Genomic DNA, 52,058 nt, shown 5'->3' with positions numbered 1-52,058 from the left:
GCCGGCGCGCGGGCGCGGGGGGGGGGCGCGGGGGGCCGGGGGGGGGGGGGGGGCCCGGGGGGGGGGGGGGGGCCCGGGGCCCCCCCCCCCCCCCCCCGGGGCCGCCTCCAGGGTCAGGCCTCTTCGGAATTCTCGGGGGCCAGCAGGACCGCCGCGCCGGTCCGGTGTGCGACTGCGTCGCTGACGCGGGGCTGGAACAGTGCCTCGACCGCGCCCCGGTGATGGGGGCTGAGGACGACGAGGTCGGCGCCGAACTCCTCCGCCGTGTCGGATATGGCGGTCGCCACCTGGGTGGTGAGTCCCCTCGCGAGGGTCCCCTCGGCCTTGACGCCCTTGTCGCGCAGGGCCGCCAGTGCGTCCTCCAGGACGGCCTTGGCCTCGCTGTCGTCCTCCAGCGGGACGATCGCGGCGACGGAGGCGGCCGAGGCGATGACGTGTACGACACGGACCTCGGCGTTCGTCAGCTGCGCCATCTCACCGGCCAGTCGTACGGCGGAGTGGCGGGCGGGGCTGGGATCGACGGCGACCAGAATGCGCTGAAACACGGACACGCTTCTTCCCTTCCGAGGGAGCGGGAGATCAACTCGCTGATCAGGGACGCCGGTTCGCGGCGTGTCGGGTCGACGCGTCCGGCGCCGAACGAGCACTTCCACCCCCACCTCGTGATCATCTCACCGGCCCGGGGCCCCGCGAACGGCGGGTTCATGTAACGGCCATTGAATTGGCGGCGGCCGTTCGGTGTCCTTCGTCCGTCGTCGTTCCGGAGCCCTCTCGGGTTCAGCGGGGCCCGGAGCGGGCGAGCTTCTCGGTGAGGCGGTCGGCGGCCAGGAACGCGATCAGTTCCGACCGGCCGGGCGCGGTGGTGGGGCCTCGGTGGGTCACTGCGTAGGCCGCGGCCGCGTTCGCGCCGCGCGCGGCCGTCTGCGCGTCGTGGCCCTGGCCGAGGAGGGCGAGGAACGCGCCGACATGGGCGTCGCCGGCGCCGTTGCTGTCGACCGCCGTGACCGGGAACCCCGGTACGTGGACCGGCGGTTGGCCGGGTGCGGAGAGCCAGCAGCCGTCCTTGTCCGCCCGTACGAGCACTCCCGCCCCGGGCGCCGGCCGCTCCCCGAGAGCGGCCGCCGCGGTGCGAGGGTCCGTGTCCGGTCATGATGCGGGCCTCGCGGGCGTTGGCGCTGAGCCAGTCGGCACGGGCGAGGACGCTTTCGGGAATGACCGCGACCAGGGGGCCCGGATCGAGCAGAGGGTGGTGCCGGCGGGCAGCTCGGCCGCGAGCCCCGACAGCAGCGGACCGTTGCCCGGCAGGACCAGCCCGTACCCGGAGAGCTGCACAAAGGTCGTCGGACCGCAGATGCGCCGTGATGGCGGCCGCGTCGGCCGGGGCCATGGTGGCCTCGGCGCCGAAGCTGGTCACGAAGGTCCGCTCGGCGCCGGAGTCGACCAGCGCCACGGTGAAACCGGTGTCGTGGTCCGTGCGGGCGGGCAGAAGCGTGGCGATGTGTTCGGCGGCCAGCGCCGCGCGGACGAGATCGCCGTACGGACCCGTGCCGTGCAGACCGGCGTAGACCGCCTCGGTGCCCAGACGGCGGGCCGCCGTCAGCATGTTGAAGCCGCCGCCGGATGTCGCCTCGGTGCGCGTGCCGATGACATCGCCGCCGCGATCGGGCAGATCGGCGATCACGTTCCCCGCGAGGACGACACGGCCGGTCACCGTTCGGCTCCCTGGAGGCGGGCGGAGGAGGGCTCGCCGCCGGCGTTCGGGGCGGGGTCCGCGCGGCGCCCGAACAGTGCGCACACCGCGGCGGCGACGGTCATCGCGACGGCCCCGCCGAGGCCGTTGACGCCCAGCCAGGTCTCGGAGAGCGGGCCCGCGAACCAGACGTCGCTCGCACTGGTCGAGGCCCTGGTGAAAAGCAGGCCGGCCACGATGGCCAGGGCCCAGCCGAGCACGGCGGGCAGATGCAGGCCGCCCGAGTACCAGTAGGCGCTGGAGCGGGTGGTGTCCATCAGTGCCCGAGGATCGTAGGTGCGGCCGCGCAGCGAGTCCACGGCGATCACCCCGATCCAGGCCGAGATGTGAAGCGGCCGAGGTCAGGCGCGGCGCGTGCGGAGCGTCTTGGGTGAGCCGAGGACGAGCAGGAGCGAGACGAGCGCGCACACGGCGAGGAAGGAGCCGATGGCGGCCATGCCTTCCTGCAGGCCGATGGCGAATCCTGAGCCGCTGCCGCGGACGATGATCCCGAGTACGGCCACGCCGAGCGTGCTGCCGATCTGCCGGAAGGTGTTCTGCACGGCGGAGGCGGAGTTGCTCAGCCGGTCGGGCACGCTGGAGACCGCCAGGTTGCTGATCGAGGAGCTGAGCAGCCCGCATCCGACACCGACGAGGCCGAGACGCCACTCGATGTCCGCGAGCGAGCCATCGGAGGCGGCCGCCAGCAGCAGTGATCCGGCGGCGGTGACCAGCAGACCGGCGATCATCACGGGAGCTGCGCCGTATCGCGCCATCAGCCTGCCCGTGACGGGGGCGACCAGGGCCATGACGAGGGTCATGGGCAGGAAGGCGAGCCCGGCGGCGAGGACCGAGTAGCCGCGCTCGTCCTGAAGATCGAGGCTGTAGAAGTACAGCACCCCGAAGAAGACCGCGAAGTAGGCGAAGCCGCCGACATTGGCGGCGATGAACGGACGGCTTCGCCAGACGCCCATCGGCATCAGGGGGTGGCGGCCGTTGCGGCCCTTGTTCAGCTGCGTGGTTATGAAGCCGGCCAGGGCCAGGACGGACAGTGCGAGGGTCCCGAGCACGCGGACGGACGACCAGCCGGCGTTCTCGCCCTCGCTGAGCGCGAAGACCAGTGCGGCGAGGGTGATCGCGGCGCTGACCGAGCCCGCCACGTCCAGCGTCCGGTGTCCGTCGGGGCGCCCGTGCCGCTCCACCGGGACCGACCTGCGGCCGAGCAGCCAGGTGACCGCGCCGAGCAGCACCGTGAGGGCGAAGGCGGCGCGCCAGGTCGTGATGCTGAGCAGTGCCCCGCCGACCACCGGGCCGGCCGCGAGGCCCAGGCTGGCCACACCGGCCCAGGCGCCCACCGCGCGGGCACGCTCGCGTGGCTCGGTGAACTCGTGGACCAGGATGGACAGCGTCTGCGGAAGCATGATCGCCGCTCCGAGCGCCTGCACCGCTCTGGCCCCCAGCAGCAGGCCCATGACCGGCGCGACGGTGCACAACAGGGATCCGGCGCTGAAGACGAGGACGCCGAGCAGGAAGGCGGTACGGCGTCCCCATCGGTCTCCGAGTGCTCCGCCGAGTAGCAGGGCGGCGGCGTACGTCAGCGTGTAGAGGGTGGCGACCCACTGCAGGGACGTGTCCGAGGCGTGGAGTGAGCTGCCCAGGTCCGGCAGGGCCACGTTCACCATCGTCGAGTTGAACATGCTCAGCATGAGCCCCAGGCACATCGCCAGGAGCACGACCTTGCGGCTGCTGTGTTCGCGTATCGCCATGCCATCCCCAGGTTTTATAGGTAGCCTAACTATAAAACACCGATCGATGGGGACGGCCGAGGGATGGACGAGCTGACGGACGAGACGCGCAAGCGGCTGCTGCGGATCGGTCAGGCGGTCCGCCGTGATGCGGCCGACCTGCCCGTCACGACCGCGCAAGGGTCCGCGCTGAGTCTGCTCAGCGGCGGCGCGATGAGTGTCGGGCAGCTCGCCCAGGCCGAGGGTGTGCAGCCGCCGACCATGACGCAGCTCGTCAACCGCATGGAGGCGGCGGGGTGGGTCAGCCGGTCCGGTCCCGCCCGCAAGGGGAGCACCGTGCAGATCACGGCCGCGGGCCGGCGGATCGTCGAGGAGGTGCGGGCGAGGCGGAACGGCCTGCTGGCGGAGCGGATGGCGGCGCTGACCCCCGACGAGCGTGCGGCGCTGCGGGCGGTCCTGCCCGTCTTCGACAAGATCTTCGGTCCGCCGCTCTCCCCGCCGGGGTTCTGACGCTCCGTCACGCACCGCCGGTTCGGACCGGTCGCGTCCCGCAGACGCACGTGACGGATCGGGCTGCGATGCCGGGCGGCGCATCCTAGAGTCGGCATGAGCGCAGACGATGATCGGGAAGGGCAGGACGCATGGCCGAAGACGCGTCGGCACCGACGCCGCAGTTGGTTCTGTCCCCTCTCACCAGCGCGTCGATCTTCCTCGTCGCGACCATCGACCCCGGCGGGGAAGCGGTCACCCGGGATGTGCTGTCCGACGTGAGCTCCCTGCAGCGGGCCGTGGGATTCCGCGCCGAGCCCGAAGGCAGGCTCAGCTGTGTCACCGGTATCGGCTCACAGGCGTGGGACCGGCTGTTCGCCGGGCCCCGCCCCGCGGAACTGCACCCCTTCCGCGAGCTGAACGGACCGGTGCACCGCGCCGTGTCGACACCCGGCGACCTGCTCTTCCACATCCGCGCCGCACGTCTGGACCTGTGCTTCGCGCTCGCCACGGAGATCATGGCCCGGCTCGGCGAGGCGGTGACCGTCCGGGACGAGGTGCACGGCTTCCAGTATCTCGACAAGCGCGACCTGCTCGGTTTCGTCGACGGCACGGAGAACCCCACCGGCTCCCCCGCACGCGCTGCCGTCCTGATCGGGGACGAGGATCCGGACTTCGCCGGTGGCAGCTACGTCATCGTCCAGAAGTACGTGCACGACCTCGAAGCGTGGAACGCGCTCCCCGTCGAGACGCAGGAGCGCGTCATCGGCCGGCGGAAGCTGAACGACATCGAGCTCGACGACAAGGTCAAGCCGGCCGACTCGCACGTCGCCCTCACCAGCATCACCGAGCCCGACGGCACGGAACGCGAGATCCTCCGGGACAACATGCCGTTCGGCACCGTCGGCAGAGGTGAGTTCGGCACCTACTTCATCGGCTACGCCCGCACCCCCGCGGTCACGGAGACGATGCTGGAGCGGATGTTCCTGGGCACGCAGGACGCCGCGCACGATCGCATCCTGGACTTCTCCACACCGCTCACGGGCTCACTCTTCCACGTCCCCACGGCGGACTTCCTCGACGATCTCCCCGAACCGCCTGCCGCGCAGATCGGCGCCTGAGCTGCCGGGCGCGTTGCCGGGAATGAGCAGAAACCGGAACTTATCCTCACAGAGCTCATGATTCCGGTGCTCTCAGGAGACTGACAATGGACCTCAAGCCTCTGGCTCGGGCGGCCACCGCTGCCGTCGTGGCGGGTATCGCCGTCATCACCGCGGTCGGCCCGGCCGCAGCCACGTCCCGCCCGTCCGTCGTACGACAGATCACCCCGACACCGGGCGGCACCGCCCCTGTCGGCGGCACGATGGGCAGTGGCCTCCTCCAATTCGGCGGCGCCACCGTCGACTTCGTCGGCCGGCTCATCGGCACGGGCGGTGGCAGCAGCGCCTGAACAGCCGTCAGCCGCAAGCCCTGCAGTCGACCTGTCGACTGCAGGGCTCGTTTTTCAGCCAAGGCCATGGCCATCGGGTCGATGCCAATGTCGGTTGCTTCTCCGATGCGGGCGCGTGGACGACCCTGACCGCCCCGTTTCGCACGTTCGTGGACGGAATACCCGCATCGCGTCACACCGAGCGGTTGCCCGGTTGGTGCGAGCGAGTGCGCGACGAGTCGCAACAAGCGGACCTGGTCACGTTTCCGGCCGAGTCCGGCGGCGTCGTCCGGCTCGGCCGCAGCAGGACCGGCGATCTCGCCGCGGTCGTCGTCACCGCGGGCCTGGCGGGCGCCAAGGCGTGACCCACGACCTTGCGGCGGTGCGCGTCCGACGGGGTCCGGCGTGCCCTGTGGGCCGATCGGCCCAGGCACGGCGCGCCTCGGTCGTGTGCGCGGCCGCCTGGGGAGGATCGGTGGGCGGCGGCCTCGGAACGGGCCGCACGGCACCGCCCCGCCCGTGTGGAGAGGTCCGGCCATGGCACTGATGGAACTGATCGACAGGGATCTCGCGTGACCGCGGACCCGCGCGGGAACGCGCCGGGCGACGGGCGTTACGGCGAGTCCGTCTTCCGCCCCGAGCGGGCGGGCGAGGGCGAGCGCATCGACTACGGCGCCCTCGCCTACGACGACATCACCTGGGCGCGGCTGCGGGCGCTGGGGGTCGGGCCGGGGTGGGGCTGCCTCGAGGTGGGTGCGGGCACGGGCACGATCGCTCGCCGGCTGCTGAGCGAAGCCGGTGCCGCGAGCGTGCTCGCCGTGGACCGCGACGTACGTTTCCTCAGCGAGCGGCGCACGCCACGGCTCGACGTGCTGGAGGCCGACGTCACCGCCCCGGACTTCGTCCAGGGGCAATTCCGTCTGGTCCACGCGCGCTTCGTGCTGATGCACCTGTCCGAACGCGAGCGGCTGATCACGGCACTGGCCCAACTCGTCGCGCCCGGCGGGGTACTGGTGATCAGCGACGCGGTCGACCTGACCAGCGACCGTACGCCCACCACGCCGTACACCGCGGCGATGCGGGCGATGTGGAAGGGGCTGCGCGACACGATCGGCACCGACGCCACCTCGGCGCTGTCCTACCCTCAACTGCTGCGCGGGGCCGGGCTCGCGTCCGTCGCCGCGGAGATCCATGTGCCGCCCCTGCTGCCCGGCAGCCCCATCAGCCGCTTCTGGGCGGACACCTGGGAGCGGAGCAGGGCGGCGATGCTGGCCACCGGGCTGGTCGACGACGCGGCCGTCGACGAGGCGGTCCGCTATCTGGACTCGGACGCATGCGCCGCGCTGTCGGCAGGCATGCTCACCGTGTGGGGGTGGAGAACCGAGCATGCGGTCTGATTTTTGACGCATGCTTTACGCAGTTCGGGAAACTGCCATCCACGTTGGTGCACTCTGACGGTAAGCAGGGTTCATCCGGGCTGGAGAGCAAGCAAGAGAGTGGGGCAGGGCGTGCGAGGGCGCAAGGGCGGCATAGGGATCGCATTGGTCACGGTCGCGATGCTGGTGGGCACGAGTGCCTGCGGTGGCGGCAGTGACAAGGCGAGCGGGGACGACGCAAAGGCGACGGGGAAGCCGAGCGCGAGCGCCTCGCCGTCACCGACGAAGCCCAAGGGCCCGCCGATGCTGCTGGAGACGATAACCCCGCAGACGGGAACCACGGTCGGCGTGGCCATGCCGATATCGGTGATCTTCACGAACCCGGTCGCGGCCAAGGCCCGCGCCACGGTCGAGAAGCACATGAAGGTCAGCGCCTCGCAGCCGGTGGCCGGCGCCTGGCACTGGTTCGGCGACCGGCGGGCCGACTGGCGTCCGAAGACGTACTGGCCCACCGGTACGACGGTGAAGATCGACGCCGACATGAAGGACGTCAGCAACGGCAACGGCCGCTACGGCGTGCACGCATACACGCACACGTTCAAGGTCGGCGACGACGTGCGCGCGAACGTCTCGGTGACCGGCCACACCATGAAGGTGACCCGCAACGGCCAGGCCGTGCGCACCCTCTCGATCAACGCCGGCAGCGCCGAGTACCCGACGTGGAACGGCACCATGGCCGTCATCGACAAGCAGAAGAAGGTCCACATGACCTCCTGCAGCGTCGGCATCAGCTGCGACAAGGGCAGCCCGAACTACTACGACCTGACGCTCCCCTGGGACGTCCACCTCACCCAGTCCGGCACGTACGTGCACTACTCGACCGGTGACCCGAACCCGGGCAGCGGCAGCGCCCGCGGCTCGCACGGCTGCGTCCACCTGTCCATGTCGGACGCCAAGTGGTTCTACGGCCAGGTCAAGCAGGGCGATCCCATCACCATCACCGGCTCCCCCCGGGCCAAGGCCCCGGCCGACAACGGCTACGCCTCGTTCAACCTGAGCTGGGACCAGTGGCTCGCGGGCAGCGCGTCCGGGGAGTCGACGAGCGCCACGCTGTGACGTAGCGCCGTCGCGAGGAGGGAAGCCGCAGCTCCGGTTGCTGCTTCCCTCCTCGCGCAGGACGTGATCAGAAGGGCTGCCACAGTTCGATCCGGTTGCCGTCCGGGTCGGTGACCCAGCCGAATCGTCCGATGCCGTCCATCTCCTGAGTCTCCTCGGCCACGTCCGCTCCCTTGGCCCGGAGTTGTGCGAGCATCGCGTCCAGGTCGCGGACGCGGAAGTTGAGCATCGTCTGCTGGGTGCGTGAGCCGAAGTAGTCGGTCCCGGACTCGAAGGCCGCGAACACCGTCGGTCCGGTTTCCTGATGCCACACGCCTTTGTCGTCGGCGTCCAGACCCAGGCAGTCGCGGTACCACCCACTCAGGACTGCGGGGTCGGTGGCCCGCAGGAAGTACCCACCGATTCCAAGCACTCGTTCCATGCCGTCATCTTGCCAGGACTGCGGTGGGCCGGGCCGGGACGCGCTCCAGGACGCCGCCCGCGAAGACGTCGTACAGCGGCAGGGTCTCCAGGTGGACGTAACCGATGTGGCAGTCGCAGACCGCCAGCGGGCACGGGCGGGGGCGCAGGGCGGCGCGGTACGAGCCGTCGTAGAGATTGCCGAGTTCGGCGCGGACGAAGTGGCAGCGGCGGACCGTGCCGTCGCCGTCCACCGAGATCACGGACTCGCCGGTGCGGCAGGGCAGTCCTGCGCTGGCGTGCGGATGGCGGCTGTACGGGAAGAGGGGATCGAGCGCGGTCCACTCACCGGCCTCGGTGTCCCCGTAGGTGCGGCCCTCGGCGGCGTTGATCCACAGGTAGACGTGTTCGGGCAGGTCGACGCGTAGCCGTCGGGCCGCCTCCAGGTGTTCGGGCAGGCCCACGACGCCGACGCTGAAGCGGACTCCGCGCTCGGTGAGGTCGCGGCACTTGGCGAGGAAGCGGTCGTAGGGCGTCTGGCCCGGATGGTAGGTGCACCACAGGGCGAGGGTGCCGGGGTCGGCCTCGGCGAGCCAGTCGGTGCGGCAGCTGAGGTTGGTCTGGATGGCGACCCGACGGATGTGCGGCAGGTGCGACAGTTCCGCGAGGATGCGCCGGTACCAGGAGCGGACCAGGCCCTCGCCCCATGGCGTGAAGAGCAGCGAGAGCTGGTCCTCGCTGTGTGCGGCCCAGTGTGCGAAGCGCTCCAAGGCGGCGCGGTCGGCGCGGAGCTGGGCGGTCGAGTCGCGCCGCTTGGCGAACGGGCAGTAGGGGCAGTCGTAGTCGCAGGAGGCGAGCGGACCGCGGTAGAGCACGGTCAGATCCATGGTGGGCCGGTCACTTCCTCTCGTAGGCGGCCATGGCGGCCCGGACGGCGGGGGAGAACAGCTCGGGCCCGACGGCGTCGGAGTGGGCGAGTCCCTCCGGGGTGAGCCGCAGGTGCGCGGAGTCGGCGTCGGCCAGCCAGCCGCGGTCGGCGAGGCGCAGGAGTTCCGCGCCGAAGTCGTCGAAGGGACCGGCACCGAAGCGGGCGCGGTAGTCGTCGACGGGCAGCCCCTCGGCCTGGAGGAGGGACTGGAGCAGGTGGCGGCGCCGAGACTCGTGCGCGTCCATGCGGTGGCCGACCTCGGCGTGCGCGAAGTCGGTCGTGGCGACGTAGTCGTCGATGATCCCGCGGATCTCGTGCATGCCGACCGCGTAGTCGAAGGAGTAGTGCAGTCCGGCCGTGTATGAGCGGGCGCCGCAGCCCAGGCCGATCATGCCGTCGGTCTGGCAGGCGTAGTCGTCGGCGCCCTGCTGCGGGGCGCCGGACCGGCGGAACATCCGCATCGACTGCTGGGTGTAGCCCCGCGCGAGGAGGTGGTCGCGGCCCGCGCGGTACAGACGCAGTCGCTGGGCGTCCCAGGCCGGGTCGGGACCCCTGTCGCCGCGGTGACGGTCGAGGCCGGTCAGGGGCCGGACGTAGAGCGGGTAGAGGTAGAGCTCCTCGGGCCGCCAGGCGAGTGCCGCGTCGAGGGAGCGGAGCCAGGTCTGCTCGGTCTGGCCGTCGATGCCGTAGATCAGGTCGATGTTGAGGACCGGGATGGCGGCGTCCCGGATCCGGGCGAGCGCGGCCTCGACGTCGGCGCGGCGCTGCGGGCGTACGGCGGCCCTGGCCTCGGTGTCGACGAAGCTCTGGACGCCGAGGCTGAGCCGGGTGGTGCCGCGCTCGGCCAGCACGGCGAGCCGGTCGGCGGTGGCCGTGGCGGGCGAGGCCTCGACGGAGAGCGGTATCGCACGGAGGTCGGCGCCCATGCGGTGCTCCGCGATGTCGCAGAGGCGTGCCAGCTCGGTCGCGGTGAGGAAGGTGGGGGTGCCCCCGCCGAACGCGGCGGTGGCGAACCGTACTTGGTCCGTTTCCCCGAGCCCCTCACGCACGGCGTCCGCCTGCCGCTCAAGGGCGTCGAGGTAGGCGCCGGTCAGCCCGTCGGGGGCGCCGATGCGGGTGAAGAGGTTGCAGAAGCCGCAGCGGACCTCGCAGAACGGTATGTGCAGATAGAGGGAGAGGGCGCTCTTGTCCTCCGTGGCCCACAGGGACCGCAGCGCGGGCCGGTCGAGCAGCCGGCGGTAGGCCGTCTTGTGCGGATAGGCGTACACATAGTGCTGGTACCGGCTGGTGAGCTGGGCGGTGGTCATCGGACGGCCTCGGCGGGGTCGAGGAAGAAGTGGGCGTACGGCACGGTCCACACGGACTCGTGGCCGAGGCGGTGGCCGGTGTAGCCGTCGTCGCCGTACGCGGTGCCGTGGTCGGAGCAGACGATCGCGAAGCAGCGGCGCCGGGAGCTCGCGGCGGCGAAGAGGCGGCCGATGTGCCGGTCGACGTACTCCAGGGCGGCGGCGTGCGTCTCGCGGGTGTCACCGGCCTCGCGAGTCGCGCCGGGCAGGTGGAACCAGTTGGGCTGGTGCAGGGCGGAGACGTTCACGAAGAGGAACAGCCGCTGTTCCGCGGGGAGTTCGGCCAGCACCTTCTCGGCGCGGGCGACCTGGTTCTCGAAGGAGTGCGGCGAGGTGACGCCGAACTCCCGCTCCCAGTGCGACTCCTGGAAGAGGCCGGGCAGTACGGTGCCGAGCGGGCCCTGCTTGTTGAAGAAGCCGACGCCTCCGATGCAGACGGTGCGGTAGCCGGCCTCGGCGAGCCCCGAGACGAACTCCGGGGTGTCGTAGACGAACGTGCCGCCGGCGGTGGTCTCGCTGCCGGCGAAGCTCGCCGCGAACAGCCGTGGGTGCGGCCCGGGTTCGGCCGGGGTGGGCAGGAAGCCCGCGAAGATCGCCTGGTGCGACGCGTAGGTGAAGCTGCCCGGCGCGTGGCGCTTCTCCCAGCGGCCGCCGGGCAGATGGCGGGCGAGATGCGGGATGCGCCCGGCGGCCGCGAGCTCGACGGCCACGTCGTGGCGCAGGGTGTCGAGGGTGACCAGAAGGATGTCGTCGTGGCCGACGACCTCGTTCATATCGGGTTCAGGCATGGGGTGTTCCTGTTCTGTACGGGTGGAGCGGGCGCCGCGGCGGGTGGGGCGGGTGCGCGCAGAGCGGCCGCCACCTGCGCGGCGTAGGTGTCCTGCCCCTCCGCGCCGCTGCCGGGCAGTCCGGTCAGACGGGGCAGCAGGTCGCCGAAGGCGTTGACCTCGCCGACGAACGCCCTGCGCCAGCCGACGGCCGGCAGCAGGTCCACGCCGAGGCACAGGGTGCGCGGGAAGCAGGACGCCGCGCGCTCGCACACCTCCAGCAGGTCCGACCAGCGGGCGCCCGCCGCCTCCACGGCCTCGCGGACGGCGGCGAGTTCCCCGCGCCTGCCGCCGAGGTGCAGGTTGGTCAGGGGCGTACGGCTGGTGCGGACCACGGCGTGGGTGGCCCGGCCTGCCACGACGACCACGCGCAGGTCGGCGGCCCGGCCCTGCTGGGATGCCTTGGGCACCCAGCGTTCGAGGTGCAGCCCGTCGGACGCGAGCGCGTCGACGATGACGGCGACGTCGCGCTCGCTGTCGTAGCGGCGCACTCTGAGGGAGTTGTAGAGGCCGCCGTCCGCGGCGAGTTCGACGGATGTGGTGGCCCTGATCCGGCCGCCGCCCGTCTCGACGGCCAGGACCCCCGACGCCGAGGACCCATGGGCGGGTTTGACGAACAGCCGCGGCATACGGTGCTCGCGCATCAGCGCCCTGACGTCGTCCCAGCCCCGCACCGGTGCGCCGGCGGGGCCCGAGGTGGGCGAGGCGGGCACCGGGACACCCGCCGCGTCGAGCATCGCGTGGCAGGCGCGTTTGTCGAAGAGCACGGCGAGATCGCCGGGGTCGTCGAGGCGGATGCCGCCGCGCAGGGTGCGCAGCGCGGCGGTGAAGCCGGCGTACCAGCGGGCCGAGCCCTCGACCCGGGTGGGGTCCTGGGTGCCCCGCAGCATGCGGTCGACCTCCGGGTTCTCACCGGGGGAGTCGATCCGGACGATCTCGTCGGGGGCGAAGCCGGCTCCCCTCTCGCGCAGGACGTCCGTCCAGGCGACGACGCGCGGGCCGGGCAGGCCGGTCGCCCGCACAGCGTCCGCGAACAGGGACACCCGGCGGTTCTCCGGGTTGCCGACCACGGCGAACCGCGGCCCGCCGGGAGAGACGGGCAGAGCCATGGGAGATGTGTTCACTCGCCCACGGCGACGTAGCGCCAGACCGTGCCGTCGTCCTCGGTGTCCTCCTCCGCGTCGTCGCGGTCGAGGTCGACCTCCACGCCCGCGGGCTCCAAGGTCTGCCGTACGCGGTCCTCGACGGGCTTGCTGAGGTAGTGGTGGTGCAGATCGAGCTTCTTCAGATGGGTGAGGGGCTGACCGCTCAGGAGCGCGCCGGCGCCCTCGTCGGTCAGGACGCCCATGGACAGGTCCAGCACCTCGAGGCGGTCCACGACCGGTGCGGCGGCGACGGCCGCGGCCACCGCGTCCTGCATCTCACTGTTGCGCAGGGCCAGATGACGCAGGCGCGGCAGCCGCCCGCCCGACAGGATCGGCTCCAGGTCGGCGGCCTCGCTGTCGCCGCCGTAGTCGGGCGTGCCGAGCCACAGGTCGAGGTGGATCAGGGCGGGCAGGTCGCTCGCGCCGATGCCGCGCACCACCTCGACGGGCAACCCGCCTGTCTCCACGACGAGTTTGCGCAGCGCGCCGTGGCTCAGCGCGGTGAACCCCAGCCCCGACCCCCCGCGGACTCCGAACTCCTCAAGGGCGGGGAAGCCGGCGAGCAGCGGGGTGACGTCGGTCTGGTTGATCCAGGAGATCTCGCACTCCTCCATCACCATGTCGCCGAGGAACAGCCCGCGCATTGCGGGGAAACGGTCCCGGGCGGCGAGCAGGGCCTCGATGACCGAGGACGGGGCGGTGTCGTAGGCCTCCTGCCAGGCGCCGACGATCAGGGCCCGTACCCGCGTGGTGTCGACGGCCGAGCAGAACCGGGCGAAGGCGTCCGGCCACTCCTCGTTGGCGTCGTACACGTCGCTGGTGATCCGCCAGGCGACGGCGTCCGCTTCGGGCAGGCCCTCCGTCCGCCCGTCCGGTCCCGGAAACGTGTGTGCAGGCAGCCGGTACAGCGCGTGGAGGTGGTCACCGATGGTCATGCGGCCGCTCCTGAGGAGAAAGAGTGTGCGGTCTGTGATGTCCGCAGTTCTACCAACAGCCACTGACAACACCCCCCGCCGGGGCGGGACTCGGGGGGTTGTCAGTGGCGGCCCCTACGGTCGTGGTCATGAGGCCGGTGCGCGGTGCACCCGGCGGTGAGGGGACAGCCATGTACCGACAGGGAGACGTGCTGATCGTGCCGGTCGCGGAGGGGGCGGTGCCGGCGCATGTGGCGCACGCCCCGAGGGAGCGGCGCGACGGGCGAGGCCGGTTGGTGCTGGCGCTGGGCGAGGTGACGGGGCATGCCCACGCGGTCGTCGGGCCAGGGGAGTTGGTGCGGGAGACGGGTTCGTTCGGGCCGCTGCTGCTGCACCTTCCCCAGGGCGGCCGGGTGGTGCACGAGGAGCACGCGACGATCGCACTGCCCAAGGGGTGGTTCCGGGTGATCCGGCAGCGCGAGTACGTGCCCGGGTCCGTGCGGATCGTGGCGGACTGAACTGCGAAGGGTGGAGGGGCACATGAGCGTGACAGACATCGAGGCGGCCGTGGTGGGGAGTGGCTCCTCCGGCGAGCTTGGCCCGTGGCGCGCGTGGGCGTCCGCGACCGGTCCCGCCGATCGCGCCGCCGCCGAGGAGGGCGTGCGGCGGGCGTACCGGCTGGCGGGGCTCGCGGAACCGGAGCGTGTGGTCTGGGTGGGTTCGCCGCGGGCGGCCGTCACCTTGATCCGTGCACTGGCGGACCGCGGGCCGAGTGCGCGGGACGCCGTCCGAAGCGCGCCTTGGGCAGGTGAAAGACGCAGGCTGCGCGCCGAGTTGGGCGCCGCGGGCTGGTCCGCGCACTGGGCGGCGACGGGCGGACGGCTGTGGGATTCCACTCAAGCGCTCGTGGACCGGATTCGCGCCGGCGTCATCGAGGAACTGGCCGGGCGGGACACGGGCAAGGAGGCGGCGGAGGTCCGCCTGGTCCTTCTGGACGCCGTGCTCGGACAGCACGACGCGCCGTGGCTCGCCGCGTTCGCGGCCGACGACGGTCCGCTCGGAGCGCTGAGCCAGGTGTGCCGCAGCGCAGGCTGGTGGTGGCCCTTCGCCCGTGTCGCCGTCCTGTCGGAGCGGCCCGTGGCCCTGCACCGCGACGAGGCCGGGCGTCTCGATCACGGTGACGGCCCGGCGCTCGCCTACCCCGACGGCTTCGCCCTGCACGCCTGGCGCGGCATGCCCGTGCCGGCGGCCTTCCTCGCCGAACTGCCCACGCTCACGCCGGAGCGGATCCGCTCCGAGGAGAACGCCGAACTGCGGCGCGTGATGCTGGAGTACTACGGCTACGACCGCTATCTCGCCGACTCGGGCGCCCGTCCCGTGCATCGGGACGAGACGGGCACCCTGTGGCGGATCGACCTGGTCGAGGACGAACCCGTGGTGATGGTGGAGGTCCTCAATTCCACGCCGGAACCGGACGGGACCCGGCGCACGTACTGGCTACGGGTACCACCGTCGACCCGCACGGCGAAGGCGGGCGTGGCCTGGACGTTCGGGATCGCGGAGGCGGCGTACGCACCGGAGCGGGAGACGTGAGGCGGGCGGGTTCCCGGGGGCCGGCGTCCGACATGGCGCCGCGGTATCCGGCGGTGGGCATCTTCGACCGTGACGCGCGCCGTGGCCATCAGCGTGACGGCCGGCGCACGGACGGTGACGGCGAGGCGGACTCCCGTATGTGACCGCACTCCCGCGGGCGGGAATGTCCGGCCGGGTGGGTGCGTTATGACGACCGTGGGAGTGGAGGGGACAGTGTCCCCGGGCCTCACGTATTGCATGCAGGGAAGATCGTCCGGCTGAAGCCCTGCATTGCCTTTCGCCGCGTAGGCGACCGCCCTTCACTCCCACAACGCGCAGACGCGGCCCCGAGTGCTTCGATCGCCTCGGGGCCGCGGTGTGTGTCCGAACCCGGTCCGTTGCGCCATGTGGCGGATGTTTGGCCTGTGAAGGTATGTATCACCCGTGGCGGGGCACTTGGGGGTGTACCCGACGCCGCTCGGCGTCGTCCGGTGACGAAGACGTCACTGATGAACTCGGGATTCTCGCGGTGGCGTCCGTCCACGCGCGAGCTGTGCTGTGCTGAAGAGGGGAATCGCCATGATGGTGCCGGCGGAGAAGGAACTGCGTACGGTGCTGGCTCAGTTCGCCCAGGCGCGGATCGAGCACGACGTGTGTCCTACCGGTCGTAGCAGCCGCGTCCTGGAGGACGTGACCTACACGCTGTGCGTGATGACCGCCTCCCGCACCGTCGAGCAGGCGCTGAGCACGGCGGATCTGCTCATGGAGCAGTACCGCGCCGACCGTGAAGGGATGGCGCGGGCGGCCGAGACCCTGGCCGCGTAGTCGCGGGAACCCTGCTGTGGCGGGCCGACGGGCGAGGCGCCCGTCGGTCCGCCACAGCGGTCAGGACAGGCCGGGCAGCGCGGAGCAGTCGGACGTGGCCGGCTTGGCGTCGAAGCGGTCGGCCAGCCAGGAGATCGCGTCGCCCTGGTCGGTGAGCAGTGGAGCGAAGTGGTTGATCAGGGCGCTGCCCAGGCTCGGCAGGGCGACCGGCTTGTACGTCACGTCGGCGCCCTTGGCGCACCAGTCGACGGCGAGCCGGCGGGCCTGTGCGTGCGGTACGAGGTTGTCGCTGGTGCCGGTCGCCAGCCGTACGGGTGACGCGGGTTTCAGGGTGCCGATGCGCTGCTTGTCCAGGAAGTCCGTCAGTGCGGGCTCGGACTGGATGATGTCGCTGATGGTCCGGCTGTCGGTGGTCCAACTGGTGCTGTGCGCACCCCCGTAGGAGAAGAGCGCGTCGCCCACGCACATGGTCGACAGATCCTTGAGCGCCGCCTTGCCCGCCGCGTTGAGATGGGCGTCGGCGATCGGCTTCAGGGCGGGGTCGGACTCCAGGAAGCCGTTGACCGACCAGCCCAGGGCGCCTGCCAGCTCGCTGCCGTCGATGGCCTTGGTGACCTCGACCAGGTCGGCCGGCGGAGCGCCCGCGTAGGTCCCGGAGAGGGTGATCTCGGGAGCGTAGGTGGGCTGGAGCTCGGCGGCGGACGCGGTGGCGCCGCCGCCCTGGCTGTATCCGAACAGACCCACGCGGGAGGCGGGCGTGATCGACGTACCGCCGAGCGAGCGCGCGGCCCGGACGGCGTCGAGCACCGCGTGGCCCTCGTCCACCCGGTTGACGTAGGTGTGCAGCCGGTCCGTCGTGCCCAGTCCGGAGTAGTCGGTGACGACGACGGCGATGCCCTTGGCCAGGAGCCGGTAGATCGCCAGGTCCTCGTAACCGATGGACACCGTCCGGCCGTTGAGGGTCAGAGGGTGTTCCAGGCCGAGGGATGCGGCGCACTGGTCGCCCTGGCCCATGGTGCCGGGCGCCACGGCCACCAGCGGCCGGTCGCCCGGGCCGTGCCAGGCGGCGGTGGGTTCGATGTAGGCGCCGGTGACCGCCATGGGCTCGCCGTTGGAGTCGGTGGACTTGTACATCAGGCGGGTGGCGGCGCCGGGCAGCGGCCCGTCGACGCCGGGCAGGCTGAGCGCCAGGGGGAGCGGTTCGCTGCGCACCAGGGAGCCGTCGGTGGCGGGCAGCGTGGCGGGCGGGGTGTAGAACTCCGGAATCGTGACACCTCGGGAGACCACTGTGTCGGTCTGCGGCACGGCGCCGGCGGGGAGCGCCGTGCCGCCGAGGCAGGCGGCGGTCGTGACGGCGACGGCCAGTATGCGGGCGGATGCGGGCATGACGGACCTCCGGGGTCGGGGAGGCCGAGCCTCACCTTGCGGCTCGGTCGGCTGACGGCCTGGTGGGGCCAGGCCGGTGGGGGAGAGGCCGACGGCGCGAGGTCACGGTCGTCCCACCGTGCCCGCACCCCGTGCCGCTCTTAGACGAAGTGTCAGGACGGTACCGGCGAGGGTGTTACCCGTGGTAGCACCTGGAAGGTTACGGTTCAGTAATATGACGGGGGGTGAGCGGCTCTCGCTCTCGGCCGGCCGATCCCGGGGTCATGAAACGGATCCCGTCCACTCGGTCCGGGTACTCGGTCCGGCACTGAGGCCGACTTCGACCTCTCATCCGGTTTGCGAGAGCCATCGGTGAGCAGACGATCTTGCGGCAAGCCATGCCCGGCCGAAAGGAGCGCGCTCATGACCGACAGCGAGTCCGGTCTCCTCACCGCCGAGGCGGACCCGGGGGCGGTCAGGCGTCACCGCGTCCTGTTCAGAGCGGTCAGGCGGCGCAGGAATCCACCCTTGCGACGCACCGACATCACCGTCACCGACGAGGCGGCCGTCAAACGGGCGGTGAAGGCGGCCTCGCTCGGCAACGCCATGGAGTGGTTCGACTTCGGGATCTACAGCTATCTCGCGGTCACCATCGGCCATGTCTTCTTCCCGTCCGGGAACGGCACCGTCCAGCTGCTGTCCTCGTTCGCGACCTTCGCGGTGGCCTTCTTCGTGCGCCCCCTCGGCGGCGTCGTCTTCGGCCCGATGGGTGACAAGATCGGCCGTAAGCAGGTCCTCGCCCTGACCATGATCCTGATGGCGATCGGCACCTTCGCGATCGGCCTGCTCCCCTCGTACGCCACCATCGGCTTCTGGTCCCCGGTCCTGCTGATCTTCTTCCGGCTCGTCCAGGGCTTCTCCACCGGCGGCGAGTACGGCGGCGCCTCCACCTTCATCGCCGAGTACGCGCCCGACCTGCGCCGTGGTTTCTACGGCAGCTTCCTCGAACTGGGAACGCTCGCCGGATACGTCGGCGCGGCCGGACTGGTGACGATCCTGACCTCGGTGCTGGACAGCGGCGGCATGGAGCAGTGGGGCTGGCGTGTGCCGTTCCTGGTGGCAGGTCCCATCGGGATGATCGGTCTGTACCTGCGGCTCCGGCTGGACGAGACGCCCGCCTTCCGCAAGCTGGAGGACGGCTCCCTCCACCGGGCCTCCGACGCCGCCTCCACGGTCGAGACGACCAGCACCGGGGACGTCGCGAAGATCTTCCGTGACTACTGGCCGACCCTCATCCTGTGCATCTGCCTCGTCGGCGCCTACAACATCGCCGACTACATGCTGCTGTCGTACATGCCGACGTACCTGTCGGACGAGATGGGCTACTCCGACACCCACGGCCTGCTCATCCTGATCGGCACCATGGTGGTGCTGATGCTGATCGTCAACCAGGTGGGCCGGTGGAGCGACAGGTTCGGCCGGAAGCCTCTGCTGATGGGCGGCATGCTCGGGTTCCTCGTGCTGTCCCTGCCGGCGTTCCTGCTGGTCAGGCAGGGCAGTCTGGTGGCGGTGTCGGCGGCGATGCTGATGCTGGGGCTGTCGCTGGTGTGCCTGCTCGGCACCATGTCCGCGACGCTGCCTGCGCTGTTCCCGACCCAGGTCCGCTACGGCTCCCTGTCCATCGGTTACAACGTCGCGGTGTCCGTGTTCGGCGGCACCACCCCCTTCGTCATCACCGCGCTGATCTCCGCGACCGGGAACGAGCTCATGCCCGCCTTCTACGTCATGGCCGCGTCCGTCGTGGGTGTGATCGCCGTGGCGTGCATGCGGGAGACGGCACGCGAACCACTGGCCGGCTCGCCGCCCTCCGTCGCCACACCCGAGGAGGCCGCCGAGATGGTGGAGAGCCAGGCACCGGCGCCGAAGTTCTGACGCGCGCACGCGGCAGGCCGGACAAAGTGCGCGAACGCTGATGGAATCAGGTCCGGGGGCAGGCGAAGGAGGAACGGTGCCGGGACAAGCCGAGGACGGAACCGACCCCCGGCGATGGAAGGCGCTGTGGGTCACGCTGGTGGCCGGCTTCATGAGCCTGCTGGACGTGACGATCGTGTCCGTCGCGCTCCCGTCGATGCAGCGCGACCTCCACGCGTCGGCCCCCTCCATCCAATGGGTGGTGACCGGCTACGCCCTCAGCTTCGCCCTGGTCCTGGTGACCGCCGGCCGTCTCGGTGACGCGATCGGCAGGCGCCGCATCTTCCTGATGGCCCTGGCGGCCTTCGTCCTGTGCAGCGCGGCGGCGGGCGCGGCACCCAGCATCACGCTCCTGGTGGTCGCCCGCCTCGCCCAGGGCGTCGCCGCGGGATGCCTGGCCCCGCAGAACTCCGCCCTCATCCAGCAGATGTTCCGCGGAGCCGAACGCGGCCGCGCCTTCGGCATGTTCGGCGCGGTCGTGGGCATCTCCAGCGCGGTGGGCCCGGTCGTGGGCGGCCTCATCCTCGCCCTCGCCGACGGCCCACAGGGCTGGCGCTGGATCTTCTACGTCAACGTCCCCGTCGGCGCCGTCGCCCTGCTGCTGGGCTTCCGGCTGCTGCCCAGGACGACGCCGGGCCGCCGGGAACGCCTCGACCTGGGCGGCGTCGCCCTCCTCGGCTGCGGAGTCCTGGCGCTGATGCTGCCGCTGGTGATGGCCGAGTCCGGTGGCGTACGGCATCTGTGGTGGCTCTTCCCGGTGAGCGCGGCCTTCCTGTACGGCTTCGTCCGCTGGGAGCGCCGTGTCGCGGCACGTGAGGGCCAGCCGCTGCTGGATCCGCAGCTGGTGACGACCACGCGCGGCTATGCCGCCGGGGCCGCCCTCGGCACGCTGTACTTCGTCGGCTTCAGCGGTGTGTGGCTGGTGTTCGCGCTGTTCTTCCAGAACGGCCTGGGCTACTCGCCGCTGCGCTCGGGGCTCGCGGTCACGCCGTTCGCGATCGGGTCGGCCTGCGCGGCGGCCGTATCGGGCCGCCTCGTGGACCGGTTCGGCAGGCTGCTGACCGTGTGCGGTCTGGTCGGCGTGACACTCGGCCTCGGCGGCACCGCACTGATCCTGCTGCTGGCACCCGCCCACGTGGCCGCCTGGCTCACCGTGCCCGTCCTGTTCGTCGGCGGCCTGGGCAGTGGCTGCGTCATCTCACCGAACATCACCATGACCCTGCGGGACGTGCCGGTGCGGATGGCGGGCGCGGCGGGCGGCGCCCTGCAGACCGGGCAACGGCTGGGCGGATCGGTGGGCACGGCCGCGCTGCCCGGCATCTTCTACGTCGTGCTGGGCTCCGGCGCCCACAACTACCACGCGGCCGTCGCGACGGCGGTCGGCCTGGGCATCGGCCCCATCGTGTGCTCGCTCGCCCTCGCGGTCCACGACTGGCGGCGCGACCGCCGCGGCGACGGTGAGCCGTGCCCGCCGGAGGTCTCACACAGCCATCTGCACTCGCGCCAGGGGTGAGCTGCGACCCCACCTGCCGCCGTCCACCGGTGTCACGGGCCGCCGCGGGCGGTGCTGAAGCGGCGCTGGTACGCCGCGGGGCTGATGGACAACTCCCGTGCGAAGACCCGTCGCAGGCTCTCGTAGCTCGGGAACCCGGCCAAGGACGCGGCCTGGGTGGCGGTGTGCCCCTGGTCCAGCAAGGCCTTCGCGATGTCGAACCGGATCGACTCGACGTAGCGGGCCGGTGTGGTGGACAGCTCCTCCCGGAACAGCCGCGTGAGATGCCGGGTACTCATGTGCAGATGCCCGGCGAGCTCGGCGAGGGAGTGGTTGCCCACAGGATTCGCCGTCACCAGGTCGACGACCGTGCGCAGCACCGGAGACCGGGGCGGCGGGCCCTGCAGGGGCGCGGAGAACTGTGACTGGCCGCCCGCGCGTTGCAGATAGACGACCAGGGCGCGGGCGACCTCCCGGCTCAGGTCGGGACCGTGATCCTCCTCGACGAGCGCCAGCGCCAGGTCGATGCCGGCGGTGACACCCGCCGAGGTGTACGTGGTGCCGTCGCGCACGTGGATGGCGTCGGGTTCCACGCGGATCTTCGGGTGCCGGTCGGCGAGTTCGCGCGCGATCTTCCAGTGCGTGGTCGCCCGCTTGCCGTCCAGGAGACCGGCCGCGCCGAGGACGAATGCTCCGGAGCAGACGGACGCGACCCGGCCGGATCGGACCGCCAGCCCTCGTGTGGCCTCGATCAGGTCCCGCGTGACGGGGGTTCTGGGGTAAAGGGCACCGCCCGGCAGCACGAACGTGTCAGGGTCCGGTTCGGACGCGGGGCTGCCGTCGACGGCGATCCGTACGCCGATCGAGGAGGCGACGTCGGCGCCGGTGGCCGACAGCAGGGCGACCCGGTAGTCGGCGCCGAGCTGATTCGCTTCCCCGAACACGTCCGCGGGGCCGGCGACGTCCAGCAGTTTGACCCCGTCGTAGACGAGGATCGCGATCCGATGCGGCGCAGAGCTCACAGCCCATCCCTCAGGTGTCCGGATTCGAGTGCTTCATGGCCGGGCCGGGGTGGCGGGGAACGCCGTCCGGTCGGCACTGTGGAGAACAGGCGCGCCGCACCGTTTACTCCGCACCTGCACTTCGAAAGCGTGAATCCCATGACCGACATTGTCGCCGCAGTGGAAATACCCGAGACCGCAGCAGTGGCGGAGGCCACCGGATTTCTTCGTGAAACGACGGGTCCGCTCATCTTCCATCACTCCCGGCGTGTTTTCCTCTTCGGTTCCCTTCATGCGCGCCGGCTCGGTCTCCAGCCCGATCCGGAGCTGCTCTACATATCCGCGATGTTCCACGACACCGGGCTTTCGACTCCGTTCTCCGACGTGGAGCAGCGCTTCGAGCTCGACGGGGCCGACCACGCGCGCAAGTTCCTGCTGGACCGCGGGTTCTCGAAGAGCGCGGCCGAGGCCGTCTGGACGGCCGTGGCGCTGCACACGACGCCGGGGATTCCCGGCCGGATGGGTCCGGAGACGGCCGCCACGAACTACGGAGTTCTCACCGACGCGATCGGCTGGGGACTGGACGGACTGGACGGCGGCCAGGTGGACGAGATCATCGCCGCCCATCCACGCGGAGAATTCAAGAAGGAATTCCTGCGGAAATTCGTCGAGGGACTCAGGAACCGTCCGGACACCACCTACGGGACCGTCAATGCGGACGTCCTGGAACACTTCGTTCCCGGGTTCCGGCGCAAGAGCATGGTCGAGCGTGTCAATGACGCGCCCTGGCCGAATTGAAGACCACACAGAGGAAGAACCATGCGAGCCATCACCACATCGGACCGCGACGCCGGCGTCACCGGGCTGGCCCTGACCGACCTTCCGTATCCCCATGCCGCCGAGAACGACGTCGTCGTGCGGGTGCATGCCGCCGGATTCACCCGGGGAGAACTCGACTGGCCCGCCACGTGGTCCGATCGCGCCGGGCGCGACCGCGCTCCGAGCGTGCCCGGGCACGAGGTCTCGGGCGTCGTGGCGGAACTCGGGTTCGGAACCACCGGCCTCACGGTCGGCCAGCGGGTCTTCGGCCCGACCGACTGGGCCCGAAACGGCTCGCTGGCCGAGTATGTCGCCGTCGAGGCCCGCAACCTCGCCCCGCTTCCCGCGGACATCGACCACACGGTGGCCGCCGCGCTGCCGATCTCCGGGCTGACCGCCTGGCAGGGTCTGTTCGACCACGCGCGGATCACGAGCGGCCAGACCGTCCTGATCCACGGTGCCGCGGGCGGCGTCGGATCGATCGCGGTGCAGCTGGCCGTGGAGGCGGGAGCCCGGGTGATCGGCACCGGACGGGAGGCGGACCGGGACACCGCGCTCACTCTGGGGGCCCATGACTTCCTGGACCTCGGGGCCGGCCGGCTGGACGACGCCGGAGAGGTCGACGTGGTGTTCGACGTGATCGGCGGCGACGTCCTCGGCCGGTCGGCCGGGCTCGTGCGCGCGGGCGGCACGCTCGTCACGATCGCCGAGCCGCCCACCGTCCGGCCCAAGGACGGGCGCGCGCTGTTCTTCGTCGTGGAACCCGACCGCGCCCGCCTCACCGACCTGGCGCAGCGGGTCCGGGACGGACGGCTCGACGTGCGCGTCGGGGCGGTCCGCCCGTTGTCCGAGGCGGCCGCCGCCTTCGCCCCCGGGCGGCGCGTCACCGGCAGGACGATCATCAGGGTCGCCGAGGACTGACGGTGAGGGCGGCGGAAATCGCCCGGACTTGAGCCCGTGTGTCCTGTGGATGGCGAAAGGGGAAGCTCGCGGCCGGCCCGCGAAGTACGCGACGAACACGCGAAGTACACGTGAAAACCCTGTGGAAGCGCTGTCGGGGGGACCGCTTATGCTGCGTCCGACGATCAAGCAGGACCAGGGGAGGCGCGGCATGTTCGGCAAGCTGTTCGGCAGGGGCGGGCAGAGACCGGAGGCGGACCCGCACGCCTTGCCCGCGCCGGGCAGGAAGAACGGGATGTACCCGCTGCGCGCCCTCGGGGACGCTCGGGTGCTGGCCCTGGTGGAGGCGGCGGAGGCGGGTGACTGGGAGGCGGTCAGGGCGGCCTCGGCACCCTTCGACCTCGGCCGCGACCATCAGGTGCTGGGTGAACTGGCCGACGTGGACGGTGTGCAGGACTGGATCGGCCGGGCCGTCGAGGAGGACAAGGAGCACCGGGCGACGGCGCTGCTGATATCCGGGGCGCGCCACATCGTCTGGGGCTGGGAGGCGCGCACCTCCGACCGTGCGGTGAACGTCACGCAGGAGCAGTGGCGGGTCTTCCACGAGCGGCTCCACATCGCCGAGGAACAGCTGCTGGAGGCAGCGGAGTTGCGGCCGGAATGGGTCTCCCCCTGGCGCCGCCTCCTCACCTCCGGCCGCGGTATGTCACTGGGCCCCGCCGTCAACGAGACCTGGCGTGACGCCGCCCTGCGCCGCGACCCGATGGATCTGGAGACCCACACCGAGTGGGTGTCGTACCTTCAGCCCCGATGGAGCGGAGAGCCGGGCCAGGCCCTCGCGTTCGCCCGTGAGGCGTTCGCAGGCGCGCCCGAGGGCCACCGCCTCGGCTGTGTGATCGCCATGGCCCACATCGAGGACTGGGTGGAGTCGGAGACGAAGAGCTGCCTGGTCACCCCCGACATCCAGGACGAGTTGCTGGACGCGGCCGAGCACAGCATCCTCCACCCCGCCTACGAGCGACGCCCGGGCTGGCAGGAGGACTTCAACATCTTCGCCATGGCCTTGTCGCTGGCCTCCGAGCGCATCGCGTTGCCGCGCGTCTTCCAGGAGCTCCAAGGCGCGTACACCTCGTGGCCCTGGAAGTACATGGCGCAGCCGGAAAAGATGTACGCCCGCGCCCGGCGCAACGCCTGAGCCCGCACCTCCCCGTCACTCCCGAACACCCCACCCCGGACTGCCCGATGACTCTGCCCGAAACCCCGTTGAGCCCGGCCGGCACCGATCGCACCTTCCAGGTGGATCTGCGCGGCCTCGTCGATCTCCTCTCCCACCACCTCTACTCCAGCCCCCGCGTCTATCTGCGCGAACTCCTCCAGAACGCGGTGGACGCGCTGACCGCGCGGCACGGCCTCGAACCGGCCGCTCCCGCCGACGCCTTCGGCATCCGCCTGTACGCCGACGGTTCGGTGGTGCGCGTCGAGGACGACGGCGTCGGACTGACCGAGGCCGACGTGCACACCTTCCTCGCCACGATCGGCCGCAGCAGCAAGCGCGCCGACCGGATCGCCGAGCAACGCGCCGACTTCATCGGTCAGTTCGGCATCGGCCTGCTCTCCTGCTTCCTGGTCGCCGACGAGATCCACGTCCTGAGCCGCTCCGCCCGCACCCCCGACGCCCCCGTCGTGGAATGGCGCGGACGCGGCGACGGCAGCTACACCGTCCGCACCCTGCCCTCCTCCGCCCACCCCCGGCCCGGCACCACCGTCACGCTCACGCCGCGCGCCGACGCGGGCGAGTGGACCCGCCCGGCCCAAGTACACGCACTGGCCCGGCACTTCGGCTCCCTGCTGCGCCACCCGGTGACCTTCGACGACGGCACGGTCGGCCAGGGCGCAGCCGTCAACCCCGAGCCCGCGCCCTGGTCACGCAGCCACCCCACGCCGGGAGCCCGTTCGCGGGCGCTGGCCGCGTACGGCGAGGACGTCCTCGGGTTCACCCCGCTGGACACCATCGAACTGGACCTTCCGGCCGTGGGGCTGAAGGGCATCGCGTGCGTGCTGTCCGAGGCCGTACCGGCCGGGCGCCGCCACGGCCACCGCGTGCACGTCAAGGGCATGCTGCTGTCCGAGCAGGCCGAGGAGATCCTCCCCGAGTGGGCGTTCTTCGTCCGCTGCGTCATCGACGCCGAGAGCCTGCGCCCGACCGCGTCCCGCGAGTCCCTGTACGAGGACGACACCCTCGCCGCCGTACGCGACGCACTCGCCGAACGCCTGCGCACGTGGATCGCCCGCACCGCCGCCAGCGACCCCGACCTGCTCGGCCGCTTCCTCCAGGCCCACCACCTGGCCGTGAAGTCCCTCGCCGTGCACGATGACGAGATCCTGCGGATGCTGCTGCCCTGGCTGCCGTTCGAGACCACCGCCGGGCACGCCACGCTGGACGAGTTCGCGCGCACCCACCGCACCGTGCTCGTGACGTCCAGCGTGGAGGAGTTCCGGCAGGTCGCGGCGATCGCCTCGGCCGCCGGACTCGGCGTCGTCAACGGCGGCTACACCTACGACCGTGAACTGGTCCACCGGCTGCCGGAGATCAGACCCGAGGTCAGCGTCGCCGACCTCGACCCGGCCACGCTCACCGCCCATCTCGACCCCGTCGACCGGGAGACGGAACTGGCCGCCGCGGCCTACCTCGCCCAGGCCCGCGACGCCCTCGCCGTCTTCGACTGCGACGTCGCGCTGCGCACCTTCCAGCCCGCCTCCGCTCCCGCCCTCCTCCTCGACAGCCGGGAGGCCAGGCACGAGCGCAGCCGGTCCCAGCTCGCCCGCGAGCAGCAGGGCGGCCTGTGGGGCGACATCCTCGGTCACCTGCGCCAGGAGGCGCCGAGGGCCCAGCTGATCCTCAACCAGCTCAACCCGCTGGTCCGCACCGCTGTCACCATCGACGAGCCCGAACTGGCCCGCACCAGCGCCGAAGCCCTCTACGGGCAGGCCGCGATGCTGTCCCGGCGCCCGCTCCGGCCCGCCGAGTCGAGCCTCATCAACCGCTCCTTCCTCGACCTTCTCGCCCACGCCCTCCGCAAGGACAGCTGACGATGCCGACCGCACCCCAGACGACCGACGAGCTGTACCAGGCGCTCCAGGAGAACGACCAGCGCCCCTACGGCCGCACCCGCACCGTCACCGCCGAGGAACTCGTCGAGGCCGCCGAGCAGTTCGCCGAGCCCGTCCCTCTCGTCCACGCCCTCCTGGAGCTCCAGGAGGCCTACACCTACGGCTCCGAACCCCGTAAGTCGCCCGTCGTCTTCGCCCGTCTGCTCACCCTCTTCGACGAGCAGCCCGACGTGTTCGACGAGCGGCTGCGCCACATGCTGTTCTGGCGCTTCAAGTGGGTTGCGAACGCCCTGCGCGCGCTGCCCGAGATACCGCTGGCCAGCCTGCGCCAGTGGCTGACGGAGATGCGCGACCGGTACGAGAAGGCCGGCCTGGGCCTCCAGCCCTACTACGGACAGGCCTACCAACTCGCCGCACACGTCGGCGAGGACACCGACCTGGCCTTCGAGCTGTGGGCGGGGCGCACCCGCAGCCGGCTCAGCGACTGCGAGGCCTGCGAGATCTGCGAGCGGGCCCTCCACCACCTCACGGGGGGCGACGACGAGCGGGCGCTGAGCACCTGGGAGCCCGTCCTGGCCGGGAAGGAGTCCTGCCAGGAGGAGCCCGCCCGCTCCGTCTCCTACGCACTGCTGCCCCTGCTGCGTACCGGCCGCACCGGCCAGGCGCGGCAGCTGCACCTCGCCGGGTACCGCAGCTGCCGCCGCAACCCCTCCATGTCCGGGGAGGTCGGCCGGCACTTGGAGTTCTGCGCGCTGACCGGCAACGAGGCACGCGGCCTGGAACTGCTCGCCGAGAACCGCAATCTGTTCGAGGAGGTCGACTCGCCGCTGGACCTGCTCAGTTTCCTCACCGGGGTGGAGGTCCTGCTCCAGCGCGTCGAACTCCTCGGCCACGGAGACCTGCCCGCCGCCGGATACCCGGGCCGCAACTGGACGGTGGCCGCCCTGCGCGCCGAGGTACGGGACCGCGCCGGCGAGCTCACCGCCCGCTTCGACGCCCGCAACGGAACCACCGCGCACAGCGACCGCCGTGAGGCCCGCCTCGAGCGCCTTCCGCTGCTGGACGCGCTGGAACTGACCCTCCGACCGCACCGCCTCGACGACGTGGCACCGCTCGCGCCCGCCGCCGTCCCCGAGTCACTGCCCGAACTCATCGTCCGGGCAAGGACGTTGAGCGAGCAGGGACACCCGGACGCCCAGGCCTGCTGGACGCGCCTGCGCACACTGGTCGACGCCCCCGACTACACCCACCCCGACGACCCGGCCGTCGGCCCGCTCGCGCGGCTGCGTGCCGACCTGCTGTCCGAGGAAGCGGACAAGGCGGGGGAGAGGGGCCGGTTCAGCGTCGCCGCCGGCCTCCACGAGGAGGCCGCGGGACTCTACGACGACGCCGGGGAGCCCGGTCACGCGGCGCTCGCCCGCGCCTCCGTCCTGCTCGCCACCGCCGAGATCCCCTCGACGGACGCCGACGCGGTCGAAGAGAAGACGGCCGCGCTGACCGCCGCCCACGCGTCCATGGTCCATCTCCACGAGGAGACGCCCGGCCTCACGCCGTACCAGGAGGCCCGGCTGCTGCGGTTGCGGGCGACCGTCCTCGGCCTGCGGTTGCAGGCGTCGCGGGACGAGGAGCACGTCGCGCCGGCCTTCGCCGAGGTGGACCTGCTGCACGAGTTCGCCACCCGGCACGACATCGCGGTGCAGATCTCCGGCGCCCAGCTGCTGCGGTCCAGCACCCACGCCCTCTCCGGCGACCTGCCCGCCGCGGTCACCGAGATCGACGCCCTGCTCGATCGGCTGAAGGCACACGGCCCCGCCTGGCACCTGCCGCGCACCCTCGGGCTGCGAGGACGTATCCAACTGGGCCTCAGGGACGCCCGGTCGGCCCACGCCGACCTCGCCGAAGGCCTTCGACTGGCCGCCGAGTGGCCGGCCGACGCGGTCGACACCGCCCGCCTCCACGGAGATCTGGCCGAGGCCTGTATGCACCTGGGCCGCCCCGACGAGGCACTGCGGCATCTGACGCGCTCCGCCGAGCTGGAACTGCGCAAGGGCAGCCGTATGGACGCCTTCTGCACCTACAGCAACGCGGCCCAGCTCAGCCTCGACCTCGGCCATGTCGAGGACTGCATCGCGCTGCTGGACTCCCTGCTGGCCGAAACGGACGTCGCCTCCGGGGAGTTGGACGACCGGCTCGCCGCTCAACTGCGCCTGACCCGCGCCCGCGCGCTGCACGCGGGCGACGACCTCAAGGCCGCCACGGCGGAGTTCGCCGCCCTCGCGGCCGAGTCGGCCGGCTGGGACGACGACCCGGGCAGCCACGCCATGATCGCCGCCGAGACGGCCGTACTCCTCGGCGAATCCGGTGAGTTCGCCCGGGCCCGCGAAGCCGCGGACCAGGCGATCGTCGCCCACGCCAAGGCCCCGCGCTACGGGCAGCTCAGCAGCTCCCTGCGCGAACTCGGCCGTCTCAACGCCCAGCAGCGGGGCCCCGAGGGCCTGGCCGACGCTCTCACCTTCCTCGCGGACGCGGGCCGGATCGCCGACGAGGCCCGCGCCGCCGGGTACGAGGCCCGCGGCCGTTCCCTGGACACCGCGCTGGCCTACGAACACGGTCGGGTCAACGCCTACGGCGGCCGGTACGAGGACGCGTTGGCCGCCCTGGACAAGGCCCTCGCCCTGCTCGGCGAACCGGGACCGCAGGACGAGCACGTGGGCGAGTGGACCGAGTGCGTCCGCCTCGCCGGCGCCGTCGAAGGCCTCTACCTGGAACGCCCCGCCCCCGCCCTCACCCGCCTCGACGCGGCGATCTCCCACCTGACCGCCCTGGGCCACGCCGAGGAGACCGAACCTCTGACGTCCTTGGCGAGCGAGCTGCGCGACGAAGGGTGATCCGACGGGGCTGGTGCCGAGGCGGGTTGGCGGCCCGGCACCAGCCCCGTGCGAGTTCGAAGGTGTTGTTCAGGGTGTGTTCAGGCGCATCTCGCGCGGGCTGACTCCGAAGCACGGGCGGAACGCCGTGCTCAGTGCGCTGGCCGAGGAGAAGCCCGTGGCGTACGCCAGTTCCGTGATCGTCATGCGCGTGCGGCTGCCGCACGGGCCGGTGAGGCCGGAGTCCGCCGCGTGGTCGCGGACCGAACGCGCTGTCGACCGACGGCGCGGAGCACCGCCGGCTGCGCGGCGCCATCACCGACAGCCTGGCCCGCGTGGAGCCGAACACGCTGCGCGGATACGTCGAGACCAGCGCCGACGCCCTCATCGACCGGTTCGCGCCCGCGGGCGAGGCCGATCTCCTCGGCGCGTACGCGCAGGTGCTGCCCCTGCTGGTGTTCAACCACCTCTTCGGCTGCCCGGCCGAATACGGCGAGCGCCTCGTGCAGGGCATGTCCGGGATCTTCGACGGCGTTGACACCGAGAAGGCCTACGAGCTGCTCGCCACGACCCTGTTCGACCTCGTCGCGCTCAAGCGCAGGCGGCCCGGCCAGGACGTGACCTCCTGGCTGCCGGCCTACCCGGCCGAGCTCACCGACGAGGAGATGGTCCACAACCTCGTCCTGCTAATGGGCGCGGGCACCGAGCCGCAGCAGAACCTGATCGCGAACAGCCTGCGGCTGCTGCTGTCCGACGACCGATTCGCCGGCGATCTGTCGGGCGGCAGCCTGCCGGTGGAGGACGCCCTCGACGAGGTGCTGTGGAACGACCCGCCCATGGCCGACCACGCCGCGCGCTAGGCGGTCCACGACGTCGTGTACGAGGGGATCGCCCGGCAGCCTGGCCGTCCGATCGTGGTCTCGCTCGCCGCTGCGAACAACGACCCCTCGCCCACCAGTGACCAACGCGCGCGAAACCGGGCCAACTTGGCGTAGAGCGTGGGCCCGCACACGTGCCCGGCGCAGAGTCCGGCCCGGCTGATCGGGGCAGCGGCGGTGGAGAAACTCCTCGACCGCCTAACCGACCTCGAACTCGCCGGCCGGCCGATGACCTGCTGCGGCGGCCGGGTCCGTTCCACCGGGCGCCGGCCGCACTGCCCGTGACGTCCCGCCGTCCGCCGTCGGCACACGCGCCGCGGACGACGGGCCGCCCGAGGCGCACACGGCCGTGCCGCCTCGGCCGCTCGCCGCCCCGGCCGCCGCGCAGGCGCGGCGCGGCTGGTGGGGCCGGGTGCGGACCTGGTGGCGCGGGGAGTGATCAGCGAAGATGCGCCGGGACGGAGCGGTGGCCGTTGGAGATGAAGGAGTCCACCGGCCTCAACTCCTCCTCGGGTACGGCGAGTCGGAGGTCCGGGAAGCGGTCGAAGAGGGCCAGGAGCGCGATCTGCGCCTCCAGCCGCCCCAGCGGCGCGCCCAGGCAGAAGTGCACGCCGTATCCGAACGCCAGGTGCTCCTTGTCGACGCGGGTGACGTCGAAGCGGTCCGCGTCGACCCCGTACTTGCCGGGATGGCGGCCGGCGGCGGCGTACGCCGCCAGGATGGCCTCACCCTTGCTGATCACGACTCCTTCGGGCCCGCCGAACTCTTCCATCGCCAGGTCCTCCACGGCGTACCGCAGCGGCAGGCCGGCGATCGGTGCCTCGACGCGCAGCGTCTCCTCGATCACGTCCTCCCAGGAGGCGCGGCCGTCGCGGACGAGCGCGAGCTGGTCGGGGTGGGTGAGCAGTGCGTGGATGGCGTTGTCGATGAGGTTGACCGTGGTCTCGTGGCCCGCGCTGACCATCAGCATCAGGGTGTCGAGGAGTTCCTGCTCGCTGAGGCGGGTGCCGTCCTCGTCGTCGCGGGCCGCGATGAGGGCGGAGGTCAGGTCGTCACCCGGCAACTCCCGTTTCGTGGCGACGAGTTTGGCAAGCGCGGCGTAGAAGCGGGCGTAGGTGTCGGTGACCTCCTCCGGTGTGGCGGAGGTGTGGAAGATGCTGTCCACGACGGAGCGCAGTTCGGCGCCCTGGTCCTCGGGCAGGCCGAACAGCTCGCTGATCACCCGGATCGGCAGCGGGTAGCAGTACCCCTCGCGCAGGTCGACGACCTGACCGTCCCGCCCGGCCCGTTCGACCCGGTCCAGCAGACCGGCGGTGATCTCCTCGATGCGGGGCCGGAGCGCTGCGGTGCGGCGTGCGGTGAAGGCCTTGGAGACCAGGGCGCGCAGACGTTTGTGCTCGCCGCCGTACGCGGTGAACATGTTCTGCACCGCCACCCACGTGAACAGCGGCCATTCCGGGGCGATTTCGCCGTTGATCCAGCGGGTCCAGTGGCGGCGCGGGTCCTTGGAGACGCGCGGGTCGGTGAGCAGGCGCCTGAGCAGATCGGGGTCGCTGACGGCCCACGCCCCGACGCCGTCGGGAAGTTCCACGGGCGTGACCGGCCCGCGGTCGCGGACCCGTGCGGCCTCGCCGTGGATGTCGCGGCCGGTCGGGTCGATCACCAGAGGGTCGGGGTGTCCCATCGCAGCCTCCCAGTCGTACGAATTGGATACGAACGGTCAAGCTACGTCCCCGTAGCGTCGCCGGACGAGATCCCGCGGCCCCCACTGCGTATTGCCACAACTTCCTTGCGCGTAACCGCAATTCAGGCCACCCGCCGGGCTCTGGGCTTGGCGCGTCTGACGGGAGGGCCGGTGAGGCTGACGACGGGCGGCTGGTCCCCGCGGTGGATGCGGGGGGGACGTTATGGAGGCGCTGCTGCTGCTGCTGCTGCCCGCCGGCCGCCGGTGGGACGCGTACCGCTCGACCTCGGGTCGCACGCGATGCGCCACCTCGGGGACGAGACGGGCGCCGTCATCACGGACGGTTACGGCCGCATTCTGTACTGGCTGATCCGGCCCGGCACCGCGGCCGACTGGCAGCTCCCCGGAGTCCAGGTATTCGGCGCCGGATGCCACGTGGTGGTGCCGCCGCCGCACCGCACCACGGGCCCCGTCCTCCACCGGTGCGTGCCGCCCCCCGCGACGACGAATGCACCGGCGCGCCCGCCCTGCATGCGGCCCTGCGGGCCTCCCTGTCCCACGACAGGTGTCCCACGCCCTGAGCACCTGCCCCGGCCGTCCCTTAGCCCGGCCGGGGCAGGGCACGTTCCGTCCGCGGGAAGGGCTGACTTGCGTTGGAGTGCGCTTCAGGTCGTAGCGTCGAAGACACCGCGGTTGCACAGGCCTCGCAGGCCGGCGTGCGCCACGGGACGTCGGGCGGCCGAATCCGTCACCGGACGGACGACGCGCCCGAACGACGAACGAGTGAAAGGATGGGACACGACATGCGAAAGCGCAGTCTGCGGGACCTCCAGGTATCGGCCATCGGCCTCGGGTGCATGGGCATGTCCGCCTTCTACGGATCGGCAGACCAGGAGGAGGGGGTCGCGACCATCCGGCACGCCCTCGACCTCGGCATGAACTTCCTCGACACCGCGCAGATGTACGGGCCGCTCACCAACGAGTCGCTCGTCGGTGAGGCGATCCGGGGACATCGTGACGAGTACGTGCTCGCGACGAAGTTCAACTACCGGATGGACGACGCCGTACCCGGCGACATCAGCACGGTCGGCCCGCAGGACGGTTCGGCCGCGCACGTCCGCAGCTCGGTCCTCGGCTCCCTGCAACGGCTGGGAACCGATCACATCGACCTGTACTACCAGCACCGGGTCGACCCGAACGTGCCCATCGAGGAGACCGTCGGCGCGTTGGCCGAGCTGGTCGCCGAGGGCACCGTGCGATACATCGGGCTGAGCGAGGCGAGCGCGGAGACCATCCGGCGCGCCAACGCCGTGCACCCGATCACCGCCGTACAGAGCGAGTACTCCCTGTGGTCGCGTGACGTGGAGGCCGAGGTGCTGCCCGCCTGCCGGGAGCTGGGCATCGGCTTCGTGCCGTACTCGCCCCTCGGCCGCGGCTTCCTCGCCGGGCGGTTCACCTCGCCGGACGATCTGGACGCGAACGACTGGCGCCGCCAGAACCCGCGCTTCCAGGACAGCAACCTGGAGGCGAACCAGCGGCTGGCGGCCAAGGTCAAGGAGATCGCCGCCGAGAAGGACGTGACGCCGGCCCAGCTGGCCATCGCCTGGGTGCTGGCCCAGGGCGAGGACCTGGTGCCGATCCCGGGCACCAAGCGCCGCACCTACCTGGAGCAGAACGCCGGCGCGGTCGACATCGAGCTGACCAAGGACGACCTGGCCCGCATCGACGCGGAGCTGCCGCAGGCGGCCGGGGAACGGTACGACGAGGCGGGCATGCGGTCCGTCAACCGCTAGTGCTCCGGCCGGGGCGGTTCGGAGGGGCGGTGGCGTCGCCTCGATAGTCTGCGCGGCGTGATCAACGCATACGAGAGTTCAGACGCATACGACAGTTCCGACGCATACGAGAGTTCCGACGACGCCGCAGTCGCGATAGCCGGGGCGCGGGCCGGCGCGCACGTGGTGCGCAGCATGTACGGCGGGCAGCTCGACCGCATCGACAAGGGCGCCGGGGACTTCGCCACCGCCGCCGACGTGGCGGCGGAGAAGGCGATCCTCGGCGTCATCCGTGCCGCGCGGCCCGCCGACGCGGTGCTCGGTGAGGAGGGCGGGCGGCAGGGCGCCGCCGACGCCGTGCGCCAGTGGCTGGTCGATCCCCTGTGCGGCACGCTGAACTACGCCGCCGGCACCATGGTGGTGGGCGTCAACGTGGCGCTGCGCGACGGTGCGGCGGCCGTGGCCGACCCGTTCGGCGGCGAGGTCTTCTTCACCGACGGGAAGAGCGCCTGGTTGCGGCAGGACGGGGCCGAGGACGCCCCCCTCGCGCCCTCGTCGGCGAGCCGGCTGGTGGACGTCAACCTGGATCCGCCGTTCCCGAGTGCGCCCGCATTCCGGGCCGTTGAGCTGCTTGCCCACGCCGAGTTCGTCGCGTCCTTCCGGCCGCGTGTCGTGTCCACGACGCTGGCGCTGGCCTGGGTCGCCGCGGGCAAGCGCGCCGCGTACGTCACCGACGGCGGCGACCTCACCGGCAGCGTGCACTTCGCGGCCGGTATCGCCTTGTGCCGGGCCGCCGGCTGCGTGGTCACCGGGATCGACGGCGCCCCGATCGGAGCGGGGAGCAACGGCCTCGTGGCCGCCGCCGACGACGAGACCCACCGGCTGCTGATGTCGATGATGCGCGGCCGGAGCTAGCTCCCGCATCGCGACGGGCCTCGCCGGTCATGGACATCGCCGGTTTCGGCGCATGAGAATGGCCGCGATTCACACCCACCTGCGACACCTCGAGATTTCTGCCCGGTGACGGAGTCGGTGCGGGGCGCGTGTCCCCTCCCCGTGCCAGAACTGGACGGTTCCAGGCGGCGACCACGGGTCGGTTCATCCGGACACCGACGACCCAGGTGAGCCGTCCCGCCGGGCAGCGAAATGGACTCGCCGTGCCCTCGGCGAACTACCGTTCCCTGCTGCGCACCCCGGGTGCCGCAGCCTTCTTCCTGCCGGCCTCGCTGGGACGCGTCGGCGTCGCGATGACCGGCCTGAGCATCGTCTGGCTCGTGCACGCCCGCACCGGCACCTTCGCCTCGGCCGGCCTGGTCAGCGGCGCGTTCGCGGTGGCCGAAGCGGTCGGGGCGCCCCAACTGGCCCGTCTTGTGGACCGGTTCGGGCAGCCGCGGGTCCTGCCGCCCGCACTGCTCGCCCACGCCGCCGCGGTGGCGGGCCTGGTAGGTCTCGTCGCCGTGGACGCCTCCGGTCCGCTGTTGGTCCTGGGCGGTGCGCTGGCCGGGGCGAGCGTCCCTCAGCTCGCCGCTCTGTCCGCGGCACGCTGGGCACACCTGCTCCGCGTCGATCGAGCGACGGAACTGCCCACCGCGTTCGCGCTGGAGTCCGTCAGCAACGCCGTGGGCTACCTCGTGGGCCCCGCGACCGTCAGCGCCCTCGCCGCGGCCGGACATCCGACGGCCGGAACGGTGCTGGCCGCCTCCCTGTCCGTGGGCGGCGGACTGATCCTCGCGACCCGGCGCCGTACCGCGCCCACGCCGACCGTCGACGGCGCCGGGCAGCCCCGCGAGGACCGCTCCTTGCTGCGCGGCGCCGTCCTCGTCCTGATGGGCCTCAATCTCGCCACCGGCGTCTACTTCGGCGCCATGCAGGTGTCGGTGACCGCCTTCGTGGTGGAGCACGGCGTTCCGGGCGCCGCCGTCCCGGTCTTCGCCGTCTCCAACTGCAGCGGCCTGCTGGCCGGTTGGCTCTACGGGCTGCGCCGATGGCGAACGACACCGCCGGTACAACTGCTCGCGGCGAGCGGTGCGTTGACGATGGGCACGCTGCTGTTGCTCACGGTCGGCTCACTGCTGGGGCTGGGCCTGGTCGTGGTACTGACCGGCGCCACGATCCCACCCCTTCTCGCGCTCTTCTCCGTGCTCACCGAGGCGACCGTCCGCCGTGCCGTCCTGACCCAGGCGTTCTCCTGGCTCGGGTCCGCAAGTGCCGCAGGCTCGGCCGTCGCGGCGGCCGTCTCCGGCCGGGCGATCGACTCGCTCGGACCACGCGGCGGCTTCGCGCTCACCGCCACGGCTGCCGCCGCGATGACCCTCCAGAGCCTGGTCGGCCTACGTCTACTGCGCGCACCGAAGCGGCAGTTGTCCCGTGCGGAGCCGACGTCGAACTGAGGTCGTGCCGGCAGCAACCCTCCCTTTCGGTGGGCGCCGCCTTCCCGTTGACGTAAGAATCGGCAGTGGACGTCCCGGCACCGGGGCGACCACTGCCGCTGTACGGCTGAGCCGGTCCGTTCAGGCGCGACCGGCCCAAGGAGAGGAATCGCCAGCATGTCACTCGCACGCGTCCACAACTTCTCCATCTCGCTCGACGGCTTCGGCACCGGTGAGGGCCAGAGCCACGACGCGCCGTTCGGCCACGCCGGGGAACGGCTGCACCAGTGGATGTTCACCACCCGCTTCTGGCACGACATGGTCGGCAAGCCCGGCGGGACCACCGGCATCGACGACGCCTTCGCGCGGCAGTTCAACCCCGGGATCGGCGCCGAGATCATGGGCGCGGGGAAGTTCGGCTACCCGGGATGGCACGCGGACCCGGAGTGGAAGGGATGGTGGGGACCCAACCCGCCGTTCCACACGCCGACCTTCATCCTCACCCACCACACGCGCCCGTCGATCGAGATGGAGGGCGGCACGACCTTTCACTTCCTCGACACCGAGCCCGCCAAGGCGCTCGAGGCAGCCCGCGACGCCGCGGGCGGCCAGGACGTACGCATCGGCGGGGGCGCGAGCGTGGTCCGCGACTTCCTCGCCGCCAGGCTCATCGACCACATGCATGTCGTGGTGGTCCCGATCCTGCTCGGCCGGGGCGTACGCCTGTGGGACGGGCTGGAGGACATCGAGAAGGACTACCAGATCGAGACCGTGTCCTCGCCCTTCGGAGTCACGCACGTGACGTTCACCCGAGTGGGAGTCTGACGACGGCTCGGCGGTTCGCCCGCAGCGAGCCGCTGTAAAGGATCCCTTGACGCCAGTGGTCCCGTAAAGGCATCCTTTACGCATGGCCGATACTCCGTCCCTCACCGCCCTGAGCGGGTCGCTGGCCCAGCAGGCCTCGGTTCTGGCGGAGGCGCTGGGCAGCCCGCTGGCGCCGCCCGCCTACCTCGACCTGGTCCGGCGGGCTCAGGGCATCGACGAGCTGGCGGAGCAGGTCCTCAAGCTCTCCGTGCAGCAGTGCCGGGATGCCGGCCACACCTGGCAGGAGATCGGGGACCTGCTCGGCGTCACCCGCCAGGCCGCCTTCCAGCGGTTCGGCCGGCCCATCGATCCCCGGACGGGAGAACCCATGGACAAGACAGTGCGCATGGCCGACGCCGCACCGCGCGCGATCACGATCGTCAAGGCCGTCCTCGACGGACGCATGGACGAGGCCAGGCAGTCGTTCAACGCGCAGGTCCTGGAGGCGTTCACCGACGAGGCCCGGGGTGACGGCCTGGCCACGGTCACCGGCCTGGTGGGTGAGTTCGAGGGCTTCGGCGAGGGCGAGCCGTTCGTCCGCCGGATCGGCGACCACACGGTCGTCGACATCCCGTTGCGCTACGAGGCCGGCGACATGAAGGCCCGGGTCGCGTTCGACACCGAAGAGAAGGTCGCCGGGATCTTCATCCTCGTGCCCGAAACCCCGTAGAACACCGTCACCGAGGTCCCGCCATGCCGGTCGAATCCCTCAATTCGTCTTCGCCCACTCCGTGGATCGCGATCGTGCCGCTGATCGCGATCCTCCCCGCCGTCCTGTGCATGGTCGACATCGCACGGCATCAGCGGACACGGCAGTACCCGCCCCAGGTGTGGCTGGCCATCTGCGCCTTCGGGAACATCTTCGGCCTGATCGCCTACCTGAGGTTCGGCCGCAGCGAAGAGCGGTGACGGCGCGCTCGGCGGAGCGCCGTGTCGTTCGTGCGGTGACGCGGGCTCCGGCTCGCCAGGGCGGGGACCGGGCGCAGCACGCATCGCCGCGTCCCGCCCACGTGTCCGCCGCGCCGGTCGGACCACCCGCGATGGGTGATGCCGCCCCGCCCCGGTTGCGTGAGCATGAGCAACGCGCCGGGAGCGAAAGGAGCGCCGACATGGCCGGAGAGACCATCGCGGAACGGAACATCGGGAGCCTCGCCGAGGCCGACGCCCCTGTGTTCGAAACGCTTGTCCAGATGCAGCTCGACACCTTCGAGAGGTCAGGGCTGGACACGGAGACGTACCTGCTGGCGCGGATCGCCGCGCTGGTCGCCACGGACGCCGCGCCCTCCAGTTACCTCCTCAACGTGGGTGCCGCCGCCGAGAGCGGCGTTCCCTGGGAGAAGGTGCAGGGCACCCTGGTCGCGATCGCCCCGGTGGTCGGCAGCGCTCGTATCGTCTCGGCGGCCGGCAAGATCGCCGAAGCGTTCGGCCTGCTCGACGACGACAGTGACTGATCCGCGGCCCGGCGCAGGCGAGCTGCCGTATGCCGGCCCGCGCCGGCCGTCGGGTCCCGTACCGGAAGTCAGGAGTGACCATGAGTGACGACCTGGAAGAAATGGGGCCCGTCGACTATCTGGTCGTCGAGTTCCCCGGCAGTCGGATGACGGGCGAGGGGCTCCCCCTGCTCGTCGACCTGGTGGACCGCGGCATCGTCCGTATTTTCGACTTTCTTTTCGTGCAGAAGGACAAGGACGGCACGGTCTCCGTTCTGGAGCTCAAGGACGTGGGGGACGAGGTCGATCTGACCATCTTCGAAGGAGCCTCCTCCGGTCTGATGGGCGACGACGACATCAAGGAAGCGGGCAACGCGATTCAGCCGGGCAACTCGGCTGCGCTCCTGGTCTACGAGAACGTGTGGGCGGCGCCGCTGGCCCGGGCGCTGAGGCGTGGCGGCGCCCAGATGGTGGCCAGCGGACGCATCCCGGTCCAGGCCCTGCTGGCCTCCTTGGAGGCGATCGAGACGTCATCGTCCGGAGCAGGATCTGCGATCGCCTGACCGAGACCTGAGCCCGCGGCACGAACCCCTGTGCCGGCGGGCCGCACACCATGGGAGATGAGTGGACATGCCCGGACTGCTTCGCGGTGTCGCGCGCACCGCCGTCGTCGCCGGCACCGCCACGGCCGTGTCGAACCGCGTTTCGCGGCGCCAGGCCGGACGGTGGGCGCAGCAGGACTATGGACAACAACAGCAGGCGTACCAGCAGGCACCTCCCCAGCAGGCGCCACCTGCCGCCGCGCCCGCCGACGACATGAACGACAAGATCGCGCAGCTCAAGCAACTGGGCGAGCTGAAGGCGCAAGGCGTGCTGACCGAAGCGGAGTTCGAGGAGCAGAAGCGCCGCATCCTCGGCTGACTCCGCGGGGCCCTCGGCGGCGCATGACATCGGGCCGGAGCGGCAGTGCGAACCGGCTCCGGCGGACGCAACGGGCCGAGCGGGGCGACGCGTTCGCCCTGCGGAGCCGGTACAGGCCTGGCACGGTGGGTGCCAGGCCGTGCTGTTCGCCGGCCGGGCCCCGCCCTCCCCCTTCCAAGGAGCCGATGTCATGGGCAACGAACTTCAGGGCAGAACCGCCGTCGTCACGGGTGCGAGCAAGGGCATCGGGCTGGCCGTGGCCGAAGCCCTCGCCGGAGCCGGAGCTTCCGTCGTCGCCGGGTCCCGTACGTCGTCGAAGGAGCTGGACGTATTGGTCGAGCGGGGCTCGGTGGCCTGGGTGCCCGTCGACCTGAGCGAACCGCGGCCGGACACCTGATCGAGGCCGGCCAGGGACAGGTGGACATCCTCGTCAACAACGTCGGTACGGCGCCGCCCCGCACCGGCGGTTTCCTCACGGTGACCGACGAGGAGTGGCTGCGCACGCTCGACCTGAACCTCCTCGCGGCCGTAAGGGTCACGCGAGCCGCGCTGCCGGCGATGCTCGCGGCGGGCCGGGGCTCCATCGTCACGATCGCCTCGGTCAACGCCACCCTGCCCGATCCGCTGGTGATCGACTACAGCGCGGGCAAGGCCGCTCTAGTCGCCTTCTCCAAGGCACTGTCCAAGGAGGTCGGCCCCAAGGGCATCCGCCTCAACACGGTGAGCCCGGGACCGGTGGAGACGGATCTGTGGCTCGGCGGGGGAGGTGTGGCCGACACGGTGTCGGCCGCGGTGGGCGGCCGTCCCGAGGACATCGTGGCCGACGCGAAGTCGTCCATGGTCACCGGCCGATTCACCAAGCCGCAGGAGGTGGCGGAACTGGCCCTGTTCCTGGCCGGGGACCGTTCGGCCAACATCACCGGCAGCGACTTCGTCATCGACGGCGGCCTGATCCCCACCTGGTGACCGCTTCCGGCATTTCCCGCATCACCTCTGTGCGGACCGGGATTTCGCGGGAGACTCGGGACATCCTGCAACGAACCCCGAAATGAGGTGAGCGGGATGCGCACACCGGTCAGCGATCCGATGAAGGTGGGGCCGTACCGCATCGTGGGGCGGCTGGGCTCCGGCGGCATGGGCTGGGTCTATCTCGGCCGGTCGCCGGCCGGACGCGAGGTGGCCGTGAAGGTGGTACGCCCCGAATTGGCGGCTGAGCCCGAGTTCCGTGAGCGCTTCGCCCGCGAGGTCGCCGCCGCCAGGATCGTCAGCGGCGCGTACACGGCGGCCGTCATCGACGCCGACACCGACGCCGAACTGCCCTGGCTGGCCACGATGTACGTCCCCGGCCCGTCGCTGGCGGAGGCGGTCCGCACGGACGGGCCGCTGCCCGAGGAACAGGTGCGCCGGCTCGGCGCGTTCCTGGTCGAGGCGCTGCAGGCGGTGCACGCGGCCGGTGTCGTGCATCGCGACCTCAAGCCGGCCAACGTGCTGCTGGCGTCCGACGGCCCGCGCGTCATCGACTTCGGGATCTCCCGCGTCGAGGGCGCCCCCGGGCTCACCCAGGCCGGCCTTATCGTCGGCACACCGCCCTTCATGTCGCCCGAGCAGATGAAGGGCGCGCCCATCGGCCCGCCCACCGACGTCTTCTCCCTCGGCGGGGTCCTGGTCTACGCCCTGTCCGGCCGGCCGCCGCACGGGGCGGGGGACTCGGTGCGCTACCAGGTCGTGTTCGGCCCACCGCGTCTGGACGCCGTACCGCAGGGGCTGCGGCCCCTGCTCTCGCGCTGTCTGGCGAAGCGGCCCGAGGACCGGCCAGGGCTCGGTGAGCTGCTCGCCGGACTGATCGAGGAGAGCGGGCAACCGCCCTCGTGGCCGCCGCCCAAGGTGCGGCGCACCATCGAGATCCGGGTCGGCGAACTGGCCGCCCGCCGGGACTCCGGAGCGAGCGTGTCCGTGCCCTCCTGTCTGCTGCTGCACGCCCAGGCGCTCCTGGACGCCGGACTGACCGACGAGATGGTCGCCCGGGCGGTGGGTCGTGCCACCCTCTGAGTCGTTGCCCTCACCCGCGCATGAAATCGGCACGCACTGGCGGCAGTTGGTGGAGAATTGGGGGGCCGGCCGAAATTACCGCGGCGTGGCGGACACCGACTCGATGTCCCTCCAATTCGATCTCGACGAAACGGGCCGTACGCTCACGGTGAGATTCATGACCACGAAACGGCTGCTCGTGGCCTTTGTCACCGACGGTCATTTCCTGCGCCATGACCAACTGGCCGTCGCCGCCGCCGCATCGAACGCGTGGAACACCGAACAGCTGAATCCGATGCTCTCCGTCTGGGATGTCCGAGGACCGCGCCCCTGCCTCGCCGGGGTGTGCAACCTGCCGCTGACCTGCTGTGTCACCCAGGCGGACTTCGACGCTCTGGCCAGTGACTGGGTGGAACGCGCGCGGCAGATGTTCACCCGTTGCCATCAGGTGTTCAAGCTTTAGAAGTGACGGTCGTGAGGGCCCTCAACCCCTTTCGGGTAAGGGCGCATTGCCTTCACTATGGGCACGGGTCTTTTCAGGCCACGGGGGGTTGTCCATGAGGCGTTCACTCTGTTTCACCATGCTTCTCGGGATTCTCCTCACGGTGCTGCCATCGGGGCCGGCGGCCGGGGCCGGCGACTCGTGCGACGCGGGTTTCTCGGCGCGGCTGCGGTGCTGGTCCGGCTGGCTCGGCAAAGGGGCCGTCACCGTCAGGCTCAACCAGGCGCTGCCCCTCGACACCGCACGTGACCGTGCCGGACTGGCCGCCCGGGTCCTGAAGCAGCGCGAGAACCTCGTGGTCCAGGTGCCGGCCGGTGCCACCACGGGCGAGGGCGGGACGGTGCTGCTGGTGCTGGCAGGCCACCGGTTCGTCGATCCGGGGGCCCACGTCAGCCGGTTGACACCCTCGACCGTGCGAGAGCTGAACCGTCTCGGCGCCTGTCACCCCCAGATCCGCGACGATCTGTGCACCGTCCTCGGCACCCGCGACCTGCCCGGCAGCGAGCTGACCGGGCGGCCGGACGTCGCGACCCTGGGCCCGGAGCACTCGGTCGCGGTCGGACCCGCTCCGCATCCGCCGGCCGCCTCATCGGCCGCGGCGAGGAAGAAGACATCCTCGCAACGGTCCGGCCCCGACCCCGCGATGATCGGCATCGCCGTCCTGGGCGTCCTGCTCGTTCTCCTCCTCGCCGCCTTCGTCCAGGTCGTCCGTCGTTCCCGCTCCCTCGCCGCCCCCGGTGTCGGCGCGTTGCCGGCGTCGCCCCGTGCCACCGACGACACCACCACGCGTTCCCGGAACGGTCCGCGCGCCGCACCGAGCCCGGGCCCCGCGGCCCGAAAGGGCCCCACTCGCCCCGCCGTCGTACGCACCGACCTGCACCCCCAGGGATACGTCGAACTCGGCCGGGTGCTCTACCGGGCGACGTGGGCGCAGCCAGGGCGGACGCCGCCCGGCCCCGGTGCGCGCGTCGACGTCGCCGACGCACCGGATCGCGACCACGACGTCCTCTTCGCCTTCCCGCCCGCCACCGGACGTCAGACCCACGCCCGTTGAACCGCCGCACCAGGAGACGCCATGTCCAGCGAATACCCGCCCACCCTGCCGGCGGAGTACGCCGACATCGAGTTCGAGAACAACGCCCAGCGCCTGCCGCTGGTGCTGTGCCTGGACACCTCCAGCTCCATGGCGGGCCCGCCGATCCAGACGCTGAACAACGCGCTCGTGGAATGGACCCGGGAACTGCACGACGACGTCGCCCTCAGCTACAGCGTCGAGGTCGCCGTGGTCACCTTCGGCGGCCAGGCCGTCGCCGTCTGGCGCGGGCCCCAACTGCTCGCCCCCGGTGCCCCGGTGAGCCCGTTCGTGCCCGCGCACCAGTTCCGGCCGCCGCTGCTCGGTGCCACGGGCGTGACCCTGATGACGGAGGCCCTGGAGCTGTCGATGCACATCGTCGCGGCCCGCAAGGCCGAACTGCGCGCCTCCGGGCTGCAGTACTACCGCCCGCAGATCTGCCTGGTCACCGACGGGCTGCCGACCGACTCCCAGGGACGGCGCACCGACACCTGGCACCGGCTGGTGCCGGTGCTGGCCGAGGAGCAGGGTGCCCGACGCTTCCGGCTGTACGCGATCGGTGTCGGCGGCATCACCGACCTCGGCGAGCAGGTGCTGCGGGCGTTCGCCCCGAAGTTCAACGCGACCATCCACGGGTTTCCGTTCCGGGAGCTGCTCCAGATGATGTCCGCCAGCGCGAACGCCGAGCAGAAGGGCGCCGGGGACGAGGTCTTCGAGAAGATCTTCAGCCAGTTCAAGACCCAGCGCCCGGCCTGGGAGAGCTAGGCCATGGACGAGGGCAGCGCCGGCTGGCGGATCCACGGCATGAGCGTCGAGGGTTATCGGCACCGCCGGGACGGCCGCCCCTGCCAGGACGCGTGCGGCCACACCGAGTCGGGGCCGCTCGCCGTCCTGGCCGTCGCGGACGGCGCCGGCAGCCGGCCGCGCTCGGAGGAGGGTTCACGGCTCGCGGTCGCGCTGGCCGGCGAACACTTCGTACGGCGGGCCGCCGCGGCCGTCGACGATCCGCCCGGCGAGCGCGTGCACGACCTGCTGCTGGACGCCTTCCACGACGTCACCAAGGTGTTCCTGGACACCACCGGCCCGGCCGCCGCGGACTTCGCGACCACACTCACCGTCGTCGTGCTCGCACCGGGCTGGCTGGGCCATCTCAGCGTCGGTGACGGCTTCGTCGTGCTGCGCGCCGGCAGCGAGGACGGTCAACGCCAGTTCCATCTGCTGCCGCAGCCGCCCGCCGTGGGCGAGTACAGCAACGAGACCGTCTTCCTCACCTCACCGGACGCCGCCCGCCAGGTGCACACCGACTGCGTGTGCGACGCGGGCATCGACGGCGTGCTCCTGTCCACCGACGGCCTCGCGCAGGCCGCACTCTCCCGGTCCGCCGACGGCCCGCCCACGCCCAACGCCTCCTTCGCCGACGCCGTCTTCCGCTCCCTGGACGGCCCCGGACCCGTGCCCGACAGCGCGCACGACAACCTCGCCGCACTGCTCAGGTCGGACCGGCTGACCGCGCTCAATGCGGACGACAAGACACTGCTGCGAGCCGTGCGCAGGACACGCTCATGAGCGGACGCCTGGTTCATCTGGACGGCAAGCCGGTGGTGCTCGCCGAATCCCCGCTGAAGGGCGGCGGCCAGGCGGCCGTCTTCCCGGTCGAGGGCGACCACGGCACCGTCGTCAAGCTCTACCGCGATGCGCCCGGCCCCGACCAGGAACGCCGGCTGGCCCGGATGCTCACCATGTCACCGCTGGCCGCCCGCCCCACCAACCGCTTCCAGCCGCCCGAGCTGGCCTGGCCCACCGCGCTCGCCCGCGGCAGCGGCGGCGAGTTCCTCGGCTACGGCATGCACCGCTTCGGCGAGCCCGAACACGTCCAGCTGGTCGGCCTGTTCACCCGCGTCCAGCGTCTGAGGCTGTTCCCCGACCGGGCCGACTGGCGCTTCCTGCTCGGCGTCGCCTGGAACCTCGCCTTCATGACCGCGCGCATGCACTACGACAACCTCGTCATCGGCGACTTCTCCAGCGGCAACGTCGTCGTCGACGCCAACGGCTTCGTCACCTTCCTCGACTGCGACTCCATCGCCTTCACCGACCCCGTGACGGGTGAGCCGTTCCCCTGCCTGATGCACACCACGGACTACTCCGCCCCCGAGCGGCAGACCGGCGCCCCCGCCACCCGCTCCAGCGACGACTTCGCCCTCGCCGTGCTCGTGTACCAGCTGCTGACCGCCGGCAACCACCCCTTCGGGGGCGTACCGCACGAGAGCACATCCGAGTCGACCGTGAAGGACAACATCGCCGCCAGCGTCTCGTACGTGGTGCGCCCGGAGCTGGTGACCGTGCCACGAGGCACCGTCGACCCGTCGGTGCTCCCGCCCGACCTGCTCACCCTGGCCCGCGCCGCCTTCGGTCCCGGAGTGCAGGCCCCCGCCGCCCGCCCACCGGCGGACGCCTGGCTGCGGGCACTGGACGGGGAGCGGACACGGATACGGGTGTGTCCCGCCCGGCCGCTGCACACGTACGGCTCCCATCTGCCGTCCTGCCCCTGGTGCGACCGGGCCGCGCTCACCGGTCACGACGTCTTCAACGCGCCAGGGCCGCTACCGCTTCCGGCTGCGGTGCCGCCCCCGTCCCCACCCCCGCAGGACGAGCCGACGGCCCGCCGGTTCGGTCCGCTGAAGGTGGCGCTCCTGCTGATCGTTCTGGTGCTGATCGTCGTGGTCGTGGCGGGAGTGGTGTAGAGCGAGGGTTCTGCAGACGCAGAAGTGGTTGCGGCCCGGCACGTCATCCGCTCGCGCGCCGTGACGGTCCGGCGAGCAGAAGCGGCTCGACGGCCTCGTAGCGGTCGCGTTCCTGTACGACTGCCCTTCCGCGGGACAGGAGCGTGCCCAGCACGCCGCACAGGAAGCCGGCCGGTACCGAGACGAGGGCCGTGGTGGTGAACGGGAACCAGTTGAAGTCGGCGTCCGGGAAAGCCGATTGGGGAGTCCCGGACACGAGGTTGGTGCCGGGAATGAGGACGAGGACGCTCAGGCTGCCGCCGATGAGGGTGCACAGCAGGCCGGCGCGCGTGTAGCGCCGCCAGAAGAGGCTGTAGACGAGCGCGGGCGCGATGGCCGAGGCGCCCAGGCAGAACGACAGGATGGCGAGCGGCTGGAGGCTGCGGTGCTGCGCCACCACGGCCAGCAGGATCACCGGGACACCCACGGCCACGGACGCCAGCCGCGCCAGTGCCGTCTCCCGCTGCGGCGCCGTGGCGTGGCGGGTGGCGGCGATGTCATGGGCCAGGGAGTTGGCGCAGGCCAGTGTCATGCTGGCCACGGAGGCCAGCAGCGTCAGGAAGATCGCCGTGGTCACCGCGGTGAACAACAGGCTTTCCGCATGCGACAGTTGCATCCCGAACGCGGCGCGCGCCCAGCAGATAGGCGGTGTTGCCCCGTGGGTCCGCGGCGGTGACACCGGTCCGCCCGATGAGGGCCGTGGCGCCGACGGCGATGACGATGACGACGGCGACGAACAGGGCGACGGTGCACACCGCCCAGCTCATCGCACGCCGGACCTGGCGCGCACTGCCGGCGCTGTACATGCGCATGGTGACGTGCGGCAGACAGGCGCCCCCGAGCACGATGGCGCACTGCGTGCTGATCATGTCGAGACCGCTGTGTGCCCCGCCGGTGAACTGCAGTCCGTAGCGCAGAAAGGCGTCACCGGCTCCGCTGCGCCGTGCGGTGGCCCGGAACAGGTTCTCGGGGCTCCAGCCGAAGGTGTGCAGGACGAGCGCGGCGACGATCAGCCCCGAGCCGAGCAGCATCACCGTCTTGAGGATCTGGATCAGGGCGGTGCCCCGCATCCCCCCGATGGCCGCGTACGTGATCATCAGTGCCCCGGCCCCGACGACGCAGCCGGTCCGCATCGCGCTGTCGGAGAAGCCGAGGACGTACGCCAGCAACTGGCCCACGCCCGCGAGTTGGACGACCATCATCGGCACCAGCGAGGCCAGGGTGACCACGCAGGCCGTGACGCGCACCGCGCGGCCGGGCAGGCGCCGGCCGAGTGCGTCGCCCATGGTGAACTTGCCGGTGTGATGGAGGGGTTCGGCCAGCAGGACCATCAGGAGCAGCAGGGACAGCAAGGTGCTCAGGGCCAGTACGACACCGTCGAAACCGCACAGCGCGATGACACCGCCGACGGTGAGCACGGTGGCCGCGGAGATGTAGTCACCGGCGATGGCCAGGCCGTTGGGCAGGGGCGAAAGGGAACGGTAACCGGTGTAGAACTCGGCGAGGTCGTCGCGGTCGGGGCCGGTGAGCACGCACAGCAAGAGCGTGAGGGTGACGACCGTGCAGAACGCCACGAGCGACCATGACTGCGCGGTGCCGTCGAAGTCGGTCATGACCGCGGCTCCGGCTCGACGGCGCCGTACGCATGCCGGCGTACGCGCCGGGCCAGCGGGTCGACGTACCGGCGCGCGATCAACTCGTAGAGGACCACCGCCAGCCAGGTGACGGGGAGTTGGACGAGGGCGAGCACCAGCCCGACGGGCAGGCCGCCGGGGGCCGGGCGGGTCATGACCGAGGGCAGCTCGACGGTCAGGGTGAGAAATACGGCGAAGTAGCCGAGTGCGGCGAACGTGGCCACGCGGCGCAGGCGACGGCTCGCCCGGCGCAGCAACCGCAGATCGCGGTGGGGACCTGTCCATGAACGGGTGCGGAAAGGCCGTCGCCCCTCATGCGGGCGCGACGACTGCGTACCTGGGGAGGGGAAGGCGTGCCGGCCGGGCCGGTGTCGCGTCGGACAGAACTCGGACGACGACTCGGTGGATAAGTCGGAGCTGTCGGAGGACATCCCAAGATCTCCTGGTAGGTCGAGGGCCCCAAGAGGTGCGGACCGCGGGGAACGTGGGGGAGCGGTTCGGGATTCCGCACGTTATGCGGGCGGCGGGCAGCGCGCAGCGGCTTCCACGAACTGCCTGGTGAGGCCCGGTCCTTGCGCTGACCTCGGATGTTGAGGGTGTGGCAGGTGTGCCGACGGTCCGCAGCCGTTGCCGTAGGGGCTCGGCGGATTCGGCTTGGGGCGCCCGTGTGTTCGGCTCGGTCGCGGGCATCCGGATCGCAACGGTACGCACCCGACTTCACGAACGGACGGACACCATGCTGGCGATCCTCTCGGCGGTCTTGTTCTTCATCTCCTTCCTGATCAACGCGGCGGACATCTCGACCAACGACACCTTCACCTCGACCAATGTGATGCTGCTCGGCCTGACCGCGCTGGCGCTGCACCTGGCGGGTATCGGCAGCGGCTGGAACTGGCGCAGACGCTGAAGCCCACGCGTCGGCATCGGTGTCGCCGCACGGGGGCGCCCTTAGCGCCCCCGTGCGCGGAAAGCAATCACCGCTCACCCGAAGGTGTGACGCTCGAACGAGATGAATGAACGTTTCCCTCAACTACGTGATGTCATATGCCTGTTGCTTTCAGCAAACGGCAATTCGTCATGCAGGCCAGGGGAGAGGACGGCACCGGATGGTGGACACCAACTGGGGCGAGCAGGGCCAGTGTCGAACGGCCGACCCCGACGACCTCTTCGTCGAGGGCACCAAACAGAACCGGGCCAAGGCACTGTGCGGCGGCTGCGGAGTGAGGACCGAGTGTCTCGCCTACGCCCTCGATCAGCGCATCGAATACGGCATCTGGGGAGGCATGACCGAACGCGAACGCCGGGCCCTGCTCCGACGTCGCCCGACCATCACCTCCTGGCAACGCCTGCTGACGTCGGCCCGTGCGGAACACGAGCGCACCCACGCCACGGTGGGTGAGCTCAAGGCGAGTTGACGCCGCCTCCGCCCTGCCGGCGGAACAGGAGCCCGTGGAAGCCCTGCGCCACCGGTTCGCCGGGTGATCGCTACGCCGAGATCCCGAACGGCCTGGCCGGCGGCACTGGAACCTGCGTGGACGCCCGCGGATTCCTCCGTAGTGCGCCACCCGTGGTTGCCGATGCCAGATCGGAACTGAGGTACACGACCACGTTGGCGATCTCCTCGGGCTCGATGAGGCGCTGAAGCAGCGACTGGGGGCGGTGCTGCCTCATGAGAGTGCGCCGGGCCTCGTCCCACGGGACGTCGCGGCCGACCAGCTCGTACACGAAGTTCTCCACGCCCTCGGTGTGTGTGGGGCCGGCGATCACGCAGTTGACGGTCACTCCGGCGGCAGCGTCTCCCGGACCGACTCGGCGCCCTCCTCGCCGGCCACGCTCGGCGGCTGCCTGGACCCTGGCCTGATCGCGGCCGTTGATCCCCACCCGCGCGCCGGCGCGCGAGCCCGCCCATCGGCTGTTGGCAGCCATATTGACATCGGAAACAAACACATTCGAACCGCCCAGCAAAAGCCCACCCAAAGCAAGGAAACAAATATTGACGGGTATCAACAGATTGCGTAACTTCCGATCCGACTACCTGTACCAGCTTTGGGCAATGACGCCACTCGTCAGTGAAATAGAGACTCGGGAAAGGATTGTCATGTATACATCAAGATATTCACTCCATCGGGCGCCTTTAAGACGCGGCCCACGCGTGCCCCGACGGGCGGCGAGATCCCTGGCCGCCGCGGCGACCACACTGGGACTCGTCCTCGCGTTCCTCATCGGCCTTCCCGCGACATCGCAGGCGGCGGGCTCACTGCCCTGCGACATATACGGCGCCGCCGGCACCCCGTGCGTCGCCGCGCACAGCACCACGCGAGCCCTGCTGTCGTCCTACAACGGCCCGCTCTACCAGGTCACCCGCGCCTCCGACGGCGGCAAGACGGACATCGGCTTGCTCTCCCAGGGCGGCTACGCCAACGCCGGCCAGCAGGACACCTTCTGCCAGAACACCACCTGCCGCATCTCGAAGGTCTACGACCAGACGTCACGGCACAACGACCTCCTCCCCGGCCCGGCGGGCACCGCGGGCGGCGCGGACCGCGGGGCGGACGCGAGTGAGATCGCGGTGACGGCAGGCGGCCACAAGGTGTACGGCATATGGATCTCGCCGGGCGTCGGCTACCGCTACACCGGAGCGGCCTCCGGCGTCGCCGTCAACGGCCAACCCGAAGGCGCCTACATGGTGGCCAGCGGCACGCACGTCGGTTCCGACTGCTGCTTCGACTACGGCAACGCGGAGAGCACGCCGGCCGACACCGGCAACGGCCACATGGACGCCGTGAGCATCGCGACGACGTGCTACTTCGCACCGTGCACCGGCTCGGGCCCCTGGGTCGAGGCCGACATGGAGAACGGCATGTTCCAGGGCGACAACGGCTCCAACACCGCCAACCTGGGCAACAACAGCGCCTATGTGACGGCGGTGTTGAAGAACAACGGACAGACCAGATACGCCCTCAAGGGCGGCAACTCGCAGTCCGGCGGCCTGTCGACCTGGTGGGACGGAGCCCTGCCCACACGCGGCGGCTACCAGCCCATGCAGCAGGAGGGCGGCATCATCCTCGGCACCGGCGGCGACAACAGCAACCGGAACCGCGGCACCTTCTTCGAGGGCGTCATGGTCGCCGGCTACCCGACGGACGCCGCCGAGAACGCCGTCCAGTCCAACGTCGTCTCCGTCGGCTACTCCGGACAGACGGACGTGCCGAACGGTCCCCAGGGAACGATCACCGGCCCCGGCGGCAAGTGCGTCGACGCCGCCGCGGACGACACCGGCGGCAACGGAACCGCCGTACAGCTCTGGGACTGCCAGACCTACGCCGAGGACCAGCACTGGCAGCACAACGCCGACGGCTCCCTCAGCACCATCGGAAAGTGCCTTGACATCGTTGGCAACGGTACGGCGAACGGGGCCAAGGTCGAGCTGTGGGACTGCAACGGTGTGGGCGGCCAGAAGTGGGTGCAGCAGAGCAACGGTTCGCTGCTCAACCCCCAGTCGGGCCGCTGCCTGGACTCACCGAGCGGCGCCACCGCCAACGGGACGCGGCTGCAGATCTGGGACTGCAACGGCGCCGCCGCGCAGAAGTTCGCGGTGAACGGCGGCGCTCCCGCTGTCGGACCCGGCAGTAAGTGCGTCGATGTCGACGCCGACGACACCGGCGGGAACGGCGCGGCCGTACAACTCTGGGACTGCCAGTCCTGGGCGGTCGACCAGCACTGGTTCCACCGCTCCGACGGCTCGCTGTCGACCCTCGGACGGTGCCTTGACATCGTTGGCAATGCTACGGCGAACGGGGCCAAGGTCGAGCTGTGGGACTGCAACGGTGTGGGCGGCCAGAAGTGGGTCCAGCAGAGCAACGGTTCGCTGCTCAACCCCCAGTCCGGCCGCTGTCTGGATTCGCCCGATGGCGCCACCGCCAACGGGACGCGGCTGCAGATCTGGGACTGCAACGGCGCCGCCGCGCAGAAGTTCGCGCTCAACTAGCGCCGCATTACGGGGAGTCGGTGTCCGAGCCCTGCCCGGTACCGACTCCTCCGCGCCCCGGTCGTGCGTCAGCCGGCCTCCGCCTTGATGACGGCGAGGTCCTCACCCGTCAGCTCCGCGATGCGGTGTGCCGGCACTCCGGCTGCCAGGGCACGGGTGAGCAGAGCGTCCCGGCCGTCGGTCTGGGATCGGTAGGCCAGCAACTCCCGCTCCAGTTGCGCGACGCCAGGCGGCGCCATCTCGTGCCGCAGGCGGCTGAGTTCCTCCTCGCCGAGGGGCACGGGCAGCCGCTCGGCGTCCTCGGGGATGGCCGCCGTTTCTTCCGGTGGGAGCAGCCGCAGCTCGGGAGAGGTCGCGGTGACACCCTGCGCTGCGAGCCAGGCTCTGACCGCCGGAGTCTCCATGCAGGCCAGTTCTCCGACGGCCATGGGAGGTACGCCCAGCGTGGCGGCCGTGCCGTCCAGCAGGACGAGATAGGCGTCATCGGTCATCGTCGTGGCCCCTCGGCGAAGTGGAGTTCGGTCTGCCGCACCGCATACCCGGCATCGGCCGGCTCAGCCGGTGCGAAGGACGCGAAAGCGATCGGGCGCCGCCGGATCCCGATCGACGACCTGGACGGGTGCCCATGCCCACTGCCGAACGCTGATGCCGGGGGTGCGGGAGAACCGGATCGGCCCACGCGTGCCCTCGACCGCAACTCCCGCCCAGGGCATGGCACCACGCTTCCGGCCCACGTCCTCGGTACGCAGCACCTCGGCGAGCACGGCGAT

52 protein-coding genes and 4 pseudogenes (1 of these 56 running past the window's edge) are annotated in these 52,058 nt (G+C 71.2%); 36 read left to right on the top strand and 20 right to left on the bottom strand.

The genetic code is table 11. The features are described from left to right. Positions 1-113: 113 nt before the first annotated feature. From ACGFYN_RS18880 to ACGFYN_RS18860, 5 genes and pseudogenes are all read right to left on the bottom strand, one after another. Positions 114-545, bottom strand: a complete 432-nt coding sequence (locus tag ACGFYN_RS18880) for a universal stress protein (RefSeq protein WP_393866940.1) — start codon at positions 543-545, stop codon at positions 114-116. A gap of 232 nt (positions 546-777) precedes the next feature. After that, positions 778-1,083: a PfkB family carbohydrate kinase gene (locus ACGFYN_RS18875; RefSeq protein ID WP_393866939.1), complete on the bottom strand. Its 306-nt coding sequence runs from the start codon at positions 1,081-1,083 to the stop codon at positions 778-780. Positions 1,084-1,198: 115 nt separating this feature from the next. Continuing rightward, positions 1,199-1,603, bottom strand: a pseudogene (locus ACGFYN_RS18870) (PfkB family carbohydrate kinase); the annotation flags it as partial. Between the two features lie 104 nt (positions 1,604-1,707). After that, entirely contained in the window at positions 1,708-2,064 is a 357-nt protein-coding gene (locus ACGFYN_RS18865; RefSeq protein WP_393867128.1) for a cytosine permease, read from the bottom strand. A gap of 27 nt (positions 2,065-2,091) precedes the next feature. Beyond that, complete coding sequence (locus tag ACGFYN_RS18860; RefSeq protein ID WP_393866938.1) at positions 2,092-3,495, bottom strand: MFS transporter; 1,404 nt, start codon at positions 3,493-3,495, stop codon at positions 2,092-2,094. 63 nt (positions 3,496-3,558) lie between these two features. On the opposite strand from ACGFYN_RS18860, the gene ACGFYN_RS18855 reads away from it, so the two are divergent. From ACGFYN_RS18855 to ACGFYN_RS18830, 6 genes are all read left to right on the top strand, one after another. Next, entirely contained in the window at positions 3,559-3,984 is a 426-nt protein-coding gene (locus ACGFYN_RS18855) for a MarR family winged helix-turn-helix transcriptional regulator (protein ID WP_393866937.1), read from the top strand. A gap of 131 nt (positions 3,985-4,115) precedes the next feature. Beyond that, entirely contained in the window at positions 4,116-5,084 is a 969-nt protein-coding gene (locus ACGFYN_RS18850) for a Dyp-type peroxidase (protein ID WP_393866936.1), read from the top strand. An 86-nt stretch (positions 5,085-5,170) separates the two neighbouring features. Next, on the top strand, positions 5,171-5,413 hold the full coding sequence (locus tag ACGFYN_RS18845; RefSeq protein WP_393866935.1) for a hypothetical protein: 243 nt from the start codon (positions 5,171-5,173) through the stop codon (positions 5,411-5,413). Positions 5,414-5,619: 206 nt separating this feature from the next. Next, positions 5,620-5,757, top strand: coding sequence for a hypothetical protein (locus ACGFYN_RS18840; protein ID WP_393866934.1), 138 nt, complete (start codon positions 5,620-5,622; stop codon positions 5,755-5,757). A 207-nt stretch (positions 5,758-5,964) separates the two neighbouring features. Next, complete coding sequence (locus ACGFYN_RS18835) at positions 5,965-6,789, top strand: class I SAM-dependent methyltransferase (RefSeq protein WP_393866933.1); 825 nt, start codon at positions 5,965-5,967, stop codon at positions 6,787-6,789. 159 nt (positions 6,790-6,948) lie between these two features. After that, on the top strand, positions 6,949-7,884 hold the full coding sequence (locus tag ACGFYN_RS18830) for an Ig-like domain-containing protein (protein WP_393867127.1): 936 nt from the start codon (positions 6,949-6,951) through the stop codon (positions 7,882-7,884). 67 nt (positions 7,885-7,951) lie between these two features. On the opposite strand, the gene ACGFYN_RS18825 is transcribed toward ACGFYN_RS18830, so the two are convergent. Genes ACGFYN_RS18825 through ACGFYN_RS18800 form a run of 6 tightly spaced genes read right to left on the bottom strand, consistent with a single transcriptional unit; the run spans position 7,952 to position 13,464 of the window. Continuing rightward, positions 7,952-8,305, bottom strand: a complete 354-nt coding sequence (locus ACGFYN_RS18825; protein ID WP_393866932.1) for a VOC family protein — start codon at positions 8,303-8,305, stop codon at positions 7,952-7,954. A 4-nt stretch (positions 8,306-8,309) separates the two neighbouring features. After that, positions 8,310-9,170: an STM4011 family radical SAM protein gene (locus tag ACGFYN_RS18820; RefSeq protein WP_393866931.1), complete on the bottom strand. Its 861-nt coding sequence runs from the start codon at positions 9,168-9,170 to the stop codon at positions 8,310-8,312. 10 nt (positions 9,171-9,180) lie between these two features. Further along, positions 9,181-10,518, bottom strand: a complete 1,338-nt coding sequence (locus ACGFYN_RS18815) for an STM4012 family radical SAM protein (RefSeq protein WP_393866930.1) — start codon at positions 10,516-10,518, stop codon at positions 9,181-9,183. Then, positions 10,515-11,330: an STM4013/SEN3800 family hydrolase gene (locus ACGFYN_RS18810; RefSeq protein ID WP_393867126.1), complete on the bottom strand. Its 816-nt coding sequence runs from the start codon at positions 11,328-11,330 to the stop codon at positions 10,515-10,517. Before ACGFYN_RS18810 ends, ACGFYN_RS18815 begins: the two co-directional genes overlap by 4 nt. Further along, complete coding sequence (locus ACGFYN_RS18805; protein WP_393866929.1) at positions 11,327-12,493, bottom strand: STM4014 family protein; 1,167 nt, start codon at positions 12,491-12,493, stop codon at positions 11,327-11,329. The genes ACGFYN_RS18810 and ACGFYN_RS18805 overlap by 4 nt, the downstream gene beginning before the upstream one ends. An 11-nt stretch (positions 12,494-12,504) precedes the next feature. Beyond that, the gene (locus tag ACGFYN_RS18800; RefSeq protein WP_393866928.1) at positions 12,505-13,464 is read right to left on the bottom strand and encodes an STM4015 family protein; all 960 of its coding nucleotides are present in this window, start codon (positions 13,462-13,464) and stop codon (positions 12,505-12,507) included. A 170-nt stretch (positions 13,465-13,634) separates the two neighbouring features. Between ACGFYN_RS18800 and ACGFYN_RS18795 the strand changes: the two genes are divergently transcribed. The 3 genes from ACGFYN_RS18795 to ACGFYN_RS18785 all read left to right on the top strand — a co-directional run bounded on the left by ACGFYN_RS18795 (position 13,635) and on the right by ACGFYN_RS18785 (position 15,840). After that, complete coding sequence (locus tag ACGFYN_RS18795) at positions 13,635-13,961, top strand: hypothetical protein (protein WP_393866927.1); 327 nt, start codon at positions 13,635-13,637, stop codon at positions 13,959-13,961. Between the two features lie 22 nt (positions 13,962-13,983). Then, positions 13,984-15,036 (top strand): DUF6745 domain-containing protein, encoded by a 1,053-nt coding sequence (locus tag ACGFYN_RS18790; RefSeq protein WP_393866926.1) that lies wholly within the window; start codon positions 13,984-13,986, stop codon positions 15,034-15,036. Positions 15,037-15,594: 558 nt separating this feature from the next. After that, positions 15,595-15,840 carry a DUF5133 domain-containing protein gene (locus ACGFYN_RS18785; RefSeq protein ID WP_393866925.1) on the top strand — a complete coding sequence of 82 codons (246 nt, stop codon included), beginning with the start codon at positions 15,595-15,597 and terminating at the stop codon, positions 15,838-15,840. 60 nt (positions 15,841-15,900) lie between these two features. Here ACGFYN_RS18785 and ACGFYN_RS18780 read toward each other — a convergent pair whose 3' ends face one another. Continuing rightward, positions 15,901-17,226, bottom strand: coding sequence for an alpha/beta fold hydrolase (locus ACGFYN_RS18780; RefSeq protein WP_393866924.1), 1,326 nt, complete (start codon positions 17,224-17,226; stop codon positions 15,901-15,903). A 402-nt stretch (positions 17,227-17,628) separates the two neighbouring features. Here ACGFYN_RS18780 and ACGFYN_RS18775 point away from each other — a divergent pair, with 402 nt between their 5' ends. Together ACGFYN_RS18775 and ACGFYN_RS18770 are read left to right on the top strand one after the other, a co-directional pair. After that, on the top strand, positions 17,629-19,137 hold the full coding sequence (locus tag ACGFYN_RS18775) for an MFS transporter (protein ID WP_393866923.1): 1,509 nt from the start codon (positions 17,629-17,631) through the stop codon (positions 19,135-19,137). Positions 19,138-19,177: 40 nt separating this feature from the next. Beyond that, positions 19,178-20,689, top strand: coding sequence for an MFS transporter (locus ACGFYN_RS18770; protein ID WP_393866922.1), 1,512 nt, complete (start codon positions 19,178-19,180; stop codon positions 20,687-20,689). A 32-nt stretch (positions 20,690-20,721) separates the two neighbouring features. Here the strand turns inward: ACGFYN_RS18770 and ACGFYN_RS18765 are convergent, their stop codons facing one another. Continuing rightward, positions 20,722-21,690 (bottom strand): GlxA family transcriptional regulator, encoded by a 969-nt coding sequence (locus ACGFYN_RS18765; protein WP_393866921.1) that lies wholly within the window; start codon positions 21,688-21,690, stop codon positions 20,722-20,724. 138 nt (positions 21,691-21,828) lie between these two features. On the opposite strand from ACGFYN_RS18765, the gene ACGFYN_RS18760 reads away from it, so the two are divergent. From ACGFYN_RS18760 to ACGFYN_RS18740, 5 genes are all read left to right on the top strand, one after another. Beyond that, entirely contained in the window at positions 21,829-22,467 is a 639-nt protein-coding gene (locus ACGFYN_RS18760) for an HD domain-containing protein (protein WP_393866920.1), read from the top strand. Positions 22,468-22,488: 21 nt separating this feature from the next. Next, on the top strand, positions 22,489-23,409 hold the full coding sequence (locus ACGFYN_RS18755) for an NADP-dependent oxidoreductase (RefSeq protein WP_393866919.1): 921 nt from the start codon (positions 22,489-22,491) through the stop codon (positions 23,407-23,409). 190 nt (positions 23,410-23,599) lie between these two features. Continuing rightward, positions 23,600-24,583 carry a hypothetical protein gene (locus ACGFYN_RS18750; protein ID WP_393867125.1) on the top strand — a complete coding sequence of 328 codons (984 nt, stop codon included), beginning with the start codon at positions 23,600-23,602 and terminating at the stop codon, positions 24,581-24,583. A 47-nt stretch (positions 24,584-24,630) separates the two neighbouring features. Further along, positions 24,631-26,478 carry an HSP90 family protein gene (locus ACGFYN_RS18745; RefSeq protein ID WP_393866918.1) on the top strand — a complete coding sequence of 616 codons (1,848 nt, stop codon included), beginning with the start codon at positions 24,631-24,633 and terminating at the stop codon, positions 26,476-26,478. 2 nt (positions 26,479-26,480) lie between these two features. Further along, positions 26,481-29,387, top strand: coding sequence for a hypothetical protein (locus tag ACGFYN_RS18740; protein ID WP_393866917.1), 2,907 nt, complete (start codon positions 26,481-26,483; stop codon positions 29,385-29,387). A 69-nt stretch (positions 29,388-29,456) separates the two neighbouring features. Here ACGFYN_RS18740 and ACGFYN_RS18735 read toward each other — a convergent pair whose 3' ends face one another. Beyond that, on the bottom strand, positions 29,457-29,573 hold the full coding sequence (locus ACGFYN_RS18735) for a helix-turn-helix domain-containing protein (RefSeq protein ID WP_393866916.1): 117 nt from the start codon (positions 29,571-29,573) through the stop codon (positions 29,457-29,459). A 128-nt stretch (positions 29,574-29,701) separates the two neighbouring features. On the opposite strand from ACGFYN_RS18735, the gene ACGFYN_RS18730 reads away from it, so the two are divergent. Continuing rightward, positions 29,702-30,226, top strand: coding sequence for a hypothetical protein (locus tag ACGFYN_RS18730; RefSeq protein ID WP_393866915.1), 525 nt, complete (start codon positions 29,702-29,704; stop codon positions 30,224-30,226). 457 nt (positions 30,227-30,683) lie between these two features. Here ACGFYN_RS18730 and ACGFYN_RS18725 read toward each other — a convergent pair whose 3' ends face one another. Then, positions 30,684-31,928 (bottom strand): cytochrome P450, encoded by a 1,245-nt coding sequence (locus ACGFYN_RS18725; protein ID WP_393866914.1) that lies wholly within the window; start codon positions 31,926-31,928, stop codon positions 30,684-30,686. Positions 31,929-32,731: 803 nt separating this feature from the next. Between ACGFYN_RS18725 and ACGFYN_RS18720 the strand changes: the two genes are divergently transcribed. From ACGFYN_RS18720 to ACGFYN_RS18645, 16 genes and pseudogenes are all read left to right on the top strand, one after another. Next, a complete protein-coding gene (locus ACGFYN_RS18720; protein WP_393866913.1) occupies positions 32,732-33,721 on the top strand; it encodes an aldo/keto reductase in 990 nt (329 codons plus the stop codon). Between the two features lie 60 nt (positions 33,722-33,781). Beyond that, the gene (locus tag ACGFYN_RS18715; protein WP_393867124.1) at positions 33,782-34,615 is read left to right on the top strand and encodes an inositol monophosphatase family protein; all 834 of its coding nucleotides are present in this window, start codon (positions 33,782-33,784) and stop codon (positions 34,613-34,615) included. 242 nt (positions 34,616-34,857) lie between these two features. Further along, entirely contained in the window at positions 34,858-36,090 is a 1,233-nt protein-coding gene (locus ACGFYN_RS18710) for an MFS transporter (RefSeq protein WP_393866912.1), read from the top strand. 156 nt (positions 36,091-36,246) lie between these two features. Further along, positions 36,247-36,894, top strand: coding sequence for a dihydrofolate reductase family protein (locus tag ACGFYN_RS18705; RefSeq protein WP_393866911.1), 648 nt, complete (start codon positions 36,247-36,249; stop codon positions 36,892-36,894). 82 nt (positions 36,895-36,976) lie between these two features. After that, a complete protein-coding gene (locus ACGFYN_RS18700) occupies positions 36,977-37,603 on the top strand; it encodes a DUF3887 domain-containing protein (RefSeq protein WP_393866910.1) in 627 nt (208 codons plus the stop codon). Positions 37,604-37,626: 23 nt separating this feature from the next. Then, complete coding sequence (locus ACGFYN_RS18695; RefSeq protein ID WP_393866909.1) at positions 37,627-37,842, top strand: PLD nuclease N-terminal domain-containing protein; 216 nt, start codon at positions 37,627-37,629, stop codon at positions 37,840-37,842. A 200-nt stretch (positions 37,843-38,042) separates the two neighbouring features. After that, on the top strand, positions 38,043-38,384 hold the full coding sequence (locus ACGFYN_RS18690; RefSeq protein WP_393866908.1) for a carboxymuconolactone decarboxylase family protein: 342 nt from the start codon (positions 38,043-38,045) through the stop codon (positions 38,382-38,384). 80 nt (positions 38,385-38,464) lie between these two features. Continuing rightward, positions 38,465-38,926 (top strand): DUF6325 family protein, encoded by a 462-nt coding sequence (locus ACGFYN_RS18685; RefSeq protein WP_393866907.1) that lies wholly within the window; start codon positions 38,465-38,467, stop codon positions 38,924-38,926. 67 nt (positions 38,927-38,993) lie between these two features. Continuing rightward, positions 38,994-39,284: an SHOCT domain-containing protein gene (locus tag ACGFYN_RS18680; protein WP_393866906.1), complete on the top strand. Its 291-nt coding sequence runs from the start codon at positions 38,994-38,996 to the stop codon at positions 39,282-39,284. 190 nt (positions 39,285-39,474) lie between these two features. Then, a pseudogene (locus ACGFYN_RS18675) lies at positions 39,475-40,250 on the top strand (oxidoreductase). A gap of 96 nt (positions 40,251-40,346) precedes the next feature. After that, positions 40,347-41,333, top strand: a complete 987-nt coding sequence (locus ACGFYN_RS18670; protein WP_393866905.1) for a serine/threonine-protein kinase — start codon at positions 40,347-40,349, stop codon at positions 41,331-41,333. A gap of 85 nt (positions 41,334-41,418) precedes the next feature. After that, the gene (locus ACGFYN_RS18665) at positions 41,419-41,775 is read left to right on the top strand and encodes a hypothetical protein (protein ID WP_393866904.1); all 357 of its coding nucleotides are present in this window, start codon (positions 41,419-41,421) and stop codon (positions 41,773-41,775) included. A gap of 118 nt (positions 41,776-41,893) precedes the next feature. Continuing rightward, positions 41,894-42,868, top strand: a complete 975-nt coding sequence (locus ACGFYN_RS18660) for a hypothetical protein (protein WP_393866903.1) — start codon at positions 41,894-41,896, stop codon at positions 42,866-42,868. A gap of 21 nt (positions 42,869-42,889) precedes the next feature. Then, the gene (locus ACGFYN_RS18655) at positions 42,890-43,651 is read left to right on the top strand and encodes a hypothetical protein (RefSeq protein WP_393866902.1); all 762 of its coding nucleotides are present in this window, start codon (positions 42,890-42,892) and stop codon (positions 43,649-43,651) included. A 3-nt stretch (positions 43,652-43,654) separates the two neighbouring features. After that, a complete protein-coding gene (locus ACGFYN_RS18650) occupies positions 43,655-44,452 on the top strand; it encodes a PP2C family serine/threonine-protein phosphatase (protein ID WP_393866901.1) in 798 nt (265 codons plus the stop codon). Next, complete coding sequence (locus ACGFYN_RS18645; protein WP_393866900.1) at positions 44,449-45,627, top strand: hypothetical protein; 1,179 nt, start codon at positions 44,449-44,451, stop codon at positions 45,625-45,627. Before ACGFYN_RS18650 ends, ACGFYN_RS18645 begins: the two co-directional genes overlap by 4 nt. Before the next feature lie 43 nt (positions 45,628-45,670). Here ACGFYN_RS18645 and ACGFYN_RS18640 read toward each other — a convergent pair. Together ACGFYN_RS18640 and ACGFYN_RS18635 are read right to left on the bottom strand one after the other, a co-directional pair. After that, positions 45,671-47,279, bottom strand: a pseudogene (locus tag ACGFYN_RS18640) (cation acetate symporter). Further along, positions 47,276-47,524, bottom strand: coding sequence for a DUF485 domain-containing protein (locus tag ACGFYN_RS18635; RefSeq protein WP_393866899.1), 249 nt, complete (start codon positions 47,522-47,524; stop codon positions 47,276-47,278). Before ACGFYN_RS18635 ends, ACGFYN_RS18640 begins: the two are co-directional and overlap by 4 nt. A 443-nt stretch (positions 47,525-47,967) precedes the next feature. On the opposite strand from ACGFYN_RS18635, the gene ACGFYN_RS18630 reads away from it, so the two are divergent. Further along, positions 47,968-48,207, top strand: coding sequence for a hypothetical protein (locus tag ACGFYN_RS18630; RefSeq protein WP_393867138.1), 240 nt, complete (start codon positions 47,968-47,970; stop codon positions 48,205-48,207). Positions 48,208-48,406: 199 nt separating this feature from the next. After that, entirely contained in the window at positions 48,407-48,715 is a 309-nt protein-coding gene (locus ACGFYN_RS18625; protein ID WP_393866898.1) for a WhiB family transcriptional regulator, read from the top strand. A gap of 70 nt (positions 48,716-48,785) precedes the next feature. On the opposite strand, the pseudogene ACGFYN_RS18620 reads toward ACGFYN_RS18625, so the two are convergent. Next, a pseudogene (locus ACGFYN_RS18620) lies at positions 48,786-49,094 on the bottom strand (SDR family oxidoreductase); the annotation flags it as partial. 304 nt (positions 49,095-49,398) lie between these two features. Between ACGFYN_RS18620 and ACGFYN_RS18615 the strand changes: the two are divergent. Next, positions 49,399-51,288 (top strand): arabinofuranosidase catalytic domain-containing protein, encoded by a 1,890-nt coding sequence (locus tag ACGFYN_RS18615; RefSeq protein WP_393866897.1) that lies wholly within the window; start codon positions 49,399-49,401, stop codon positions 51,286-51,288. A gap of 68 nt (positions 51,289-51,356) precedes the next feature. Here ACGFYN_RS18615 and ACGFYN_RS18610 read toward each other — a convergent pair whose 3' ends face one another. Next, the gene (locus tag ACGFYN_RS18610) at positions 51,357-51,779 is read right to left on the bottom strand and encodes a DUF6003 family protein (protein WP_393866896.1); all 423 of its coding nucleotides are present in this window, start codon (positions 51,777-51,779) and stop codon (positions 51,357-51,359) included. A gap of 63 nt (positions 51,780-51,842) precedes the next feature. Next, positions 51,843-52,058 carry the 3' portion of an ABC transporter substrate-binding protein gene (locus ACGFYN_RS18605; protein WP_393867123.1) on the bottom strand. Its footprint extends 909 nt past the window's final position, so only the last 216 of its 1,125 coding nucleotides appear in the window; its start codon lies off the right edge, out of view — the gene reads right to left on this strand; its stop codon occupies positions 51,843-51,845.

The sequence above is a fragment of the Streptomyces sp. NPDC048419 genome, assembly GCF_043200415.1.
GTDB lineage: Bacteria > Actinomycetota > Actinomycetes > Streptomycetales > Streptomycetaceae > Streptomyces.
The sequence above is the reverse complement of the archived record's forward strand: the minus strand, read 5'-3'. Positions and strand labels throughout refer to the sequence as shown.

What these genes read in the sequence shown, in the direction of transcription:
- ACGFYN_RS18860 (WP_393866938.1), bottom strand. Translation starts at nt 3,495, where the DNA reads ATGGCGATACGCGAACACAGCAGCCGCAAGGTCGTGCTCCTGGCGATG.
- ACGFYN_RS18855 (WP_393866937.1), top strand. Translation starts at nt 3,559, where the DNA reads ATGGACGAGCTGACGGACGAGACGCGCAAGCGGCTGCTGCGGATCGGT.
- ACGFYN_RS18850 (WP_393866936.1), top strand. Translation starts at nt 4,116, where the DNA reads ATGGCCGAAGACGCGTCGGCACCGACGCCGCAGTTGGTTCTGTCCCCT.
- ACGFYN_RS18845 (WP_393866935.1), top strand. Translation starts at nt 5,171, where the DNA reads ATGGACCTCAAGCCTCTGGCTCGGGCGGCCACCGCTGCCGTCGTGGCG.
- ACGFYN_RS18830 (WP_393867127.1), top strand. Translation starts at nt 6,949, where the DNA reads ATGCTGGTGGGCACGAGTGCCTGCGGTGGCGGCAGTGACAAGGCGAGC.
- ACGFYN_RS18825 (WP_393866932.1), bottom strand. Translation starts at nt 8,305, where the DNA reads ATGGAACGAGTGCTTGGAATCGGTGGGTACTTCCTGCGGGCCACCGAC.
- ACGFYN_RS18820 (WP_393866931.1), bottom strand. Translation starts at nt 9,170, where the DNA reads ATGGATCTGACCGTGCTCTACCGCGGTCCGCTCGCCTCCTGCGACTAC.
- ACGFYN_RS18815 (WP_393866930.1), bottom strand. Translation starts at nt 10,518, where the DNA reads ATGACCACCGCCCAGCTCACCAGCCGGTACCAGCACTATGTGTACGCC.
- ACGFYN_RS18810 (WP_393867126.1), bottom strand. Translation starts at nt 11,330, where the DNA reads ATGAACGAGGTCGTCGGCCACGACGACATCCTTCTGGTCACCCTCGAC.
- ACGFYN_RS18805 (WP_393866929.1), bottom strand. Translation starts at nt 12,493, where the DNA reads ATGGCTCTGCCCGTCTCTCCCGGCGGGCCGCGGTTCGCCGTGGTCGGC.
- ACGFYN_RS18800 (WP_393866928.1), bottom strand. Translation starts at nt 13,464, where the DNA reads ATGACCATCGGTGACCACCTCCACGCGCTGTACCGGCTGCCTGCACAC.
- ACGFYN_RS18795 (WP_393866927.1), top strand. Translation starts at nt 13,635, where the DNA reads ATGTACCGACAGGGAGACGTGCTGATCGTGCCGGTCGCGGAGGGGGCG.
- ACGFYN_RS18790 (WP_393866926.1), top strand. Translation starts at nt 13,984, where the DNA reads ATGAGCGTGACAGACATCGAGGCGGCCGTGGTGGGGAGTGGCTCCTCC.
- ACGFYN_RS18785 (WP_393866925.1), top strand. Translation starts at nt 15,595, where the DNA reads ATGATGGTGCCGGCGGAGAAGGAACTGCGTACGGTGCTGGCTCAGTTC.
- ACGFYN_RS18780 (WP_393866924.1), bottom strand. Translation starts at nt 17,226, where the DNA reads ATGCCCGCATCCGCCCGCATACTGGCCGTCGCCGTCACGACCGCCGCC.
- ACGFYN_RS18775 (WP_393866923.1), top strand. Translation starts at nt 17,629, where the DNA reads ATGACCGACAGCGAGTCCGGTCTCCTCACCGCCGAGGCGGACCCGGGG.
- ACGFYN_RS18770 (WP_393866922.1), top strand. Translation starts at nt 19,178, where the DNA reads ATGGAATCAGGTCCGGGGGCAGGCGAAGGAGGAACGGTGCCGGGACAA.
- ACGFYN_RS18760 (WP_393866920.1), top strand. Translation starts at nt 21,829, where the DNA reads ATGACCGACATTGTCGCCGCAGTGGAAATACCCGAGACCGCAGCAGTG.
- ACGFYN_RS18755 (WP_393866919.1), top strand. Translation starts at nt 22,489, where the DNA reads ATGCGAGCCATCACCACATCGGACCGCGACGCCGGCGTCACCGGGCTG.
- ACGFYN_RS18750 (WP_393867125.1), top strand. Translation starts at nt 23,600, where the DNA reads ATGTTCGGCAAGCTGTTCGGCAGGGGCGGGCAGAGACCGGAGGCGGAC.
- ACGFYN_RS18745 (WP_393866918.1), top strand. Translation starts at nt 24,631, where the DNA reads ATGACTCTGCCCGAAACCCCGTTGAGCCCGGCCGGCACCGATCGCACC.
- ACGFYN_RS18740 (WP_393866917.1), top strand. Translation starts at nt 26,481, where the DNA reads ATGCCGACCGCACCCCAGACGACCGACGAGCTGTACCAGGCGCTCCAG.
- ACGFYN_RS18735 (WP_393866916.1), bottom strand. Translation starts at nt 29,573, where the DNA reads ATGACGATCACGGAACTGGCGTACGCCACGGGCTTCTCCTCGGCCAGC.
- ACGFYN_RS18725 (WP_393866914.1), bottom strand. Translation starts at nt 31,928, where the DNA reads ATGGGACACCCCGACCCTCTGGTGATCGACCCGACCGGCCGCGACATC.
- ACGFYN_RS18720 (WP_393866913.1), top strand. Translation starts at nt 32,732, where the DNA reads ATGCGAAAGCGCAGTCTGCGGGACCTCCAGGTATCGGCCATCGGCCTC.
- ACGFYN_RS18705 (WP_393866911.1), top strand. Translation starts at nt 36,247, where the DNA reads ATGTCACTCGCACGCGTCCACAACTTCTCCATCTCGCTCGACGGCTTC.
- ACGFYN_RS18700 (WP_393866910.1), top strand. Translation starts at nt 36,977, where the DNA reads ATGGCCGATACTCCGTCCCTCACCGCCCTGAGCGGGTCGCTGGCCCAG.
- ACGFYN_RS18695 (WP_393866909.1), top strand. Translation starts at nt 37,627, where the DNA reads ATGCCGGTCGAATCCCTCAATTCGTCTTCGCCCACTCCGTGGATCGCG.
- ACGFYN_RS18690 (WP_393866908.1), top strand. Translation starts at nt 38,043, where the DNA reads ATGGCCGGAGAGACCATCGCGGAACGGAACATCGGGAGCCTCGCCGAG.
- ACGFYN_RS18685 (WP_393866907.1), top strand. Translation starts at nt 38,465, where the DNA reads ATGAGTGACGACCTGGAAGAAATGGGGCCCGTCGACTATCTGGTCGTC.
- ACGFYN_RS18680 (WP_393866906.1), top strand. Translation starts at nt 38,994, where the DNA reads ATGCCCGGACTGCTTCGCGGTGTCGCGCGCACCGCCGTCGTCGCCGGC.
- ACGFYN_RS18670 (WP_393866905.1), top strand. Translation starts at nt 40,347, where the DNA reads ATGCGCACACCGGTCAGCGATCCGATGAAGGTGGGGCCGTACCGCATC.
- ACGFYN_RS18660 (WP_393866903.1), top strand. Translation starts at nt 41,894, where the DNA reads ATGCTTCTCGGGATTCTCCTCACGGTGCTGCCATCGGGGCCGGCGGCC.
- ACGFYN_RS18655 (WP_393866902.1), top strand. Translation starts at nt 42,890, where the DNA reads ATGTCCAGCGAATACCCGCCCACCCTGCCGGCGGAGTACGCCGACATC.
- ACGFYN_RS18650 (WP_393866901.1), top strand. Translation starts at nt 43,655, where the DNA reads ATGGACGAGGGCAGCGCCGGCTGGCGGATCCACGGCATGAGCGTCGAG.
- ACGFYN_RS18645 (WP_393866900.1), top strand. Translation starts at nt 44,449, where the DNA reads ATGAGCGGACGCCTGGTTCATCTGGACGGCAAGCCGGTGGTGCTCGCC.
- ACGFYN_RS18625 (WP_393866898.1), top strand. Translation starts at nt 48,407, where the DNA reads ATGGTGGACACCAACTGGGGCGAGCAGGGCCAGTGTCGAACGGCCGAC.
- ACGFYN_RS18615 (WP_393866897.1), top strand. Translation starts at nt 49,399, where the DNA reads ATGTATACATCAAGATATTCACTCCATCGGGCGCCTTTAAGACGCGGC.
- ACGFYN_RS18610 (WP_393866896.1), bottom strand. Translation starts at nt 51,779, where the DNA reads ATGACCGATGACGCCTATCTCGTCCTGCTGGACGGCACGGCCGCCACG.